48 protein-coding genes, 1 tRNA gene and 1 pseudogene are annotated in these 52,413 nt (G+C 72.3%); 22 read left to right on the top strand and 28 right to left on the bottom strand.

Features of this window, described 5'->3' with window-relative positions; all coding sequences use genetic code 11:
• Positions 1 to 261 precede the first annotated feature (261 nt).
• Together JWR81_RS26450 and JWR81_RS26445 are read left to right on the top strand one after the other, a co-directional pair.
• Positions 262 to 1,173, top strand: coding sequence for a hypothetical protein (locus tag JWR81_RS26450; RefSeq protein WP_297658732.1), 912 nt, complete (start codon positions 262 to 264; stop codon positions 1,171 to 1,173).
• Between the two features lie 171 nt (positions 1,174 to 1,344).
• A complete protein-coding gene (locus JWR81_RS26445) occupies positions 1,345 to 2,742 on the top strand; it encodes a glycine--tRNA ligase (RefSeq protein WP_297658730.1) in 1,398 nt (465 codons plus the stop codon).
• A 42-nt stretch (positions 2,743 to 2,784) separates the two neighbouring features.
• Here the strand turns inward: JWR81_RS26445 and JWR81_RS26440 are convergent, their stop codons facing one another.
• The 4 genes from JWR81_RS26440 to JWR81_RS26425 all read right to left on the bottom strand — a co-directional run bounded on the left by JWR81_RS26440 (position 2,785) and on the right by JWR81_RS26425 (position 6,195).
• Positions 2,785 to 2,985, bottom strand: a complete 201-nt coding sequence (locus tag JWR81_RS26440) for a hypothetical protein (protein WP_297658728.1) — start codon at positions 2,983 to 2,985, stop codon at positions 2,785 to 2,787.
• A 63-nt stretch (positions 2,986 to 3,048) separates the two neighbouring features.
• The gene (locus JWR81_RS26435; RefSeq protein ID WP_297658726.1) at positions 3,049 to 3,756 is read right to left on the bottom strand and encodes an alpha/beta hydrolase; all 708 of its coding nucleotides are present in this window, start codon (positions 3,754 to 3,756) and stop codon (positions 3,049 to 3,051) included.
• Between the two features lie 82 nt (positions 3,757 to 3,838).
• The gene (locus JWR81_RS26430; RefSeq protein WP_297658724.1) at positions 3,839 to 4,834 is read right to left on the bottom strand and encodes a hemolysin family protein; all 996 of its coding nucleotides are present in this window, start codon (positions 4,832 to 4,834) and stop codon (positions 3,839 to 3,841) included.
• Positions 4,831 to 6,195 (bottom strand): hemolysin family protein, encoded by a 1,365-nt coding sequence (locus JWR81_RS26425; RefSeq protein WP_297658722.1) that lies wholly within the window; start codon positions 6,193 to 6,195, stop codon positions 4,831 to 4,833. Before JWR81_RS26425 ends, JWR81_RS26430 begins: the two co-directional genes overlap by 4 nt.
• 237 nt (positions 6,196 to 6,432) lie before the next feature.
• On the opposite strand from JWR81_RS26425, the gene JWR81_RS26420 reads away from it, so the two are divergent.
• The 7 genes from JWR81_RS26420 to JWR81_RS26390 are packed head-to-tail and all read left to right on the top strand — an operon-like array spanning position 6,433 to position 12,055.
• Positions 6,433 to 7,557: a sensor histidine kinase gene (locus tag JWR81_RS26420; RefSeq protein ID WP_297658720.1), complete on the top strand. Its 1,125-nt coding sequence runs from the start codon at positions 6,433 to 6,435 to the stop codon at positions 7,555 to 7,557.
• Between the two features lie 13 nt (positions 7,558 to 7,570).
• Positions 7,571 to 8,176 carry a response regulator gene (locus tag JWR81_RS26415; RefSeq protein WP_297658718.1) on the top strand — a complete coding sequence of 202 codons (606 nt, stop codon included), beginning with the start codon at positions 7,571 to 7,573 and terminating at the stop codon, positions 8,174 to 8,176.
• 22 nt (positions 8,177 to 8,198) lie between these two features.
• The gene (locus JWR81_RS26410; protein ID WP_297658716.1) at positions 8,199 to 9,227 is read left to right on the top strand and encodes an XdhC family protein; all 1,029 of its coding nucleotides are present in this window, start codon (positions 8,199 to 8,201) and stop codon (positions 9,225 to 9,227) included.
• The gene (locus JWR81_RS26405) at positions 9,224 to 9,976 is read left to right on the top strand and encodes a YdcF family protein (RefSeq protein ID WP_297658714.1); all 753 of its coding nucleotides are present in this window, start codon (positions 9,224 to 9,226) and stop codon (positions 9,974 to 9,976) included. The genes JWR81_RS26410 and JWR81_RS26405 overlap by 4 nt, the downstream gene beginning before the upstream one ends.
• A complete protein-coding gene (locus tag JWR81_RS26400; RefSeq protein WP_297658712.1) occupies positions 9,973 to 11,220 on the top strand; it encodes a deoxyguanosinetriphosphate triphosphohydrolase in 1,248 nt (415 codons plus the stop codon). The genes JWR81_RS26405 and JWR81_RS26400 overlap by 4 nt, the downstream gene beginning before the upstream one ends.
• A 5-nt stretch (positions 11,221 to 11,225) precedes the next feature.
• Positions 11,226 to 11,393, top strand: coding sequence for a sigma factor (locus tag JWR81_RS26395; protein WP_297658710.1), 168 nt, complete (start codon positions 11,226 to 11,228; stop codon positions 11,391 to 11,393).
• 53 nt (positions 11,394 to 11,446) lie between these two features.
• The gene (locus JWR81_RS26390; protein WP_297658708.1) at positions 11,447 to 12,055 is read left to right on the top strand and encodes a DUF4232 domain-containing protein; all 609 of its coding nucleotides are present in this window, start codon (positions 11,447 to 11,449) and stop codon (positions 12,053 to 12,055) included.
• Between the two features lie 7 nt (positions 12,056 to 12,062).
• Here JWR81_RS26390 and JWR81_RS26385 read toward each other — a convergent pair whose 3' ends face one another.
• Both JWR81_RS26385 and JWR81_RS26380 read right to left on the bottom strand, forming a co-directional pair.
• Positions 12,063 to 12,503, bottom strand: coding sequence for a MerR family transcriptional regulator (locus JWR81_RS26385; RefSeq protein ID WP_297658706.1), 441 nt, complete (start codon positions 12,501 to 12,503; stop codon positions 12,063 to 12,065).
• A gap of 40 nt (positions 12,504 to 12,543) precedes the next feature.
• Entirely contained in the window at positions 12,544 to 13,245 is a 702-nt protein-coding gene (locus JWR81_RS26380) for an HNH endonuclease family protein (RefSeq protein ID WP_297658704.1), read from the bottom strand.
• Positions 13,246 to 13,416: 171 nt separating this feature from the next.
• Between JWR81_RS26380 and JWR81_RS26375 the strand changes: the two genes are divergently transcribed.
• Positions 13,417 to 14,355 carry a DMT family transporter gene (locus JWR81_RS26375; protein ID WP_297658702.1) on the top strand — a complete coding sequence of 313 codons (939 nt, stop codon included), beginning with the start codon at positions 13,417 to 13,419 and terminating at the stop codon, positions 14,353 to 14,355.
• Here the strand turns inward: JWR81_RS26375 and acs are convergent.
• A pseudogene (gene acs / locus JWR81_RS26370) lies at positions 14,321 to 16,251 on the bottom strand (acetate--CoA ligase). The gene JWR81_RS26375 and the pseudogene acs overlap by 35 nt on opposite strands.
• A 133-nt stretch (positions 16,252 to 16,384) precedes the next feature.
• On the opposite strand from acs, the gene JWR81_RS26365 reads away from it, so the two are divergent.
• The 4 genes from JWR81_RS26365 to JWR81_RS26350 are packed head-to-tail and all read left to right on the top strand — an operon-like array spanning position 16,385 to position 19,822.
• Positions 16,385 to 16,570, top strand: coding sequence for a hypothetical protein (locus JWR81_RS26365; RefSeq protein WP_297658700.1), 186 nt, complete (start codon positions 16,385 to 16,387; stop codon positions 16,568 to 16,570).
• Positions 16,571 to 16,596: 26 nt separating this feature from the next.
• Positions 16,597 to 18,468, top strand: a complete 1,872-nt coding sequence (dnaG, locus tag JWR81_RS26360; protein WP_297658698.1) for a DNA primase — start codon at positions 16,597 to 16,599, stop codon at positions 18,466 to 18,468.
• Positions 18,465 to 19,016 carry a hypothetical protein gene (locus tag JWR81_RS26355; protein WP_297658696.1) on the top strand — a complete coding sequence of 184 codons (552 nt, stop codon included), beginning with the start codon at positions 18,465 to 18,467 and terminating at the stop codon, positions 19,014 to 19,016. The genes dnaG and JWR81_RS26355 overlap by 4 nt, the downstream gene beginning before the upstream one ends.
• 26 nt (positions 19,017 to 19,042) lie before the next feature.
• Complete coding sequence (locus JWR81_RS26350; RefSeq protein WP_297658694.1) at positions 19,043 to 19,822, top strand: trans-aconitate 2-methyltransferase; 780 nt, start codon at positions 19,043 to 19,045, stop codon at positions 19,820 to 19,822.
• 24 nt (positions 19,823 to 19,846) lie between these two features.
• Here JWR81_RS26350 and JWR81_RS26345 read toward each other — a convergent pair whose 3' ends face one another.
• The 4 genes from JWR81_RS26345 to JWR81_RS26330 are packed head-to-tail and all read right to left on the bottom strand — an operon-like array spanning position 19,847 to position 23,458.
• On the bottom strand, positions 19,847 to 20,827 hold the full coding sequence (locus JWR81_RS26345; protein ID WP_297658692.1) for a glycine betaine ABC transporter substrate-binding protein: 981 nt from the start codon (positions 20,825 to 20,827) through the stop codon (positions 19,847 to 19,849).
• 54 nt (positions 20,828 to 20,881) lie between these two features.
• Entirely contained in the window at positions 20,882 to 21,667 is a 786-nt protein-coding gene (locus JWR81_RS26340) for an ABC transporter permease (protein ID WP_297658690.1), read from the bottom strand.
• Entirely contained in the window at positions 21,664 to 22,722 is a 1,059-nt protein-coding gene (locus tag JWR81_RS26335; RefSeq protein ID WP_297658738.1) for an ABC transporter ATP-binding protein, read from the bottom strand. The genes JWR81_RS26340 and JWR81_RS26335 overlap by 4 nt, the downstream gene beginning before the upstream one ends.
• 49 nt (positions 22,723 to 22,771) lie before the next feature.
• Positions 22,772 to 23,458 (bottom strand): ABC transporter permease, encoded by a 687-nt coding sequence (locus JWR81_RS26330; protein WP_297658688.1) that lies wholly within the window; start codon positions 23,456 to 23,458, stop codon positions 22,772 to 22,774.
• Positions 23,459 to 23,899: 441 nt separating this feature from the next.
• Between JWR81_RS26330 and JWR81_RS26325 the strand changes: the two genes are divergently transcribed.
• From JWR81_RS26325 to JWR81_RS26315, 3 genes are all read left to right on the top strand, one after another.
• Positions 23,900 to 25,558, top strand: a complete 1,659-nt coding sequence (locus JWR81_RS26325) for an FAD-dependent oxidoreductase (protein ID WP_297658685.1) — start codon at positions 23,900 to 23,902, stop codon at positions 25,556 to 25,558.
• 8 nt (positions 25,559 to 25,566) lie between these two features.
• Entirely contained in the window at positions 25,567 to 27,048 is a 1,482-nt protein-coding gene (locus JWR81_RS26320) for an ATP-binding protein (protein WP_297658683.1), read from the top strand.
• Positions 27,049 to 27,207: 159 nt separating this feature from the next.
• A complete protein-coding gene (locus tag JWR81_RS26315) occupies positions 27,208 to 28,053 on the top strand; it encodes an oxidoreductase (protein ID WP_297658682.1) in 846 nt (281 codons plus the stop codon).
• Between the two features lie 6 nt (positions 28,054 to 28,059).
• Here JWR81_RS26315 and JWR81_RS26310 read toward each other — a convergent pair whose 3' ends face one another.
• Positions 28,060 to 28,542, bottom strand: a complete 483-nt coding sequence (locus tag JWR81_RS26310) for a hypothetical protein (RefSeq protein ID WP_297658675.1) — start codon at positions 28,540 to 28,542, stop codon at positions 28,060 to 28,062.
• Positions 28,543 to 28,600: 58 nt separating this feature from the next.
• Positions 28,601 to 29,320: an SDR family oxidoreductase gene (locus tag JWR81_RS26305; protein ID WP_297658673.1), complete on the bottom strand. Its 720-nt coding sequence runs from the start codon at positions 29,318 to 29,320 to the stop codon at positions 28,601 to 28,603.
• A gap of 70 nt (positions 29,321 to 29,390) precedes the next feature.
• Here JWR81_RS26305 and JWR81_RS26300 point away from each other — a divergent pair, with 70 nt between their 5' ends.
• Entirely contained in the window at positions 29,391 to 30,278 is an 888-nt protein-coding gene (locus JWR81_RS26300; protein ID WP_297658671.1) for a LysR substrate-binding domain-containing protein, read from the top strand.
• Here JWR81_RS26300 and JWR81_RS26295 read toward each other — a convergent pair.
• The 9 genes from JWR81_RS26295 to JWR81_RS26255 form a co-directional block, all read right to left on the bottom strand.
• A complete protein-coding gene (locus JWR81_RS26295; protein WP_297658669.1) occupies positions 30,259 to 30,882 on the bottom strand; it encodes an FMN-binding negative transcriptional regulator in 624 nt (207 codons plus the stop codon). The genes JWR81_RS26300 and JWR81_RS26295 overlap by 20 nt on opposite strands.
• Before the next feature lie 9 nt (positions 30,883 to 30,891).
• Entirely contained in the window at positions 30,892 to 31,269 is a 378-nt protein-coding gene (locus tag JWR81_RS26290) for a VOC family protein (RefSeq protein WP_297658736.1), read from the bottom strand.
• A 657-nt stretch (positions 31,270 to 31,926) separates the two neighbouring features.
• Positions 31,927 to 33,045, bottom strand: a complete 1,119-nt coding sequence (galK, locus tag JWR81_RS26285) for a galactokinase (RefSeq protein WP_297658667.1) — start codon at positions 33,043 to 33,045, stop codon at positions 31,927 to 31,929.
• Positions 33,042 to 34,112 (bottom strand): galactose-1-phosphate uridylyltransferase, encoded by a 1,071-nt coding sequence (gene galT, locus JWR81_RS26280; RefSeq protein WP_297658734.1) that lies wholly within the window; start codon positions 34,110 to 34,112, stop codon positions 33,042 to 33,044. The genes galK and galT overlap by 4 nt, the downstream gene beginning before the upstream one ends.
• A 47-nt stretch (positions 34,113 to 34,159) precedes the next feature.
• The gene (locus tag JWR81_RS26275) at positions 34,160 to 34,927 is read right to left on the bottom strand and encodes a DeoR/GlpR family DNA-binding transcription regulator (RefSeq protein ID WP_297658665.1); all 768 of its coding nucleotides are present in this window, start codon (positions 34,925 to 34,927) and stop codon (positions 34,160 to 34,162) included.
• Entirely contained in the window at positions 34,927 to 36,903 is a 1,977-nt protein-coding gene (locus tag JWR81_RS26270; protein WP_297658664.1) for a beta-galactosidase, read from the bottom strand. The genes JWR81_RS26275 and JWR81_RS26270 overlap by 1 nt, the downstream gene beginning before the upstream one ends.
• The gene (locus tag JWR81_RS26265) at positions 36,900 to 37,844 is read right to left on the bottom strand and encodes a carbohydrate ABC transporter permease (protein ID WP_297658662.1); all 945 of its coding nucleotides are present in this window, start codon (positions 37,842 to 37,844) and stop codon (positions 36,900 to 36,902) included. The genes JWR81_RS26270 and JWR81_RS26265 overlap by 4 nt, the downstream gene beginning before the upstream one ends.
• The gene (locus JWR81_RS26260; protein ID WP_297658660.1) at positions 37,841 to 38,716 is read right to left on the bottom strand and encodes a carbohydrate ABC transporter permease; all 876 of its coding nucleotides are present in this window, start codon (positions 38,714 to 38,716) and stop codon (positions 37,841 to 37,843) included. Before JWR81_RS26260 ends, JWR81_RS26265 begins: the two co-directional genes overlap by 4 nt.
• A gap of 106 nt (positions 38,717 to 38,822) precedes the next feature.
• Complete coding sequence (locus JWR81_RS26255) at positions 38,823 to 40,175, bottom strand: ABC transporter substrate-binding protein (protein ID WP_297658658.1); 1,353 nt, start codon at positions 40,173 to 40,175, stop codon at positions 38,823 to 38,825.
• A 131-nt stretch (positions 40,176 to 40,306) separates the two neighbouring features.
• Here JWR81_RS26255 and JWR81_RS26250 point away from each other — a divergent pair, with 131 nt between their 5' ends.
• Together JWR81_RS26250 and JWR81_RS26245 are read left to right on the top strand one after the other, a co-directional pair.
• Entirely contained in the window at positions 40,307 to 42,448 is a 2,142-nt protein-coding gene (locus JWR81_RS26250) for an alpha-galactosidase (RefSeq protein WP_297658651.1), read from the top strand.
• Positions 42,449 to 42,762: 314 nt separating this feature from the next.
• Positions 42,763 to 43,608: a hypothetical protein gene (locus JWR81_RS26245; RefSeq protein ID WP_297658649.1), complete on the top strand. Its 846-nt coding sequence runs from the start codon at positions 42,763 to 42,765 to the stop codon at positions 43,606 to 43,608.
• Positions 43,609 to 43,675: 67 nt separating this feature from the next.
• On the opposite strand, the gene JWR81_RS26240 is transcribed toward JWR81_RS26245, so the two are convergent.
• The 5 genes from JWR81_RS26240 to mgtA are packed head-to-tail and all read right to left on the bottom strand — an operon-like array spanning position 43,676 to position 51,255.
• A complete protein-coding gene (locus JWR81_RS26240; RefSeq protein WP_297658647.1) occupies positions 43,676 to 44,446 on the bottom strand; it encodes an SDR family NAD(P)-dependent oxidoreductase in 771 nt (256 codons plus the stop codon).
• A 58-nt stretch (positions 44,447 to 44,504) separates the two neighbouring features.
• Positions 44,505 to 45,557, bottom strand: a complete 1,053-nt coding sequence (locus tag JWR81_RS26235; RefSeq protein ID WP_297658645.1) for a cation diffusion facilitator family transporter — start codon at positions 45,555 to 45,557, stop codon at positions 44,505 to 44,507.
• Between the two features lie 43 nt (positions 45,558 to 45,600).
• Complete coding sequence (locus tag JWR81_RS26230) at positions 45,601 to 46,908, bottom strand: nitrate/sulfonate/bicarbonate ABC transporter ATP-binding protein (RefSeq protein ID WP_297658643.1); 1,308 nt, start codon at positions 46,906 to 46,908, stop codon at positions 45,601 to 45,603.
• 22 nt (positions 46,909 to 46,930) lie between these two features.
• Entirely contained in the window at positions 46,931 to 48,667 is a 1,737-nt protein-coding gene (locus JWR81_RS26225; protein ID WP_297658641.1) for an ABC transporter permease subunit, read from the bottom strand.
• Positions 48,664 to 51,255 carry a magnesium-translocating P-type ATPase gene (mgtA, locus tag JWR81_RS26220; protein ID WP_297658639.1) on the bottom strand — a complete coding sequence of 864 codons (2,592 nt, stop codon included), beginning with the start codon at positions 51,253 to 51,255 and terminating at the stop codon, positions 48,664 to 48,666. The genes JWR81_RS26225 and mgtA overlap by 4 nt, the downstream gene beginning before the upstream one ends.
• Positions 51,256 to 51,480: 225 nt before the next feature.
• On the opposite strand from mgtA, the gene JWR81_RS26215 reads away from it, so the two are divergent.
• On the top strand, positions 51,481 to 51,819 hold the full coding sequence (locus JWR81_RS26215) for a metalloregulator ArsR/SmtB family transcription factor (protein WP_297658637.1): 339 nt from the start codon (positions 51,481 to 51,483) through the stop codon (positions 51,817 to 51,819).
• Positions 51,820 to 51,977: 158 nt separating this feature from the next.
• Here the strand turns inward: JWR81_RS26215 and JWR81_RS26210 are convergent, their stop codons facing one another.
• The gene (locus JWR81_RS26210; RefSeq protein ID WP_297658635.1) at positions 51,978 to 52,190 is read right to left on the bottom strand and encodes a hypothetical protein; all 213 of its coding nucleotides are present in this window, start codon (positions 52,188 to 52,190) and stop codon (positions 51,978 to 51,980) included.
• A gap of 144 nt (positions 52,191 to 52,334) precedes the next feature.
• Between JWR81_RS26210 and JWR81_RS26205 the strand changes: the two genes are divergently transcribed.
• Positions 52,335 to 52,406, top strand: a tRNA-Asn gene (locus tag JWR81_RS26205).
• The last annotated feature ends 7 nt before the right edge of the window (positions 52,407 to 52,413 follow it).

The following is a 52,413-nucleotide window of genomic DNA, read 5'->3' as shown; positions in this document are numbered from 1 at the left end:
GGTGCGCGAGCACGTGGTGCCGCTGCTGTCGGAGGCGGAGCCGGACACGAGCACGTACGAGACGCTGGTGGAAGCCAGGAACGGGGAGGCGACGGAGCACCCGAGCCTCCTGGCCTGAGCCCATCCCGATCTGCGCGCGATTTTGCGTCCTCGCACCCTCCGTGGAGGGTGCGAGGACGCAAAACGGCGCGCGGATCAGGGTTGTCCACAGGTTCGCTCATTCGGCCGCGAGCGATGGGGGCGGGCGGCAGGCTCGTCGTCGTGGAGAACAGTCCTTCCGAGATCGGGCTCCGGCCGCTTCTGCTGGCCTCCGGGGTCACCGACGACGAGCTGCGTCAACTCCGGGCGTCCGAGTCGCTGACGACGCTGCGTCCCGGCGCGTACCTGCCGGCCGATGATCCGCGGCTCGAGGACGTGTTCGCGAGACACGTTCTCCTCGTCCGCGCGACGGTGCGCAAGGTCGCCCCGGATGCGGTGGCCAGCCACGCCTCGGCAGCGGTGCTGCACGGACTCCCGCTGTGGCGCACGGCGCTGGACCGTGTCCACGTCACCAAGGATCGTCGCTCGGGCGGACGACGTACCTCACTGCTGCATGTGCACGTCGCGGCCCTCGACGGCGACGAGATCGTGGAGGTCGACGGAGTCGCCGTCACCTCGGTGGCCCGGACCGTCGCAGATCTCGCCCGCTCGGAGTCGTTCGAACAGGCGCTGGTCCCGGCGGACGCAGCACTGCATCGCCATCTCGTCGTGCCCGACGATCTCACCGACGCCGTCGGGCGCGGTGCGCATCGGAGCGGCACGCCGCGGGCTCGGCGGGTGATCGCCTTCGCGGACGCGGGATCGATGAGTCCCGGCGAGACCTTGAGCAGGCTGGCCATCCACCGCGCCGGTCTGCCGCCGCCCGTGCTGCAGTACGAGATACCGGGCACCGGGGCGGAGGTCGACTTCTGGTGGCCGATGTTCCGCACCGCCGGTGAGTTCGACGGGTTGGCGAAGTACGGGCGGCTGCTTGCGCCAGAACAGACGGCAGCGGATGCCGTCGTCGCGGAGAAGATCCGTGAGGACCGGGTCCGTGACGAGCAGGTCGGTGTGGTCCGCTGGACGTGGGACGAGCTGCCGCCGAGGTTCGCACCGGTCGTCGCCCGGATCCGCGCGTCCTTCGACCGAGCCTGAGGCCGATCCGCGCGCGATTTCGCGTCCTCGCACCCTCCGTGGACGGTGCGAGGACGCAAAACGGCGCGCAGATGGGGTGGGCGCCCCGACCCCCGGCCGCCACCGTTCAGGGGCGCTGCGCACCTCGCTACTCTGGAGTCATCCGCATGTCCCTTCCGTTCTGGAGTGTCCGTGGCCAGCAAGCCGTCATCCGCCAAGATCGAGACCATCGTCGCGCTCGCGAAGCGCCGTGGATTCGTCTTCGCCTCGGGGGAGATCTACGGCGGTACGCGCTCCGCGTGGGACTACGGCCCTCTGGGCGTCGAGCTCAAGGAGAACATCAAGCGGCAGTGGTGGAAGTCGATGGTCACCGGCCGCGAGGACGTCGTGGGCCTCGACTCCTCGGTGATCCTGCCCCGCCAGGTGTGGGTCGCCTCAGGCCACGTCGGCGTGTTCAACGACCCTCTGGTCGAGTGCCTCTCGTGCCACAAGCGCTTCCGCGCCGACCAGCTCGCCGAGGAGTACGTCGAGCGCACCGGCAAGCTCGCCACCGAGGACGACCTCTCCGACGTCCCGTGCCCCAACTGCGGCACCCGTGGCCAGTACACCGCGCCGCAGGACTTCAACATGATGCTGGAGACGCACCTCGGCCCGGTGAAGTCCGACGAGGGCCTGGCCTACCTGCGGCCCGAGACGGCGCAGGGCATCTTCGTCAACTTCCTCAACGTGCAGACCACGTCGCGCAAGAAGCCGCCGTTCGGCATCGGCCAGATGGGCAAGAGCTTCCGCAACGAGATCACGCCCGGCAACTTCATCTTCCGCACGCGCGAGTTCGAGCAGATGGAGATGGAGTACTTCGTCGAGCCCGGCACCGACGAGGAGCTGCACCAGTACTGGATCGACGAGCGCACCCGCTGGTACACCGACCTGGGGATCGCGCCCGAGAACCTGCGGCAGTACGAGCACCCCAAGGAGAAGCTGTCGCACTATTCCAAGCGCACGGTGGACATCGAGTACAAGTTCAACTTCACCGGCCAGGAGTGGGGCGAGCTCGAGGGCATCGCCAACCGCACCGACTTCGACCTGACGACGCACAGCAACCACTCGGGCGTCGACCTGTCGTTCTACGACCAGGCCAGCGGCACCCGGTACCGCCCGTACGTGATCGAGCCGGCGGCGGGCGTGGGCCGGTCGATGATGGCGTTCCTCATCGAGGCCTACACCGAGGACGAGGCGCCCAACGCCAAGGGCGGCGTCGACACCCGCGTGGTGCTGCGGCTGGACCGCCGCCTCGCCCCCGTCAAGGCCGCGGTGCTCCCGCTGAGCCGCAACGCCGATCTCTCGCCGAAGGCGCGCGACCTCGCCGCGCAGCTGCGGAAGAACTGGAACATCGAGTTCGACGACGCCGGCGCCATCGGCCGCCGCTACCGCCGCCAGGACGAGATCGGCACCCCGTTCTGCATCACGGTCGACTTCGACACGCTGAACGACGAGGCCGTCACCATCCGCGAGCGTGACTCCATGGCGCAGGAGCGGGTGGCGCTGGACCAGGTCGAGGGCTACCTCGCCGCGCGGCTCATCGGCTCCTGACGGCGCGGGGCGGTTCGGTCGGACCGCCCCCGGCCCCGTTCGTCAGGACCGGTAGGCCAGCAGCTGAACGCCCAGCTCGGCCTCGGCCCGCTGCAGGTCGGCCACCTGGTCCTCGGTCAGCGGGGCGTACGGCGTCTCGGGCGCGTACGCCACCAGCGGCACGCCCAGCTGCTCCTCGAGCGCACGCACCTTCGCGAGCGCGCTGTCGTCCAGATCGGCGGGACGCAGGGTCGGGGGACTCATGGCATCTCCCTGGGTGCGGCATCTCCCTGGGTGTTACGGAGGTGCAGCGGAGCGTAGCGCTGATCATCCGGCCGCGCGCGCCAGCTCCGCCCGCAGGATCCCGGCCAGTGCCGCCGGGTGCGACAGGAACGGCGAGTGCGAACTCGCCATCCGCAGGACGTTCTTCGCGCGCCGGGACATGGCCTCCTGCGCGGCCACGGGGATCGCCCGGTCCTGCTCGCAGATCACGTAGGTGCTCGGCACGGTGTGCCACGCGGCGGTCGTGAGCGGCTGGCCGAGCGCGGTGAGGGACTGGTGGCCCAGCCTCCCGATCGACGTTGCGGTGGTGATGACGTCGACGTCGGCGTAGAAGATCTCGGCGGGGCGCAGTGCGTCGACGTAGCCCTCGTCCGGGTGCAGGTCCCACCAGTCCGGCGGCTCGCCGCCGACGGTGCTGGCCAGCGAGTCCCCGACGTCGAGCTGGAACGCGCACAGGTAGACGAGCCCGACGACGTTGCCGAGGTCGGCGACGCCCTCGGTGGCCGGCGCCCCGCCGTAGGAGTGGGCGCAGACCACCACCGGTCCGTCGATCCCCGCCGCCACCTCGCGGATCGCCGTCGCGTCGGCGTGGAGGTCGCCCAGGCGCGCCGGGTCGGGTCCCACCGACGGCAGGTCGACGGTGCGGGTCGGGACGTCGTCGAGCTCGGCGACGAGGCGCTCCCATACCCACGGCCCGTGCCACGCGCCGTGGACGAGGACGAGCGTCAGGCCGGACGGGCACTGTGGCGTCATCGCTGACCTCCAGGAGTCGGTGGCGCAGTGAAACGGGGCGCCACCGACCCTCACAAGCCTGCTTCCGGATGGTGGAAAAGAACTAGACGGCGGCAGGCAGCAGCCGGTCCAAGAGGTCCTGCATGGTGACGAGCCCGAGCAGTTCGTCACCGTCGGCCACGAGCGCGAGGTGGTTACGCCCGTCCCGCATGGCCCCGAGCGCGTCGTGCAGGGGGGTCTCCGCCTGCAGCGTCGGCACCGGGCGCATCAGGTCGGCGGCGGTGCCGGCCTGCGCCGTGAGGGCGTCGCGGACGTGCACGACACCCACCGGGAGGCCGTCCGGCCCCGTGACGAGCAGCCGAAGGTGGCTGCTCTCCCGGGACGCCGCGCGGATGTCGGCCGTGCTCGCGCCGGCCGGCACCGCGGCCACCTCGGCGCGGCGCCGGACGACCTCGCGCAACGGGAGCATGTCGAGGTCCAGCGCGGTGACGAGCCGGTCGTGGCGCTCGGCGTCGAGGGCGCCCGTCACGGCGGAGTGCTCGACGAGGTCACGCAGGTCGTCGGGGTTGCGGCCCTCGCCGACCTGGTCCACGGCCTCGGCGCCCACGCGGTGCAGGCACCAGTTGGCCAGGCCGTTGAGGCCGACCAGCAGCGGCCGGGTGACCACCATGAACGCGCGCATCGGGAGCGCGAGCAGCGTGGCCGAGCGCTCGGGATGCGCGATGGCCCACGACTTCGGGGCCATCTCGCCCACGACGAGGTGCAGGAACGTCACGATGAGCAGTGACAGCACGAACGACAGCACGCCCGCCGCGGTCTCGCCCAGCCCGCCGAACAGCGGCGCGAGGAGCACCTCCACCGCAGGCTTGCCGAGCGCGCCGAGCCCCAGCGTGCACAGCGTGATGCCGAGCTGGGAGCCGGCGAGCAGCATGGAGAGGTCCTTGGCGCTCTTCAGCGCCGCACGGGCCGACGCGCTGGACGCGGCGACCTCCTCCAGCCGGTAGCGGCGGGCCGCGACGAGCGCGAACTCCGCGGCCACGAAGAACGCGCTGAGCGCGATCAGGACCACCGAGATGACGATGGCGACGCCGGTGCTCACGCCTCCACCTCCGCGTCCACGCGGGCCCAGGCGAGCAGGACCGTGGACGGTACCCGGCGCCCGACATCGCAGACGGTGATCTCGAGGTGCCGCGGCGGGCCGTCCTCCTCCTCGGGCTCGAGCACGAGCGCCACGGTGTCGCCGACCTCGGGCAGCCGCTGCAGCAGGTCGATGACCAGGCCGCCGACGGTCTGGTAGTCGCCGTCCTCGTCGGGCAGGTCGGCGTCGATGAGCCGCTCCACGTCGTCGATGTGCATCGCGCCGTCGACGGTCCACTCGCCGTCACCGATCCGAGGACGGTCGACGCCCGCCGGGTCGTGCTCATCGGTGATCTCGCCGACGAGCTCCTCGGCGATGTCCTCCATCGTGATGACGCCGGCCAGGCCGCCGTACTCGTCGACGACGCAGGCGAACTCGTCGTCGGCCTCGCGCAGCGCCGCCAGCACGGCGGGCAACGGCAGCGACGCCGGCACCAGCACGGGCGGGCGCGCGGCATCGGCGACGCGGATCGCGGACAGGTCCTGGCCTTCGAGCGCCAGCACGTCGCGCAGGCAGATGACGCCCACGACGTCGTCGGCGCCGGAACCGAGCACGGGCAGCCGGGAGTGGCCCGACGCCATGATCGTGACCAGCTCGGCCACCGTGGCGTCCGCGGGGATCGAGGCCACGCGCGGGCGGGGGATCATCGCGGCACGCGCGGAGCGGTCGGTGAAGTCCAGGACGCGGTCGAGCAGTGTGGAGAGCTCCTCGTCGAGGTCACCGCTGTCGCGGGACTCGTCGATGATCGCCTCCAGGTCGCGCGGCGTGGCGGAGTGCTCCACGTCGTGCACCGGCTCGATGCGCAGGGCCTTGAGCAGCAGGTTCGACGCGGCGTCGAACAGCTTGATCAGCCAGCCGAAGAGCTTGAGGTAGACGGTGGTGGACAGCGCCAACGCGCGGGCCACCGGCTCGGGCCGGGCGATCGCGAGGTTCTTGGGGAACAGCTCGCCGAACACCATCTGGACGACGGTGGCGAGCAGCAGGGCCAGCACCGTGCCGCTCGCGATGCCGACACCGGTGGGCACGCCGACGCCGCCCAGCAGCGAGCCGAGGCCCGCGCCGATCAGGGGCTCGGCGACGTAGCCGACGAGCAGGCCGGTGACGGTGATGCCGAGCTGGGCACCGGAGAGCATGAAGGAGGTGCGGTCGGTGACGTCGAGGGCGCGGCGGGCGCCGGTGTCGCCGGCCCCGGCACGGGCACGCAGGCGCGCCCGGTCGACGGCCATGTAGCCGAACTCCTGGGCGACGAAGTAGCCCGTCAGCGCGGTGATCGCGACGACGACGAGCACGCCGGCCAGGACGGTGAGGATGTCGATGATCATGAGGCGGCCTTCGCGGGCCGCAGGGACCGCCCTGCGAGGGCGGTGCCGGTACTACCTGACGGGTCCATGGATCCTGTCTCGTGAGGGGCCCCTACGTGCGGGCCTGCCAACAGTGCAACGCCGGCATCCCGGCCGGAGGTTCCCGATCCGGGCGCTGATCACATCATGTCGGCGCGCTGATCGGCAGCTGACATTCGTCATGGTTACTCATCCGTGAACGGCTCTACCGTGAGCGTCATGACCGCGGCCGTGCGCGACCCCTCCCGGCTGACCGCCCGCAAGTGGTACCTCATGTCCGCCGGGTGGACCCTCGTCCTCATCCCGTGGGTGATCGTGGCGGTCACCTCCGACCGTCCGTGGCCCGTGCGCGTGCTGCTCGCCGCTGTGGTGCTGGCCTACGCCGCCTGCTACATCTGGGGCGTCTACGCGGCGATGATGCGCTACGGCCGCCGGTTCACCGTGGGCCTGCTCGTCGGGATGGTCGTGCTCTGGCTCGCCCTGGTGGTGGGCATCGACGGCGCGGGGTCGGGGGCGCTCTACACCGTCAGCTTCGCGGTGGTGGCGATCATCGCGCTGGTGCCGCCGCCGCACGGGGCGGTCACGGCCGCCGTCGTCTGCGCGGCGGGGATCGCGGGGGTCTGGCTCCGGACCGGGACCTTCGACCTCGGACAGGTGATCACGATGGCGGCGATCATCCTGGCGATGACCGGCATGTTCGGGCTGATCCGCGCCAACACCGCGCTGCGCGACGCCCGCGAGGAGCTGGCGACCCTGGCCGTCACCGCCGAGCGCGAGCGGATGGCCCGCGATCTGCACGACGTGCTCGGCCACAGCCTCACCACGATCACCGTCAAGGCCGGTCTGGCGCGGCGCCTGCTGGAGTCGGGTGACGCCGAGCGGGCCGCCGACGAGGTCACCGACATGGAGCGTCTCGGCCGCCAGGCGCTGGCCGAGGTGCGGTCCACCGTCTCGGCGAACCGGGTGGCGTCGCTCGCCCGGGAGATCGCCGTCGCCGGGGAGGCGCTGCGGGCCGCGGAGATCGAGGCCGACCTGCCCGTCGCGGTCGACGACGTGCCGCCCGAGCGGCAGCAGGCCTTCGCGCACGTCGTGCGGGAGGGCGTCACCAACGCGATCCGGCACAGCGGGGCGAGCCGGTGCACGGTGCGGCTCACGCCGACATCGGTCGAGGTGTGCGACGACGGCGTCGGTAGTCCGGCGGACACGCCCGCGGGCAACGGGATCAGCGGCCTCACCGAGCGCCTCGCGGCGATCGGCGGCTGGGTCGACGCCGGTCCGCTCCCGGGCGGCGGCTACCGGCTGCGCGCGGAGTGCCTGCCCTCGCGCAAGCGGGCGCGCACGTGATCGGCGCCGTTCGGTGATCAGGGTCCTGCTCGCCGACGACCAGGCGCTGGTGCGCGGTGCGCTCGCCGCGATGCTCGGGCTCGAGCACGACATCGAGGTCGTCGCGCAGGTCGGCTCCGGCGCCGACGTCGTCCCGGCAGCCACGGCGAGCATGCCGGACGTGGCGCTCCTCGACGTCCAGATGCCCGGCGGCGACGGCCTGGACGCCGCAGCCGCGCTGAAGAAGGCCCTGCCGGCCTGCCGCGTCGTCATCCTCACCACGTTCGGCAGACCCGGCTACCTCGCGCGGGCCATGCGGGCGGGGGCGTCCGGGTTCGTGGTGAAGGACGCGCCGCCCGAGCAGCTCGTGGACGCCGTGCGGCGGGTGCACGCGGGGCTGCGGGTGGTGGACCCGACGCTCGCCGCCGAGTCGCTCTCCAGCGGCACGAGCCCGCTCACCGGGCGCGAGCACGACGTGCTGCTGGCCGCCCGCGACGGCGCAACGGTCGCCGACGTCGCGAGCCGTCTGCACCTGTCGGAGGGCACGGTGCGCAACCACCTCTCGGCGGCCATCGGCAAGACCGCGGCCCGCACCCGCGCCGAGGCGGTCCGGGTGGCCGATGAGCGCGGCTGGCTGTAGAACGGCCGCTACGCTGAGCCGCGTGACACAGGTGCAGGAGCAGGACGCCAACACCCGTCTGCGCGAGCTGGGGGCGGCCCTGCGCCGGCTCTCCGGTGACGGGCTCGGTGTGGTCCGGGTGCTGGACCGGCACGGGTTCGGCACCGTCGAGAGCGGACAGCTCCTCGCGGGCACCGCGTCAGGTGCCCTCGCCGGGGTCCTCTACCGCGGCGCGCTGGACGACGCCGCGGTGCCGCTCGCGGCCGCCTCGGCCACCGAGCCGCAGACCCGCAACGCCCATGTCGGCGAGCCCGCCGCCCTCGCCGCGGGCCTGGCCTGCTCCGGCGGGGCCACGCTGCTGGGCCACCCGCTCCCCGCCGCGCCCGCGGAGGCGCTCGGCGCCGCGCTGGAGCACGGCACGCCCGCGGCGCTCGTGTCCACCGCCGACGGTGCGTCGGCGCTGGTGCTCAGCGGCACCGAGCTGGCCGACGTCGTGGGCTCGCTGGGCTCCGCCGCCCTCGACGACGCCGCCACCGCGGCCGCACGGAAGCTGCTCCGCCGCGGCGCCACCGTCACCGAGCGCGTCGCCGTGGAGGACGGGCCGGAGCTGCTGCTGGACCTCTGGATCCCGGTGCCGTCGGTGCTGATCGTCGGGTCCGGGGCGATCGGTGAGGCGCTGCGGGCACAGGCCGCGCTGCTGGGCTGGTCGACCAGCCGGGAGAGCGAGCTCGACGCCACGGTGGCGGCCGTGTCCGCGTTCTCCGACGCCGACGTGCTCGTGCTGCTCGACCACGCGCCGAAGTTCGACACCGCCCTGATCGCCGGCCTGCGCGGCCGTGGCTTCATCGGGGCGCTCGGCTCGCGCCACACCCAGTCGACGCGGCGCGAGCGGTTGCGCGCCGCGGGCCTCACCGAGGACGAGCTGGCCGGCCTGTACGGGCCCGTCGGGCTCGACCTGGGGGCCCGCACCCCGGCCGAGACGGCCGTGTCGGTCGTCGCCCAGGTCATCGCCGCCCGCGCCGGGCGTGCCGGCACCGCGCTCGCCGCCGCCGAGGGCCGGATCGGCGGATGACTCATGGGCCGCTCTCCGAGGTGCCCACGGAGCCGCTGCGCGGCCCCCGTGGGTCGCTGCGCGATCGGTCCCAGCGGCGTGCGCCCGAACCCCCGACCGTCGCCCTCGCCGCCCCCGTGCCGGGCCGTCGCCGCAGCTGGCTCACCCGCGTGGTGCTCGGCGTGGTGCTCGTCGCGTTGTTCGTGCTGGGTGGCACCGCGTTCCGCGTGTGGCAGGTGGCGCGGATCGACGACCGGCGACCCGTCGACGCCGTCGTGGTCCTGGGAGCCGCCCAGTACGACGGCGAGCCCAGCTCGATCTTCGCCGCCCGGCTGCGCCACGCCGAGCAGCTCTACGCCGACAAGATGGCGCCGCGCATCGTCACCACCGGCGGCGGGCGCGTCGGCGACGCCTACACCGAGGCCGAGGCCGGGCGCCGCTACCTGATCAGCCGCGGCGTCCCCGCCGCCGCCGTCGTCGCGGTGCCGGTCGGCTCCGACACGCTGCTCAGCCTGCAGGCCGTGGCCGCGCGCGCGAAGCAGGACGGCTGGAGCACCGCGCTGCTGGTCAGCGACCCGTGGCACTTGCTGCGCGCCCGCCAGATGGCGCGCGACAGCGGACTGGAGGCGTGGACGTCTCCGACGCGGTCGGGGCCCGTCGTCCAGACGCGCGAGACGCAGGTGCGCTACATCGTCCGCGAGACCGGCGCGATGCTCTACTACCGGCTCACCCACTCCTCCGTCGACACCGAGACCACGGGACTCGGGTGACGTACTCCGACCACGACCGCGAGCGTCAGGTCCCTGAGGCGCCGAAGGCCACCGGACGCCCGGAACGGCGCAGCCCGTTCTCCCGCGACCGCGCGCGGGTGCTGCACTCCGCCGCGCTGCGCCGCCTCGCGGGCAAGACGCAGGTGGTGGGCCCCGGGGAGGGCGCGGAGATCAGCGGCGCGCCGCGAACCCGGCTGACGCACTCGCTCGAGGTGGCCCAGATCGGCCGCGGCATCGCCGAGGACCTCGGCTGCGACCCGGACGTCGTCGACACCGCCGGGCTCGCCCACGACATCGGCCACCCGCCGTTCGGGCACAACGGCGAGCGCGCACTCGACGAGTTCGGGTCCGCGCACGGCGTCGAGGGCGGGTTCGAGGGCAATGCCCAGACGCTGCGCATCCTCACCCGGCTCGAACCCAAGATCAGCGGGAGCGGCCTCAACCTCACCCGCGCCAGCCTCGACGCGTCCTGCAAGTACCCCTGGGTGCGCCGACCGGGCGACCGCAAGTACGGCGCCTACGCCTGCGACGCGGAGCTGTTCGCCTGGGTCCGCGACGGCGCGCCCGAGAGCAGGCGCTGCCTCGAGTCGCAGGTCATGGACTGGGCCGACGACGTCGCCTACTCCGTGCACGACGTGGAGGACGGCATTCTCGCCGGCCGCATCGACCTGGCGGCGCTGGGCTCGCCGTCGGAGCAGGCGGTGCTGGTGGAGCTGGCCGCGCGGCACTTCGGCGGGGACCGCGGCGCGCTGGCCGAGGCCGGTGACGTCCTGCTCGCGCTGCCCGTGGTCGACGCGGTGCGCGGGTTCACCGCGGCCACGGCGCCGTCGTCCGGGCATGCGGCGCTCAAGCGGCTGACCAGCGAGCTCGTCGGACGGTTCGTGGTGGCGGCCACCGACGCCACCCGCGACGCCCACGGCGACGGCCCGCTCACCCGCTACGCCGCCGACCTCCTCGTGCCGCCCGGCGCGGGTGCGGAGGTGGCGCTGCTCAAGGCCGTGGCGCTGCGGTACGTGATGAGCGACCCCGACCGGCTCGCGATGCAGGCCCGCCAGCGTGAGCTGCTCACCGAGCTGGCCGCCGCGCTGCTGGCGAAGGCCCCCGACGCGCTCGACCCGGTGTTCGCCGAGTCGTGGGCCGAGGCCCCGGACGACGACGGCAGGCTCCGCGTCGTGCTCGACCAGGTCTCGATGCTCACCGACCAGCAGGCCGTGGCGCGCCACCGGGCGATGACCGGTCGCTGACCGCGATGACGCCGGATGCGGTGGTGGCCTTCGCGGAGCAGTGCCCGCGGCTGCTCGGCATCGCCTGCCGGATGCCTGGCTCGACCCACGACGCCGAGGACGCCGTGCAGGACACGTGGCCGCGCTGGCGCGTCCGGCGGCGCGCCGGTGAGCGTGGCGGCGGCGATGCGTGACCACGATCCGCGCTACCGTTCCGGCACCAGTTGATCTACGGAGAGGGGCGGACATGCGCGGGCGGTACACGGGGGTGGGCGTGCTCTGCGCGGTGGCCACGACCATGACGCTGACCGCGTGCGGTGGGGCAGCCGCGCCGGCGACGGGGGCGCCGGTGTCGTCGGCCGCGACCACAACGGCTACCACCGCCGAGAGCGGCGCCGGCCCGGCCGCCCGGTGCACCGCCGCCGAGCTCGGCGTCCGCCTGGGGAAGAAGGGCCCGGAGACCAGCCCGGGCCAGGAGACGGTCGCGCTGGTCTTCACGAACACCTCGGGCCGGGCCTGCGTGGCGTCCGGGGTGCCCGGCGTCGACCTGCAGGGGCCGCCGGACCCGAACGGCCCGACGTACTCCGTGCCCCGTCCCGGCGCCGGCGCCGCGCAGCGGAGCTACACCCTGGACCCCGGCGCGAGCGCCACCGCCACGCTCACCTACCTCACCGACACTCCCGGCTCGATCGGGTCGCAGGGGTCCACGGGCTGGAAGCCCACGCAGGTCGTCACCACCCCGCCCGGCGACACGGCGCAGCTCACCGCCGCATGGACACTCGGCGACACCGTCCTGCGGCAGGACGAGGCCACCCACCCGGGCACGTTCGTGGGCCCACTCACCGCGGTCCGGTAGCCGGGCGTCACGGGGCGCAGCTGCCGCCGTACATGTCGATCTTGTGCTCGATGGTCTTCAGGGCGAACTGCAGCTCGGCCAGCTGCGTGCGGACGGCCTCGCGGTGTGCCTGCAGCATCGCCAGCCGCTCGTCCACGGTCGCCTCGCCCGCGCCCGTCAGCTCCACGTAGCGGATCAGCTCGCGGATCGGCATGCCCGTCATCCGCAGCCGGGTGAGGAACACGACGCGGGAGAAGTCGGCGGCGGAGTAGATCCGGTAGCCGGACGCATCGCGGGCGACGGCGCCGAGGAGCCCGATCCGCTCGTAGTAGCGCAGGGTGTGGGCGCTGACACCGGTGCGCTCGGCCATCTCCGCGATGTTCAGCGCGCCGTCGATCTCCGGCGCCGCGGCGTCCTGCCTGCGCAGCCGGTCGAGGGCGAGGTCCACCGGGTCCACCATGACGGTCATGGACCGACGGTAGGCCTTCGAGCGCGCTCGAAGGCAAGCCTCAGGTGTGCGCGGCCACGGTCGAATCGGCCGGGAGCTTCTGAGCGGGGCAGGTCGCGAGGATCCCGGCGATCGCGTCGTGCTCGGCCTTCGTCACCCACAGGCCGTACTTGGTCTTCACCGCCACCTGCCGGGCCACGTAGGAGCACCGGTAGGACTTCACCGGCGGCAGCCAGGTCGCGGCGTCACCGTCGCCCTTGGACTGGTTGGTCGGGCCGTCGACGGCGAGCAGGTTGAGCGGGTCGTTGCCCAGCTGCTTACGGGTGTCGGCACTGAGTTTCTGGGCGCCCTTCTGCCAGGCGTCCGACAGCGCGACGACATGGTCGATCTGCACCGCCTCGCTCGTGCCCTGGCCGCGGGTGAAGGAGATGGTCTTGCCCGTGTACGGATCCTTGAGCGTGCCGGTGAGGACCACGCAGTTGTGCGTGCCGGCCTTGAAGGTCTCCTTGGTCATGTCCCGGGCGAGCACGTCGTCACGCTGGTCACAGCCGTTGTGGTCGATGTCGGACCAGGCGGCCCCGAACTGGTCGCGCGTGTACCCGGTCTTGGGGGCGCGGCCCTTCACCGGGAGCTTCGCGAGCGCGGCCGCGGCGTCCCCGGCGGTGACGGCCACGGGTGCCGCGGCCGGGGCCGCGGGCATCGGGAACGCGGGGACCACCAGCGTCGGCAGGGTCGAGCATCCCGTGAGGGCGACGGTCCCCACCATCGAGATGATCAATCCCGCCGTCGCGAGGAGCCGTCCCGTTCGCCTGCCGTCGTGCCGCACCGGGAGATCATGCCGGGCCGCGACGCGGGGGCGGGGGAGGCGCGCGGCGGATGTGGCGACCCGCACCTCGCTTTGACACGTCCGTTAGCAATGCGAACAGTAGGGGTCATGCGCAGCCGTCTCGACCGCGCCGTCGTCCCCCTGCTCAGTGTGGTGTTCGTGCCCCTGTGGGCGTCGGGGTTCATCGCCGGCAAACTCGCCACCCAGCGGATGGACGTACTGACCACCCTGATGTGGCGGTTCATCATCGCCGCGGTGGTCATGGGGGCGGTCGCCGTGGTCACGCGCCCGCCGCTGCCGCGCGGCCGGGCCTGGCTGCACCTGGTGGTCACGGCGCTGCTGCTGCAGGTGGGGCAGTTCTCGGCCGTCTACACGGGGCTCGCGGCCGGGGTGCCCGCCGGACTGTCGAGCCTGGTGCTGGGCATGGCGCCGCTGCTCGTCGGGCTGCTCACACCGCTGCTGCTGTCCGAACGGCTGGGCGCCGCGCCGGTGATCGGCCTGGTGCTCGGGGCGGCGGGCGTCTACGTCGTGCTCAGCGACGAGCTGAGTGGTGCGAAGCTCGGCGCGGCCGTCGTGTTCCCGGTGCTCGGGATGCTCGCGCTGGCGGCGGGCACGCTCTACCAGAAGCGCTTCGGCGCGGGCACGGCGATCAGCATGAGCGTGACCGTGCAGATGCTGACGTCGCTGGCGATCACGCTCGTCGTCATGCCGTTCAGCGGGGCGCAGTGGCTGCCTCCCACCCCCGGGGCGTGGGCCGCGGCCGCATGGCTGGGCGTGTTCAACTCGGCCATCGCGTTCGCGGTGATGTTCGTGCTGCTCCGCCAGGTCGGCACGGTGCACGTCAGCGCGCTGCTCAACCTCGTGCCGGCCACCGTCGCGCTGCTGGCCGTGCCGATCCTCGGCGAGGACCTCACGCTGCAGGCCGTGCTCGGCCTGGCCATCGCCCTGGTCGGCATGTACGTCGGGCTGGGCATGCTCGGGCGACGGCGGCGCCGGGGCGCCGAGCCGGTGCTCAGCGCCTCCGGAAGTCCGCAGCCAGGGCCGTGAACGCGTCCGGGTCCACCAGCGACGTGGTGTCGCCCGGCTCCCGGCCCGCGGTGACGTCCAGCAGCAGCCGGCGCATGATCTTGCCCGAACGGGTCTTGGGCAGCTCGTCCACGACGATCACCTCGCGCGGCCGCGCGACGGGCCCGAGCTCGCGGCCGACGTGGGCGCGCAGCTCCGCGTTCAGGTCCTCGCCCGGCGAGGCCAGGCCCTTCGCGATGACGAACGCGACGACGGCCTGGCCGGTGGTGGCGTCCGGCGCCCCGACGACGCCCGCCTCGGCCACGCGCGGGTGGCTGACCAGCGCGGACTCCAGCTCGATCGAGCTGAGCCGGTGGCCGGACACGTTCATCACGTCGTCGACGCGGCCCTGCAGCCAGACGTAGCCGTCCGCGTCGATCCGCGCCCCGTCGCCTGCGGTGTACCAGCCCTGCTCGCGGAACTTCGCGAAGTAGCTCCTCACGTAGCGGTCCGGGTCGCCCCAGACGGTGCGGGCCATGCCGGGCCACGGCCGGTCGATCACGAGCAGGCCGCCCTCGTCCGGGTCGCAGGTGCGGCCGTGGTCGTCGACCACGCGCACCGAGAGCCCCGGCAGCGGGAACGTGGCCGAACCGGGCTTGAGCGGTGTGACGCCGGGCAGCGGTGCCACCACGGCCGCGCCGGTCTCCGACTGCCACCACGTGTCGACGATCGGGCACCGCCCGCCGCCGATGACGCGGTGGAACCAGCGCCAGGCCTCGGGGTTGATGGCCTCGCCGACGGACCCGAGCAGGCGCAGCGACGAGAGGTCGTGCGCTCCGGGCACGTCCTCGCCCCCCTTCATGTACGTCCGCACCAGCGTGGGCGCGGTGTAGTACACGGTGACGCCGTGCTTGGCGATGATCGCGAAGTGCCGGCCGGGCCCGGGGGTGTCCGGGTGCCCTCGTAGATCACCTGCGTGACGCCGTTGGACAGCGGGCCGTAGACCTCGTAGGTGTGCGCGGTGACCCAGGCGAGGTCCGCGGTGCACCAGTACACGTCGTCGGGCTTGTGGTCGAAGCACGCCCACGCCGTCCACGACGCCTGGGTGAGGTAGCCGCCCATGGTGTGCAGCAGTCCCTTGGGGGTGCCGGTGGTGCCGGACGTGTAGATCAGCATCAGGGGGGTCTCGGCCGGGAAGGCCTCGGCCTCGTGGGTGCTCGGCTGCCCGTCGACGACGTCGTGCCACCAGACGTCGCGGCCGTCGGTCCAGTCGACGTCGCCGCCGGTGCGGCGGATCACGAGCACGTGCTCGATCGACTCGATGCCCTCGACGGCGGCGTCGGCGTTGGGCTTGACCGGCACGGCCTTGCCCCGGCGGTACTGCCCGTCGGTGGTGACGAGCAGCTTCGCCTGCCCGTCGGTCACGCGGAAGCGCAGCGAGCCGGCGGAGAAGCCGCCGAAGACCATCGAGTGCACCGCGCCGATCCGGGCGCAGGCCAGCATCACCACGACCGTCTCGACCAGCACCGGCAGGTAGACGACCACCACGTCCCCCCGGCCCACGCCGAGCTCGGTGAGCGCGTGCGCGCAGCGGGCGACCTCGGTCTGCAGTTGCGCGTAGGTGACCGTGCGCTCGTCGCCCGGCTCGCCCTCCCACAGCAGCGCCGTCTTGTCCCCGAGGCCGTTCTCGACGTGCCGGTCGACGCAGTTGCGGGCCACGTTGAGCGTGCCGTCGGCGAACCAGGTGACGTTCGGGAAGCCGCTGCCGTCGTAGGTCTGTTCGGGCTCGCGGGTCCACTCCAGGCGCCGGGCCTGCCGCGCCCAGAACGCCTCCGGGTCGGCGCGGGCCTGGGCGTAGGCGTCCTCCCGGACGTTCGCGGCGGCGGCGAGGGCGGCGGGCGGGGGGAACGTCTCGTCCTGCGGGCTCACCGCCTCCAGCCTGCCAGCAGACGGCCCGTCGATCGGCGTGAAGACGCTCACCCGGAGCGGCTCGTCCTCATGGCCGGGTGTTCTCAGGCAATCCGTACCTCCGGCCGAGGTGCTGCACGGTTTCGAGGCGGAAGGTGGAGACATGACGATCACGGACATCCTCACGGTCCTCGGTTCAGCGGCCGGCCTGGCGGTGCTGCTGGTGATGGCGCTGGCGCCCGCTCTGCTCGACCTGCCCCAGCGGCCCCGCCCGGAACGGGCGGTGGCGGTGGGGGCGATCCCGGCGCAGCGCACGGCGCCCGCGCAGCGGCCCGTGCACGCCGCCTGACCCGCGCGAGGTTCTAGACTCGGCCCGTGGCAGGGCGGATCCGGGACAGCGACATCGTCGAGGTCCGCGACCGCGCCCGCATCGACGAGGTCGTGGGCGACTACGTGGCCCTGCGGCCAGCCGGTTCCGGCTCGCTGAAGGGGCTGTGCCCGTTCCACGACGAGAAGTCGCCGTCGTTCAACGTGCGGCCCAGCCACGGCACGTTCCACTGCTTCGGGTGCGGCGAGGGCGGCGACGCCATCGCGTTCATCCAGAAGATCGAGGTCGTCGGCTTCGTCGAGGCCGTCGAGCGGCTGGCCGACAAGGTCGGGTTCCAGCTCACCTACGAGGGCGGCGGCAGCTCCGTCCAGCGCGACCGGGGCACCAAGACCCGCCTGCTGGAGGCCAACAAGCGCGCCGCGGAGTTCTACGCCGCTCAGCTGCGCACCCCCGAGGCTGCGCCCGCCGTCCAGTTCCTCACCTCGCGGGGCTTCGACACCGCCGCCGCGGTCCGTTTCGGCTGCGGTTACGCCCCGTCCGGCTGGGACGCCCTCACCAAGCACCTGCTCGCCGCCGGGTTCTCCCTCGACGAGCTGACGAAGGCCGGCCTGTCGCGCGAGGGCAACCGCGGGCCCATCGACCGCTTCCACCGCAGGCTGCTGTGGCCCATCCGCGACCGCGGCGGCGAGGTCGTCGGGTTCGGTGCCCGCCGCCTGTACGACGACGACAAGATCGATGCCAAGTACCTCAACACGGCCGACTCGCCGGTGTACCGCAAGTCCAGCGTGCTGTTCGGGCTCGACCTCGCCAAGCAGGAGATCGTCAAACGCCGCCAGGTGGTCGTGGTCGAGGGCTACACCGACGTGATGGCCATGCACCTCGCCGGCGTGCCGACGGCCGTCGCGTCGTGCGGCACGGCGTTCGGCGCCGAGCACATCTCGGTGATCCGCAGGCTCATCGGTGACGACTCGTTCGACATGGGCGAGGTCATCTACACCTTCGACGGCGACGCGGCCGGGCAGGCGGCCGCGATCAAGGCGTTCGAGGGCGAGCAGACGTTCGCCACACAGACGTTCGTCACGATCGCCCCCGACGGGCAGGACCCTTGCGAGCTTCGCCAGTCCCACGGCGACACGGCCGTCCGCGACCTGGTGGCGCGCCGCGAGCCGATCTACGAGTTCGCGATCCGCTCGATCCTGCGCGAGTACGACCTCGACCGGGCCGAGGGCCGGGTGGCGGCGCTGCAGCGCACGGTGCCGCTGGTGGCGCGCATCAAGCGCGAGGACCTGCGCGACGAGTACGCGCGCCGGCTCGCGGGCTGGACGAGCTGGGACGACATCGCGATGGTCGTGCGCCGGGTGCGCGAGTCGGCCGGAGCGTCGCCCGATGGCAGCAGCCGGTCGCGCCGCGCCCCCGTGCCGCCCCCGCCGAAGGACGATCCCCGCCTGCACGTCCAGCGCGAGGCGCTCAAGGCCGCGCTGCAGGTGCCGTCGGTGGCCGGCCCGAGCTACGACGAGCTGCCCGAGCAGGCGTTCACGCACCCGGCGCTGGCCGGGGTGCACCGGGCGGTGCAGGCGGCCGGCGGGGTGAGCGCGGGGCTGCAGGGGCCGGCCTGGCTGGAGGCCGTCACGCTCGAGTGCACGCCCGACGTCCGACCGCTGGTGTCGGAGCTCGCCGTCGAGCCGATGGAGCTGCCCCGCCGCACCGGGTCGCGCTTCGACGGCGAGGAGGCGCGCTACGTCAGCAGCGTCATCGCCGGGGTGCGGCTCGCGCTCGTGGAGGCGCAGGTGGCGGAGCTCAAGGCGCGGCTGCAGCGCACCAACCCCGTCGAGGACGCCGACGCCTACCATCAGCTCTTCGGCGACCTGGTGCCGCTGGAGCAGTACCGGATCGCGCTGCGCGGGATGGCTGCCCGATGAACCTGTTCAGGAAACTGCTGGGCCGCGACGAGCTTCCCGAGGGCTTCGCCGCGCGCCTCGACCCCGACGAGCACGTGCTCGCCTCGGCCGCGCTCGCCGGCGGCGGGCATCTCGTGGCCACGTCGCGCGGGGTGTGGATCGAGGACGACGGGCCCCGCCGCATCGGCTGGCACCTCGTCAGCAAGGCCACCTGGGGCAACGGCGCGCTCGCGTTCGTCGAGGCGCAGGAGGTCGACGACCTCGGTGGTGCGGTGCTGCTCGCCGACCTCCCCGCGCGACGGCTGCGCCTCGCCGAGCCCGGCCGCGTGCCGCAGGTGGTGCACGAGCGCGTCACGGCGTCGATCAAGAGCCGGCACCACCGCGAGCTGCCGGCCAGCGCTGATGCGCGCTCCGCGGGTGCTACGTGCGGCGGTGCGTGGTTCGTCCAGCGCAAGGTCGCCGGCCGCGACGGGGTGGTGCTGCAGGTGCGTCCCGACCCGGGCACCGACGACGCCGCGGTGCGGCAGGTCGCGAGCGAGTCCGCCCGCAAGCTGGGCTTCTCCCACTAAACAGTACGGGCGTACTGTACGGAGCCATGAGCACCGTCTGGGATCCGGCGCTGTACCTCGACTTCGACGACCACCGCTCCCGGCCGTTCCACGACCTGCTCGCGCGGGTCGGGGCCACGTCCCCGCGGCGCGTGGTGGACCTGGGCTGCGGACCCGGCAACCTGACGGCAGTGCTCGCCGCCCGCTGGCCCGACGCCACCGTGGTCGCGTCGGACTCGTCGGCGGAGATGGTGGCCGCAGCCCGCGAGCGCGGGATCGCCGCCGCGCAGGCCGACGTCGTCGACTGGACACCCGCCCCCGACGACGACGTGGTGATCACCAACGCGGTACTGCAGTGGGTGCCCACCCACCTGGACCTGCTGCCGCGGTGGCTGTCGGCGATGCCGCCAGCGGCCTGGTTCGCGCTGCAGGTGCCGGGCAACTTCGGGGCGCCGTCGCACGTGCTGGTCCGCGAGCTGCTCGAGGAGCCGGCGTGGCGGGGAAAGGTCGGTGTCCGCGGCGGCGACGCGGTGCCCGACCCGGAGGTCTACGCCGAGCTGATGGCGGCCGCGGGCGCGGACGTCGACGTCTGGGAGACGACGTACCTGCAATGCCTCACCGGCACCGACCCCGTGCTGAAGTGGATCAGTGCCACGGCCCTGCGCCCCGTCCGCGACGCGCTGCCCGCCGACGACTACGCGGCCTTCCGATCGGAGCTGGCCCCGCGGCTGCGGGAGGCTTACCCGGCGCGGCCCGACGGCACGACCTGGTTCCCGTTCCGGAGGATCTTCGCGGTGGCCCGCACGCCGAGGCGGGGACGGGCATGACGCCGACGAGCGGCGCCGTGGGTGTCAGCCGGCGATGAAGCCCTTCGAGACGAGCCAGTCGTGGGCGACCTGCGCCTCCGGGATGTTGTCCGACGACTTCTTGCCGTTGAGCGTGAGCATCTCCGAGTTGGTCAGTGCCGCGGCGACCGGTGCGAAGAGCTGCGCGATGGCCGGGTTCTTGTCGTATACGGACTTCCGCACGTTGAGCGATGCGTTGTAGAGCGGTTCGTAGACCTTGTCGTCGGTCAGCACCCGCAGCTTCAGCGCCGGGATCCGGCCGTCGGTGGTGAACACCTCGCCGAACAGGCACTTGTTCGGGTCCGCCGTCGCCTGGTAGACCGCGCCGGTGTCGAGCACCTGCGGCTGCCCGCCAGGGAGCTTGAAGCCGTAGGTCGTGAGGAATCCGGGGAGCCCGTCGTCGCGGTTGAGGAACTCGCTCTCGACGCAGGTGGTGCCGGTGCCGCCCTTGTTGTAGTAGGCGGCCATGTCCGAGTCGGTCTTGAGGCCCAGCTCCTGGGCCTTGGCCTCGGACACCGCGAACGCGTAGGTGTTGTTGAACGCGGACGGCGCCAGCCACTCGATCTGGTTCTTGCTCAGGTCGGCCGCCTTGACCGTGTCGTACTGCTGCTGCGCGTCCTGGATCGGCTTGCCGTTGAGGAACGTGACCTGGGCGGTGCCCGTGTACTCCCAGTACATGTCGATCTGGCCGCCGAGCAGCGCGTCACGGGTGGCCTGGGTGCCGCCGACGTTGCACTTCGGGTTCACCGAGGCGCCTGCCGACTGCAGCACGTCGATGGTGATCTGGCAGAGCACCAGCTGCTCGTCGAAGTCCTTGCTGCCCACGGTGTAGGTCTGGCCCTTGAGGCTGATGCCCTGCGCCAGGCTGCCCGCCCCGGCCGCTGCGCCGCTGCTCTGCTGCAGCCCTCCGCCCGCGCATCCGGCCACCAGCGCCGCCACTGCCGTGCCTGCAGCCGCCAGCGCAGCCCCGCGTGTCCTCAACCGCATGTGTGTTCCCCTCCGTTGTGCCTGACAGTCCGATACGCCGACTTTCGTGGTGGCTCAGCCGCCCGCGCCGCGCACCGCGCGCTCCGCCAGCGCGGCGAGCCAGTCGACGAACAGTGCGAGCGCGGTGACCAGTGCCGCCACGGCGAACGCCGCGTCGGTCCGGCCGAGCTTCAACATGCTCTGGATCGGCGTCCCGAGCCCGCCTGCGCCGATGAACGTGGCCAGCGTGGCCGTGCCGACGTTGAGGACGAGCGCGACCCGGATGCCGGCCACCATCACCGGCACGGCCAGCGGGAGCTCCACCCGCCGCAGGGTCATGCCCGCGGACATGCCCATGCCCCGCGCGGCCTCGATGAACGAGGGCTCGACCTGGCGCAGCCCCACGACGGTGTTGGTGAGCACCGGGAGGAACGAGGCGATGACCAGGGCGACGATCGCGCTGGGCGCCCCGAACCCCAGCGGGCTGAACGCCATCAGGATGATCACCCCGAACGGGGGCAGCGCCTGCAGGAACCCGCCGACGGCGAGCACGGCGTCGCCGAGTCGGCCTGCCGAACGCCGGCTGAGCAGGATGCCGATCGGGATCGAGATGACCACCACCACGACGGTGGACACCACGACCAGGTAGGCCTGCTGGAGGAACTGCGTCCAGAGGCTGCCGAAGTCCAGTGCGCGACCCTCGGGAGCGCGGCCGGGCCGGGTGAAGTCCTGGGCGTCGATCCACGTCACGACGCCGGCCACGATGAGCACGACGAGGACCGGTGTCACGTACAGGGACCTGTCCCGCCGCCTGCCGCGGGCACGGCCCGCCGTGGGGGCCGGTGCCGTCGCGGTGGTCACGCCCTGCGCCCCTTCGCGCGCAGGTCTCCCACCAGCGCGTCCCAGCGCAGCGCACCGCGCGAGCGGCCGTCGTCGTCGACGACGAGCACGAGCGGGACCCGGGTGTTGAGCATCGCGTCGACGGCGTCGTAGACGGTGCCGCTCAGCGGAGACGTGACCAGTGGCGGCGGCTCGTCGTAGCCGGGCACGTGCAGCCAACGGTCGGGGCGGTCGTCGTCGCCGACGGCGAGCACCGGGTGGTCGCCCGCGGGCGTGCCACCGCTGGACACCACGATCTCGTCGAGCTGCAGGCGTGCCAGGTCCAGCAGCGACAGCCTGCGGACGGCGGCGCCGCCGCCGACGAACTCGGCGACGAAGTCGTCGGCCGGGTTGGTGAGGATCTCGTCGGGGGTGTCGTACTGGGCGAGCCGCCCTCCGGGCCGGAAGATCGCGATCCGGTCGCCGAGCTTGACGGCCTCGGTCAGGTCGTGGGTGACGAAGCAGATCGTCTTCGCCACCTGCCGCTGCACCTCGAGGAACTCGTCCTGCAGCCGTTCGCGGGTGATCGGGTCGATCGCGCCGAACGGCTCGTCCATGAGCATCACCGGCGGGTCCGCGGCGAGCCCGCGGGCCACGCCGACGCGCTGCTGCTGGCCGCCGGAGAGCTGACGCGGGTAGCGGTCGCGGTACTGGCCGGGCTCCATGCCGACCAGGTTCAGCAGCTCGTCCACCCGGGACGCGATGCGGGCACGGTCCCAGCCGAGCATCTTCGGGACCATGCCGATGTTGTCGCCGATCGACATGTGCGGGAACAGCCCGACCTGCTGGATGACGTAGCCGATGCGCCTGCGCAGCTGGTCGGCGTTGACCGAGGTGACGTCGTCGCCGTCGAGGATGATGCGGCCGGTGGTCGGCTCGATCAGCCGGTTCATCATCTTCAGGGTCGTGGTCTTGCCGCAACCCGACGGCCCGATGAGCATCACGATGTTGCCCTCGGGGACCTCGAACTCCAGTTCCTCGACGGCGGGGTGGTCCTGCCCCGGGTAGGTCTTGCTGACGCCCTCCAGAGCGATCATCGGCCGGGTGGGGGACTCGGCCTGGTCGGTGGCGGTGACCTGGGCGGTCTCAGACACGGATCCCCCTCGGCGTGGTGAGACGCTTGACGATGACGAACACGATCTCGAACACGGCGGCGATGAACAGCGGCCCGACCGTGCCGACCACCACCTGGGCGAAGCTGCCCGCCCCGCCGAGGCGGGAGAGCCCGTCCAGGAGCGGTTTGCCGAAGCCGAGGTCGCTGATGATCGCGGCGACGGCCGCGATGGAGATCATGATGAGCACGGAGACGCGGATCCCGGACAGGACGACCGGCCACGCCAACGGCATCTGGATGCGCACCATCCGGCGGACCGGCCCCATGCCGATGCCGCGGGCGGCCTCCATCACCGCGGGGTCCACCGAGGACAGCCCGGCGACCGTGTTGCGCAGCACCGGGTAGATCCCGTAGAGCGTCAGGCCGACGATGGCCGGGGTGATGCCCAGCCCGAGCGGCGGCTGCAGCAGGCTGAACAGTGCCAGCGACGGCACGGTCAGCAGCGCGGAGGAGACCAGCAGCGCGGTCTCCTGGGTGCCTGCCCGGATCCGCTTGGACCAGGACGGTGGCGTCAGCTGGTTGGTGTGCAGCACCAGTGCCAGCCCCACGGCGATCACGGCGGCGATCCCCTCCGAGTACAGGACGAGCAGGAAATGACTCTGCGCGAAGAACTGCACATCTGCCGAGTTGGTCGACAGGTACTGGAGGATGTCGCCCATCCGCCACGCCCCTTCCCCGGTTGCGTCACCCGGATGTGTCTCCAGCGCCGCGATGTCCGAGGGACGTTAGCCCCGTCCGGCTGGTTCGTCGGGCTGGAGCACGAGTGGGTGGCACCGGCGGTCCGGCGGTCCGGCCGCCCTGCGCTCCGGTCCGGATCCCGGAATGGGCCGGTCACAGCCCGGACCCGGTCGCTCGACCGTCCTCCGCGGTGCTGGAAGGGCGGCCGACGACGAGACCGGATCGTGACCTCACGCTCGTTGTGGTTCTCTTTCGGCCGCACCTTTTCGTGGAAGATCCCCGGTACATCGTGTACCTCGCCCTGTGGCGGACACGGTCGCCGTCGGGGTGTGCGCCGGACTAGGTTCGGTGACAGCACGCCGCCTCACCCCGCGCGGGTCCGCGCGCCGTCGTGTTCGTCTTCTCGCCGTCCGGGAGCCCGCATGGCCAAGCCCGTCCTCATGACCGTCGACGACGATCCCGGCGTCAGCCGGTCCGTCGCGCGGGACCTGCGCCGCCGCTACGGCGAGGAGTTCCGGGTCGTCCGTGCCGAGTCCGGCCACGACGCGCTCGACGCGCTGCGGGAGCTGGCACTGCGCGGCGAGCCGGTGGCGGCGATCCTCGCCGACTACCGGATGCCGGAGATGAACGGCATCGACTTCCTCGAGGCGGCGATGGACATCGCCCCGCACGCCCGTCGCGCCCTGCTCACCGCCTACGCCGACACCGACGCCGCGATCCGCGCCATCAACGTCGTGGACGTCGACCACTACCTGCTCAAGCCGTGGGACCCACCGGAGGAGAAGCTCTACCCGGTGATCGACGCGCTCGTCGAGACGTGGCGCGCGGTGGGCGTGCGGCCCGTCGAGGAGACGCGGCTGGTGGGGCACCGCTGGTCGGCGGAGTCGTTCGGTGCCCGCGACTTCCTGGCCCGCAACTCCGTGCCCTACCGCTGGTACTCCATCGACGAGCCGGAGGGCGCGCGGCTGCTGGAGGCCGCGGGCGCGGGGCCCGACGACGTGCCGCTGCTGATCACCACCGACGGCACGGTGCTGCGCAACCCGTCCGAGTCGGAGATCGCCGGCGCGGTCGGTCTCAGCACCGACCCGGCCATCGACTTCTACGACCTGATCGTCATCGGCGGCGGCCCGGCCGGGCTGGGCTCGGCGGTCTACGGCGCGTCGGAGGGGCTGCGCACCGTCCTCGTCGAGCGGCAGGCCACCGGCGGGCAGGCCGGGCAGAGCTCACGCATCGAGAACTACCTCGGCTTCCCCGACGGCGTGTCCGGCGCCCAGCTCACCGATCGCGCGCGGCGGCAGGCCGCCAAGTTCGGCGCCGAGGTGCTCACCGCGCGCGACGTCCTCGGGCTGGAGGCGCGGGGCTCGGCGCGCGTCGTCAGGTTCGGCGACGGCAGCGAGATCGCGGCGCACGCGGTGGTGCTGGCCACCGGCGTCTCCTACCGCAGCCTGGATGCGCCGGGCGTCACCGAGCTGACCGGCCGCGGCGTCTACTACGGCTCCGCGGCCACCGAGGCCCCCGCGTGTGCTGGTCAGCACGTCTACATCGTCGGCGGAGCCAACTCCGCCGGGCAGGCCGCGGTGTTCTTCTCCCGTCACGCCGACACCGTCACGGTGCTGGTGCGCGGCTCGGGCCTGGAGGCCTCGATGTCCACCTACCTGATCAAGCAGCTCGACGCCATCGACAACGTGAACGTGCGCACCGGCACCGAGGTGGCCCAGGCCTGCGGCGACGGGCACCTGCAGTGGCTCGTGCTCTCCGACCGTGCCAGCGGCGAGAAGCAGGAGGTGGAGGCCGGGTCGATGTTCGTGTTCATCGGCGCCGCTCCGCGCACCGACTGGCTCGACGGCGTGCTGGTTCGCGACGACCGCGGGTTCGTGCCCACCGGGCCCGACCTCGTGGTCGGCGGCGAGCGGCCATCGGGATGGCCGCTCGACCGCGACCCCTACCACCTGGAGTCGAGCGTTCCGGGGGTGTTCGTGGCGGGGGACGTGCGGGCCGAGTCGGTGAAGCGCGTGGCGTCGGCGGTCGGCGAGGGTGCGATGGCGGTGACGCTGGTGCACCGGTACCTGGCGGACCAGTGAGCGAGCGTGTGAGCGAACCGTCGGCGTTGAGCGGGCAGGCTCTCCCCGAGCACCTCCCGCCGGAACAGCTGCGCGAGCTGTTCCTCTTCGCCGACCTGTCCGACGAGCAGCTGGCCTGGGTGGGTGAGCACGCCGACGTCGTCGAGGTGCCCGCGGGGGAGGACATCGTCACCGAGGGGACGCCGGCGAAGTGCTTCCACGTGCTGCTCACCGGCACCGTCGCGATGAGCCGGGTCATCGGCGGCGACGCGGTGGAGACCACCCGCACCGACCAGCCCGGCGTCTACTTCGGGGCCGTGCAGTTCTACCTGGAGGACGAGTCGGCGCGCGACTACCCGGCCTCGGTCCGGGCGATCACCGACAGCGTCGTGCTGGCGCTGCCCGCGCGCGAGTTCGCCGACGAGTTCGCCCGCTGGTACCCGATGGCCGTCCATCTGCTGGAGGGGATGCTGCTGGGGATGCGCAAGACCAACTCGCAGGTCGCCGAGCGGGAGCGGCTGCTGGCCCTTGGCAAGCTCTCGGCCGGGCTCACCCACGAGCTCAACAACCCGGCGGCCGCCGCAGGCCGCGCCGCCGACGCGCTGCGCGACCGCGTGACGGGCATGCGCAACAAGCTCGCGATGATCGCCTCGGGCAAGCTCGCCGGCGCGCAGCTGCAGAAGCTGGTGATGGCGCAGGACGACTTCGTCAAGAAGGTGCGCCACGCGCCGGATCTCTCCCCGATGCAGGCCTCCGACCTGGAGGACGAGGTCGGCGACTGGCTCGACGAGCACGGGGTCTCCGGCGGCTGGGACCTGGCGCCGGTGTTCGTCGCGGGCGGGCTGCGCGTCGACGACATGGAGGCCGTGCTCGCCACCGCGGGCCCCGACACGTTCGAGGGCGCCGTCCGCTGGCTGGCCTACACCGTGGAGACCGAGAGCCTGCTGCGCGAGATCCTCGACGCCACCGCCCGCATCTCCGACCTCGTCGGCGCGGCCAAGCAGTACTCCCAGATGGATCGGGCGCCCTACCGCTGGATCGACGTCCACGAGGGGCTCGAGGCCACGCTGGTGATGTTCGGGCGGAAGCTGGGGGAGGAGAGCGGCATCGGCATCGTCCGCGACTACGACCGCACCCTGCCCCAGGTGCCCGCGTACGCCGCCGAGCTCAACCAGGTGTGGACCAACCTGATCGACAACGCCATCGACGCCATGACGGCGGCGGACGGGGCCGCCTCGGGCACCCTGACCGTCCGCACCGCCCGCGTGGACGACCGGCTGCTCGTCGAGATCGGCGACACGGGCCCCGGTATCGCGCCCGAGGTCCGGCGCCGGATCTTCGAGCCGTTCTTCACCACCAAGGCCGTCGGCCACGGCACGGGGCTGGGCCTCGACGTCACCTATCGCGTGGTGGTCAACCGGCACCACGGCGACGTGGTGGTGGAGTCCGAGCCGGGTGACACCCGGTTCCGGGTGTTCCTGCCGCTCACGGAGGAGCCCGGCCCCGCGTGATCACGCCGTCGGCGCGAGACAGGACGCGCACAGGGCAAGGCCCCGCTCCCGGATCGTGATCACGCCCGCCACGTTGAGCCCTGCTCGCCCCCAGCAGCAGCCCGCCCGGCTCCGTACGGTTCAGCGGAACGCCAGTTTCATGATGTCGAAGGAGCTTCCGTGCAGACCCTCCGTCTCGCCGACGACCTCGTCCTCACCCGCATGGGCTACGGCGCCATGCAGCTCGCCGGTCCCGGTGTATGGGGGCCGCCGCGCGACCATGACGCCGCGGTGGCCGTGCTACGCGAGGTGGTCGAGCTCGGCCTCACCCACATCGACACCAGCGACTACTACGGCCCGCACACCGTCAACGCGCTGATCCGGGAGGCCCTGCACCCCTATCCGGAGGACCTGCGGCTCGTCACCAAGGTCGGGGCGAGGCGCGCTCCGGACAAGTCGTGGCCCTCTGCGCTGTCCCGCGAGGATCTGATCAGTGCGGTCGACGACAACCTCCGCAACCTCGGCGTCGAGGCCATGGACGTCGTCAACCTGCGCGTCGGCGGCCAGCACGGGCCCGAGGAGACCTCGATCGCCGAGCCGTTCGGCGTGCTGGCCGAGCTGAAGGTGGCGGGCAAGATCCGCCACCTCGGCGTCAGCAACGTGACGTCCGCACAGCTCGCCGAGGCGCACACGATCGCGCCGGTGGTGTGCGTGCAGAACATGTACAACATCGCCCAGCGGGGGGACGACGCGCTGGTGAACCACTGCGTCGCCGAGGGGATCGGGTTCACGCCGTTCTTCCCGCTCGGCGGCTTCTCCCCATTGCAGTCCGGCGTGCTGGACGACTGCGCGAAGCGCCTGGGCGCCACCCCGTTCCAGGTGGCGCTGGCCTGGCTGTTGCACCGCTCGCCGACGATGCTGCTGATCCCCGGCACGTCGTCGCCTGTGCACCTGCGCGACAACGTCGCCGCCGCGTCGCTGGAGCTGCCCGCCGACGTGCTCGCCGACCTCGACGCGATCGGCTGAGGAGGGTCAGGCGACCGCGGCGGCGATCCGGTCCAGCGTCCCGGCGAGCTGCTCCTGCGAGACCAACGGGAACATCTCTAGGAACTTCGGGTCCTTGACGCTCATCCACTCGTAGGTCTGGGTGACCTCGGTGCCGCCCTCGACCTCGTGCAGGTCGTAGGTGTAGGTGTGGCCGCTGGCGTCCATGTCGCCGAGCTTCTCGGCGAGGTCGCAGGAGGGATCCAGCGCCGGCGCCCAGCCGATGCGCGCGTCGGGCACGTACGCGGTCACGGTGTTGATCATCCGGTAGTCGCCCATGGCGGCCTGGTTCATGTTCATGGCGAAGATCTGGCCGATCCCCTTGATCGGCGGGGCGTCGCCCGCGACGCCACGGATCATCCCGGCGCCGTCGAGCTCCTGGTGCCGGTTCGGGTCGGCGAGCAGCGCGAAGATGACGTCCGCGGGCGCGTCGATGACCTTGCTGGCCTGCAGCTTCCTGCTGGTGTCCATGTTGTCTCCAGTGTGATCGCTTTCACGTCCGAACGGCGTACCCGCTCGGCCGGACGGATCAAACCAACACGTAGCCGCCGTCGACGGTGACGATCGATCCCGTCGCGTACCGGGACGTCATGAGGTAGAGGTACGACTCGGCCACCTCGCGGGCGTCGGCGACCCGTCCGAGCGGCAGCGCCTTCGCCGTCTCCGCGTACATGGCCTCGCGGTCCGCCTCGGGGATCGGCGACCACAGCGGCGAGCGCACCATCCCGGGCGACACGGCGTTGACGCGCAGCGGCGCCAGCTCCACGGCCAGGGCCCGGGCCAGCGAGTTCACGGCGCCGCAGACGCTCGCTGCCACCGACCAGCCCGGACCGGGGCGGTCGGCCGCCACTCCGGTGGTGAGCACGATCGAGCCGCCCGGCCGGATCCGCCCCGCGCCCGCGCTGACGGCGTTCAGCGCGCCGAAGTACCGCAGCCCGAAGGCGGCGCGCGCGGCGTCGAGGTCCATCGCGTCGACGGTGAGCAGGGTCAGCGCCTCGCCCGCGGTGAAGACGAGGTGGTCGATTGCGCCGACGCGGTCGAACAGGGCGGTGACGGCGGCCGGGTCGGCGAGGTCGGCGACCTCGCCCGTCACGCCGGCGGGCAGCTCGGCGAGCGCGCGCTCGACGCTCGCCGTTCGGCTCGACGCCACGGTCACCGTGGCACCGTGCTCGGCGGCCAGTGCCGCCACCGCCAGTCCGATGCCCGAGGTGCCGCCGAGGACGAGGACATGCTCTCCTGTGAGGGTCATGCGTCCACGGTGCACACCAGCATCGTCGCAGGTCCAAGACCTGATCCGGCGTCTGTCATACCCTGGGGGCATGGATCTGGACCTGCGGAAGCTGCGCTACTTCGTCGCGGTCGCCGAGGAGCTGCACTTCGGTCGCGCGGCTGTGCGTCTGCACATCGCGCAGCCGGCGCTGTCGCGGCAGATCAAGGCGTTCGAGGCCGAGCTGCACGTGGAGCTGTTCGAGCGTTCGCGGCGCTCCACCACGCTCACCGACGCCGGCCGCCGGCTGCTCGACGGCGCCGGGCCGCTGCTCGCGTCGGCCGTCGCGCTGCAGCGTCGGGTGCGGCGGGACACGGCGACGCTGACCGTCGGGTTCATGCCCGGCCTCACCGTCACCGCCGCGGTGCGGGCGCTGACGGACCGGCACCCGGACCTGTCGGTCGACCTCGTCCGCACCACCTGGGACGACCAGGTCGAGGTCCTGTACGACGGCCGCGTCGACGTCGGGTTGGTGCGGCTGCCGATCCCGCAGCGGGGGCTGGTGGTGCGGCCCCTGTTCACCGAGCCCCGCGTGGTGGCGCTGTCCGCCGAGCACCCGCTGGCCGGCAAGGAGTCCGTCCGCATCCACGACCTGGCCGACGACCACCTCCTGCAGGACCCGGACGCGGTGCCCGAGTGGCGCGACGTCGCCGTCGAGCTGCGGGAGGGCACCGCCGCCGCGGTGCCGGCGTTCGCGAGCATCGAGGAGAAGCTCGAGCACGTGGCCGCCGGGCGGGGGATCGCCGTCGTCCCGCTGTCCGCGGCCGGGTACTACCGGCGCCCGGACGTCGTCGCGGTGCCCGTGGAGGACCTGGGCCCGAACCAGGTATGCGTCGCGTGGGCGAAGGACAACCGCTCGCCGTGGATCGCGGAGTTCGCCGAGCTGGCCGCGACCGACGGCCCCGGCCTCGACGGGCCCATCAGGTGTCCCTCGCGCTGATCATGGCGGCTGCCGTTGCCGCGTCACCGCGTGCCGCGAGTCCTGCGATCACCCCGTCGACGTCGGCCTCCGGGCGGTTCTGGCTCATCTTCACCTTCGCCTCGATCCGGCTGATCACCAGTTCGACGCCGACGATTGCGCGCAGCTGACCGGCGACGAACGCGGGCGGCGCGTCGTCCACCGACCACGGCGAGGGCTCCGCCGCCTCGTGGAGGTCGGTCAGGCGGCGGACCAGCGCGTCGAGCCACTCGACGTCGTCGTGGATCCGCAGCTCGCCGTACACGTGCGCGGTGAGGTAGTTCCAGGTGGGGACGACGCGCCCGTGCTCCGCCGCCGACGCGTAGAAGCCGGGGGAGACGTACGCGTCGGGACCGTGGACGATCACCAGCGCCTCGCCGGTGACGGGCCTGCTCCACTGGTCGTTGCCGCGGGCGACGTGCCCGAGCAGCGTGCCGTGCTCCCCGGTGTCGGCGTCGTGGACGAACGGCAGGAACGTTGCCACGAGCCCCTCCGGCGTCATCGTGACCATGTCGGCGGCCTGCGGGCGGGCGAGCAGCTCACGGACCGCGTCGTCGTCGGCCGCGAAGTGCGTGGGGACGTACACGGAATCTCCCTAGGAGGGCTGGATGAGGTCCCACCGGTTGCCGTACGGGTCGGCGAACACCACCACCGTGCCGTACGGCTCGTGGCGTGGTTCCTCGGTGAACGCGACGCCCGCGTCCAGCATGCGCGCGTGGTCGGCGTCGAAGTCGGCGGTGGTGAGGAACAGCGCCACGTGGCCGCCGGTCTGGTCGCCGATCCGGGTCTGCTGGGCGTCGCCGTCGGCGCGGGCGAGCAGCAGCCGGGTGCCGCGTCCGCTCGGCGGCCCGGCCACCACCCACCGTTTCCGGTCGCCCAGGTCCGTGTCCTCCACCAGCGCGAACCCCAGCACGTCGACGTAGAAGGCGATCGCGTCGTCGTAGTCGGGCACCAGGAGGGTGACGAGCCCGATCTCCTGCGCCGGCCGTGCGGAACGGGTGGTGTTGTCCCAGCCCCAGGTCGAGCGGCGGGCACGGTCGGGCAGGGCGATCCGGCCGCACGCCCACAGCAGCGTGGTCCACGGGTCGCCGACGGGCTCCACCTCGGGCAGGAGCCGGGCCAGTACCCGGGCGCAGAGGCCGGGGTCGGGCGTCCACGGCACGCCGAGGCCCTGGGCGACGTCGCGCGTGTGCACGAGCGTCTCCAGCACGCCCATCGCGGCGGACGCCTCGGGGTCGGCGCCACCGAACGTGTGCCGCGCGCGCACCGCCGGCGGCGTCACACGCACCATGGCCGCCAGCAGCGCGCCCGACGCGACGAGGACCGCGAACAGCCCCTCCGGGCCGGCAGCGGGGTCCGAGCGGATCGTGTTCGCCTCCTCGCCCGGCTTGCGCGGTTCCGCCTCGATCGGGAGGTACTCCGGGTGGCCGGGAGAGCCCAGCTCGACGGCGTAGTAGAAGAGGTCGTCGGCGATGTGCTCGGCGGTGACCCAGCAGCTCCACTCGAGGTCGCCCGCGGGCACGCTCCAGTCACCACCCGCCCCCGGACGCAGCGCGACGACGGCGTCGCGGACGACGGAGACCACGTCGTCGGCGGTGACGGGGCCGGGATGGTCGAGCATGCCCGGACCCTAGAGGACGGGGAGGGGGTGGGCGCCCTCCGACGGCTCCGCTGCTCTGACCTCCGGGTCCTCGTGCCCGCCCGCCGCGAACGCCTCGCGCACCGCGGTGGTCACCTCGTCCACCCGGTCGGTCGGGGCCAGCGCGATGGCCGACCCGCCGAAGCCGCCGCCGGTCATGCGCGCCCCGAGGGCACCGGCCCCCCGGGCCGCCTGGCAGGCCAGGTCCAGCTCGAGGCAGGACACCTCGAAATCCAGCGCGAGCGACTGGTGCGACGCGTCGAGGAGCGGGCCGACGTCGCGCAGCCGCCCGTCGTCGAGCAACGCCACCACCTCCCGCACGCGCTGGATCTCGGTGACGATGTGCCGCGCACGACGCAGCAGGTCGCCGTCGAGCGCCTCCAGCTCACGCAGCGTGGCCTCGCGCAGGCTGGCCAGGCCCAGCGTGGCCGCGGATTTCTCCACCGCCGCCCGGCGCTCCCCGTACCGGCCGTCGGCCAGGCGGTGGCGCACGCGGGTGTCGATCACCAGCAGGCACAGCCCGTCGTCGGCGGGGGCGAAGGGCACCTGCCGGGTGGAGCCGTCGCGGGTGTCGAGCAGCAGCGCGTGGCCGGCCGTGGCCAGCAGCGACGCGGCCTGGTCCATGCCGCCCGTCCGCGCGCCCACCACGTCGTTCTCGGCCCTCACGCAGGCGGCTGCGAGGTCGCGGCGGTCCAGGCCGAGGCCGTACAGCGTGTCGACGGCCAGCGCCGTGGCGCACTCCAGCGCCGCGGACGACGAGAGCCCCGCGCCCAGCGGCACGGTATCGGCGACCAGCAGGTCCACCCCGCCGACGCGGTGCCCGGCCTCGCGCAGCGCCCACAGCACGCCGGCGGCATACCCGGCCCAGCCGCCGGGGGAGCCGGGGCCGATGTCGCCCAGTGAGCCGTCGAAGCCGTCGGCCTCGGCGCGGCTGCGCACCCGCACGCGGTCGTCGGGCCGCGCGGCGACCTCCACCACCGTCCGCTCCGCGATCGCGAACGGCAGGCAGAGTCCCTGCGCGTAGTCGACGTGCTCACCGATCAGGTTGACCCGGCCCGGCGCGGCCCAGCGTCCGTCCGGCTCCCGGCCGAAGTGGTCGAAGAAGGTCATACGGCTCCGCGCAGCCTCTCCGCGATCGTCTCCGGCGCGGCGTCGTTCACCCACGCGGCCATGCCCGACTCCGAGCCCGCGAGGTACTTGAGCTTGCCGGGCGCCCGGCGCAGCGAGAACAGCTGCAGGTGCAGGCGGGTGAGGTCGCGACCGGTGTGGACGGGCGCCTGGTGCCAGCCGGAGATGTAGGGCAGGTCGCCCGGCTCCCCGAAGTAGCGGTTGAGGCGGCCCAGCAGGTCCCGGTAGAGGACGGCGAGCTCGGCCCGTTCCTCCTCGTGGAGCGCCGCGATGTCGGGCACCGCGCGGTGCGGTACGAGGTGCGCCTCCACCGGCCAGCGCGCGGCGGCGGGCACGAACGCCGTCCAGTGCTCCCCGTCGAGGACGACGCGGGTGCCGGCCTTGCGCTCGGCGTCGAGCACGTCACCCATGAGGTCGCGGCCGGTGCGCTGGCGGTGCGCGCCGGCGCGGGTGATCAGCGACGCGGTGCGCGGCGTCACGAACGGGTAGGCGTAGATCTGGCCGTGGGGGTGATCGAGCGTCACCCCGATCTCCTTGCCGCGGTTCTCGAACGGGAAGACCTGCTCGACCCCGGGCATGGCCGACAGCGCCGCGGTGCGGTCCGCCCACGCCTCGATGACGGTGCGCACGCGGCTCTCGGTGAGCGCGGCGAACGACGACGAGTGGTCGCTCGTGAAGCAGACCACCTCGCAGCGTCCGGTGGCCGGCCGCTGCGGCCACAGCGCCATGCCGTCGACGTTCGGCTCGACCTGGGTCGTGGTCTGCGCGAACGAGGGGAAGCGGTTCTCGAACACCACCACGTCGTAGTCCGGCGCCGGGATCTCCGACGGCTCCCGCCCCGGCTGCGTGGGGCACAGCGGGCAGTGGTCGGCGGGCGGGAGGAACGTGCGGTCCATGCGGTGCGCGGCGATCGTCACCCACTCGCCGGTGAGCACGTCGAAGCGCATGGTGGAGCCGTGCTCGACGACGGGCAGGTCCCGAGTGTCCGGCAGCACCTCGCGCCCCACCGTGGCGTCGTCGAAGTAGAAGAGCTCCCGGCCGTCGGCCATCCGGGCCTGGATGCGGCGGACATCCGGACGCGGCGCTGATAGCTCGCTCACGCCGCCAGCACCACCCGTCCGCAGCTGCTCTCCAGGATCCTCCGCGCGTCCGGCTCCAGGCCGTCGTCGCTCACCACCACGTCCACCTCTGCGAGGGTTGCGATCGTGCTCAACCCCACCACCCCCCACTTCGACTTGTCGGCCACCACGGCGACCCGCCGCGCGCTGGACACCAACGCCCTGTTCGTCTCGGCCTCCACCAGGTTCGGCGTGGTGAAACCCGCCTCGGCGTCCATGCCGTGCACCCCCATCAGCAGCCAGTCCACGTGCAGCCGGCGCAGCGCGCTGACCGCGATCGGCCCCACCAGCGCGTCGGACGGCGTGCGCTCCCCGCCGGTGAGCACCACCGTCAGGTCGTCGCGGCCGGCGTCGTGGAGCACCTCGGCCACCCGCAGCGAGTTGGTGACGACGGTCAGCCGCGGCACCCCGAGCAGCGCCGTGGCCACCGCGTGCGTGGTGGTGCCCGCCGAGAGCGCCACCGAGGCGCCGGGCTCGATGAGGTTCGCCGCGGCCGCCGCGATGGCCTGCTTGGCCGCCGTGTGCAGGCCCGACTTCGCCGCGAACCCCGGCTCGTCCACGCTGCTGCCGGCCGCCGTCGCGCCGCCGTGCACGCGCGTGACGAGGCCGCGGCCGGCGAGGACGTCGATGTCGCGGCGGATGGTCATGTCGGACACGCCGAGCCGCTCGACCAGTTCGGAAACCCGCGCACCGCCGGTGGTGCGCACCTCGTCGAGGATCAGCTCCTGGCGCTGGCGGGCGAGCATCAGGTCCCTTCCTGTATCACGGCGGCCCGGATGACGGCGGCACAGCCGGCCGCTACCGAAACGCTACCGGCGACGGCGGTGCCACTGATGAGTTCGGTACCCGTGACGGGCACCACTGCCTCGGTGCTCGACCGGTTCAGCACGAACACGTACTTCCCGCGCCGCACGACCTCCACACCGTCGGAGCCCGTCCGGGTGACGCCGGCCTCGTCCAGGACGCGCTCGGCCAGTGCCGCCGTCGCGGCCTCGTCGAGGCGCGTGGCGATGTACCAGGCCGTCCCGTTCCTCGTGACGGCCGGCGTGCCGGGCAGCGGCCCGTCGGTGTAGCTCGCGACGACCTCGGCGCCGGCCGTGGTGAGCAGCTCGGTCCACAGGTCGGCCGTGCCGCCGTCGTCGAGCGTGACAGTGGCCCCGGGTGCCAGCGGCGCGAACTCCTCCGACCGCACGCCCAACAGCTCCCGGAACGCGCCCGGGTAGCCGCCGAGGCGGATGTGGTCGCATGTGTCGACGATCCCCGAGAAGTACGTGACGAGTACGTGCCCGCCGCGGGCCACCACCTCGGCGAGAGCGGGCGCCAGGGTGTCATCGACGAGGTAGAGCGTCGGGACCACGACGACCTTGTACCCCGAGAGATCCGCCGACGGCGACACGACGTCGGCCGTGGCACCCGCGTCCGTGACGGCCTTGTGCCAGCGGTGCACGGCGTCGACGTAGCGCACCTCCGCGCTCGGGTGCGAGCCGAGGTCGCAGGCCCACCAGGCGTTCCAGTCCCACAGCAGGGCGACGTCGGCCACCACGTGGGAGCCCGCCACCTCGCCGATGGCCGTGAGCGCCGCGCCCAGCTCGACGACCTCGCGGAACTTCATCGAGTCACGGCCCGCGTGGGGCACGAGCGCGGAGTGGAACTTCTCGCCGCCCGCGCGGGAGGCCCGCCACTGGAAGAACGCGACGGCGTCGGCCCCTCGGGCCACGTGGCGCAGCGAGTCGAGGAGCAGCTCGCCGGGCCGCTTGGCGATGTTCACGGGCTGCCAGTTCACCGCCGAGGTGGCCGACTCCATGAGCAGCCACGGCGCCCCGCCGGCGACACCCCGCGTCAGGTCGTCGGTGAAGGCCTGCTCGGCGTGGACGTGCGGGAGGCGGTGGTCGAGGTAGTGGTCCTGCGCGATGACGTCCATGTCGGGCGCCCACGAGAAGTAGTCCTGCTCGGACTGGTGCGAGCTGATGATGAAGTTCGTGGTGACGGGCACGCTCGGGCAGATGTCGCGCAGCACGTCGCGCTCGGCGCGGTGGTAGTCGAGCAGCTCGTCGGAGCAGAAGCGGGCGAAGTCGAGCTGGTGGGTAGGGTTCGGCACCGCCGGCGTGATCCGCGGGGGCAGCACCTCGTCGAAGCTCGCGTAGTGCTGGCTCCAGAAGGCCGTGCCCCACGTGTCGTTGAGCTTCTCGACGTCTCCGTAGCGGTCGGCCAGCCAGGCCCGGAACGCCGCCGCGCTGACGTCACACCAGCACCTGCCGTTGTGACAGCCCAGCTCGTTGGACACGTGCCACAGCCGGACGGCCGGGTGCTCGCCGTAGCGGCGCGCCATCTCGGCGACGAGCCGCAGCGCGTGCTCGCGGAACACCGGCGAGCTCGGGCACCACGACTGGCGGCTGCCCGGCCACAGCGTGTGCCCGAACTCGTCGACGGTGAGCATCTCCGGGTGCGCGGCGGTGAGCCACGGCGGCGGGGCGGCCGTCGCCGTGGCCATGTCGACGGCGATCCCGCCCTCGTGGAGCAGGCCGAGGATCTCGTCGAACCAGCCGAAGTCGAACCGGCCGGGCTCGGGCTCCAGCAGCGCCCAGCTGAACACCCCGAGCGTCACGAACCCGACGCCGGCCTCCTGCATCAGCGCGATGTCCTCGGGCCAGACCGAGCGCGGCCACTGCTCGGGGTTGTAGTCGCAGCCGAGTGCGATGCCGTCGAAGGGGAAGGAGGTCATCCCTTTGTCGCTCCCAACGTGAGACCCGAGACGAACTGGCGCTGCAGTGCGAAGAAGATGATCAGGACCGGCAGCATGACCAGCACCGACCCGGCCGAGAGCAGGTTGTAGTCGGTGAAGAACTGACCCTGCAGGTTGTTCAGCGAGCTCGTGACCGGGAACTTGTCACCGCGCTGCAGCAGCACGGTGGCCCAGAAGAACTCGTTGTAGACCCACGTGACCTGCAGCGTCGCCAGCGCGGCCAGCGGCGGCCGGCACAGCGGCAGTGTGAGCTGGAAGAACTGGCGCAGGACGCTCGCACCGTCCACCCGTGCCGACTCGTAGATCTCGTTCGGGATCGTCTTCATGTAGTTGCTCAGCACGAACGTGCAGAAGCCGAGCTGGAAGGCGATGTTCATGAGGATCACGCCGATCGGCGTGTTGAGCAGGGTGCCCGAGTCGCTGAGCCAGAACGGCACCTCGATGCTGCGGAACATCCGGTACACGGGGATCAGCAGCGCCTGCGGCGGCAGCAGGTTCGCGGCGAGGAACACGCCCAGCAGCGTCAGGTTGAGCTTGAAGCTGAAGCGCGAGAGCACGAACCCCATGCAGCACGACAGGAACAGCGTGATGATCACGGCCGGGGCGGTGATCACCAGCGAGTTCCAGAAGTGGATGCCGAAGTCGCCCTGTGTCCACGCGTTCGCGTAGTTCTTCAGCGTGAACCCGCCGAACGACACGTAGCCGTGCTGCGCGGTGTAGGAGTAGTCGCGGAACGAGTTGAGCAGCGCCCACATGATGGGGAAGAGCCACGCGAGCGAGACGGCCCACAGGAAGACGTGCAGCACGATCCGCGGGGGCTTCGGAAAGTTCCGCTTGCCGGCGAGCGGTTGGGCGGCCGGCCTTTCCGCCACGGTCGCGATGCCGCCTCCGCGGGAGGAACGTGCGCCGGCGGTGGTCATTTCTGCTTCTCCTCGCGCATCACGATCGTCAGGTAGATGATCACGAACACCGAGCTGATCAGGAGCATGATCGTGGCCATCGCGGAGCCGAAGCCGATCCGGCTGGCCTCGCCCACCACGTTCTGCGTCACGAGCGTGGCGATGGTCTCCAGCCCGTTGCGCCCCTTGTTGATCACCCAGACCAGGTCGAACGCGCGCAGCGCCTCGATCACCGTGATGACGAGGACGATGACGTTGATCGGCCGCATCACCGGGAAGACGACCCGGAAGAACGCCTGCCGCTCGTTCGCGCCGTCGATCATGGCGGCCTCGCGCAGCGACGGGTCCACGGCCTTCAGCCCGGCCAGGTAGAGCAGCATGATGTAGCCGACGTGCTTCCAGCTCGCGGCCACCAGCGCCGCCCACAGGTTGTACCTCGGGTCGCCGTACCAGTCCACCTGCGTGCCCAGCACCGCGTTGAGCAGGCCCTGGTCGCGCGAGTAGATGAGCTGCCACACGAACCCGACCAGCGCCAGGCTCAGCACCACCGGCAGGTAGATCGCCGTCTGGTAGAAGCGGCTGAAGCGGATCTCCTTGTCCAGCAGCACGGCCAGGAACATCCCGACCGGCGTGGCCACGAGGAACAGCGCGGCCAGCCAGATCAGGTTGTGCTGCAGCGCCGGCCAGAACGGCGGGTAGTTCGTGGTGACGTTGACGTAGTTGGTGGCGCCGACGCCCTGGATCGAGCTGATCGAGCCGATGCCGTTCCAGTTGGTGAACGACAGCGCCACCGTGGCGAGCGCCGGGAACCAGACAAGCACGAGGATGAGCAGCGTCGGGACCGCCACCATGATCGAGACGACGACGAGGTCGGCGCGCGTCAGCTTGCGCACCCGCTGGTTGCGGGGCCGTTCGTTCCGTGCCGGAGCCGGTTCTGCTCTCTCGTCCGCTCGTCGCGGCTGCGGGGCGATCTCCTGTGCAGTCATGTCCGGCGCCCCATCAGCTGGTGAAGATGGACTTCTTCTGGCTCTCGATGCTCTTCGTCAGCCCGTCGATGTCGTTCGGATTGCCGATGAACTGCTGGATGGCCGGGATCATCACCGTCGAGGCGAAGTCGGGGCGGGTGTCGCGGTCCATGAACTGCGAGATCGACTTGGCGCTCGAGATGTACTCGACGGCCTTCTTCTGCAGCTTCGTGTACTTCGCGGTGTCGGCACTCGAGTTCGTGCCGATGACGGTGGAGTCGGACTCCAGGTAGGTGTTCTCGGCCGGGCCCGTGGCGAGGTAGCCGAGGAACTTCTTGGCCGCCGCCTCGTTCTTGGGGCGCGCCGCCATCATGAAGCCGTCGATCGGGGCCTCGACGGCGTCCGTGCCGACGGTGGTGTCGATCTCCGGGAAGCCGAAGAAGTCCAGGTCGTCGAGGTCGGCGCCCGGGGTGAACTGCTGGCCGAGGAACATGCCGAGGATGTACGTGCCCGCCTTCTTCTGCTGCAGCGTCTGTGCGGCCTCCTGCCAGGTGCGGCCGAGGGAGGCGGGCTGGTGGAACGGCAGCAGCCGTTTCCAGGTGTCGAACACGTTCTTGACCTGCGGGGAGTCCCAGGCCTGCTTGCCGGCCATCAGGTCGATGTGGAACCGGTAGCCGTTGATCCGCAGGTTGAGCTGGTCGAACGTGCCCATCGCGGGCCAGCCGTCCTTGTCGCCGAAGGCGATCGGGGTGAGGCCGTCCTTCTGCATCCGGGTGTTCAGGGCGACGAACTCGTCGAGCGTCTTCGGGACCGTGTAGCCCTTGGCCGCGAACACGCTGGGCCGGTAGTAGACGGCCCACGGGTAGTAGTCGAACGGCACGAAGTACTGCTTGCCGTCGTCGGCGGTGGACGCCTGCTTCTGCGCGTCGGTCATGCCGTTGATGCCCGACCACACGTCGCTGATGTCGCCGACGAGGCCCTGCTGGGCGAAGAACCGCATGCGGTAGCCCGCGAACCACGTGAACACGTCGTCGGGCTGGCCCTGGAGGTAGTTGTTGATGTTCTCCTGGAACGTGTTGTGGTCGATCGTGTTCGTCGTGATCTGGACGGCCGGGTCGTTGAATCCCTTGACGAGGGACTCGTAGGCCTTCTTCGGCACCGCGTCGGACTGGTTGGACCCGAATGACAGCGCGCCGCTCGCGTTGGCGACGTCGGTCGCGCCGGTGCTCCCGCCCGATCCGCAGGCCGCCAGCAGTCCGGTGGCCCCGAGCAGGCCGGCGCCGGTCATGGCGCCCTTGAGCAGCGAACGTCGGCCGATACGGGTGGCCGCCACCGAGGTGGGCGTCAGGCCCGCCAGATACTGGGCCTCGGACGAGGGTCGGGACATGTCGCCTCCATTGGTGATCAGTCAGGACCGGCGGTCGAGATCGTGGTGTGACCGCGAGGTGAAGGAACGATGGCGTACGGCCCCGAAAGAGTCAATGCTTTCCAACAACGTCGAACAGGAGAGTCGCGCACATGCAAACAAGTTCCAACACCCCCGCGGTCGTGCTCCGATCCGGGGGCACCGCCGTGCTGGTCGATGTCGCCGGCCCCGGACTGCCGCGCGTCCTCCACTGGGGCGCTGACCTCGACCTCCCCGCCCGGTCACTCCCTGCCGTCGTCGACGCGCTGGAGCCCGGTGTCCCGCGCGGCGCGCTCGACGCTCCGTGGCCGCTGACGGTGCTGCCCGGCGCGGCTGACGGCTGGCCCGGCCGGGCGACCGTCCGCGGTCACCGCCGCGGGGAGACATCCGTTGGGGCGGCGGCTTTCCCGCGCTGGACGACGACGTCGGTGGCGGCGTCCACCGACGCGGTGCGGGTAGTCGCAGGCGACACCGGTCTCGGGCTGGAACTGACTTGCGCGCTGGTGCTGGAGCCCTCGGGTGTACTCGTCGTTGAAGTCACGCTGAGTAACAGCGGGGAGGGCGAGTACGTCCTCGACGGCATCACCCCGGTGTTGCCCGTGCCGCCCCGCGCGCGCGAGATGCTCGACCTCGCCGGTCGCTGGGGCCGCGAGCACTCGCCCCAGCGCTCACCCCTGAATGTCGGAATCCGTGCGCGCGAGTCCTGGCGCGGCCGACCCGGACACGACGGCACACCGCTGCTGGTGGCCGGCACGCCCGGCTTCGGCTTCGGCCACGGCGAGGTGTGGGGCGTGCACGTCGCGTGCGGGGGCAACGCCGTGCACATCGTCGAGCGCGTGCCCGAGGGGTTCGCGGTGCTCGGCGGCGGCGAGCTGGCCGAGCCCGGCGAGCTGGTGCTCGCGCCGGGGGAGACCTACGCCGCGCCGACGCTGCTCGCGGCATGGTCCGACACCGGCCTCGACGGACTGTCCGCCCGTCTGCACGGTCACGTCCGCACCCGGGTGGGCCACCCGTCGTCGCCGCGGCCGCTGACGCTCAACGTCTGGGAGGCCGTCTACTTCGACCACGACCTCGACCGGCTGAAGGGCCTCGCCGACCGGGCCGCCGCGCTGGGCGTCGAGCGCTTCGTGCTGGACGACGGATGGTTCCTCGGCCGCCGCGACGACACGCGCGGCCTGGGGGACTGGGTGGTGGACCCCGTCGTCTGGCCCGACGGCCTGCACCCGCTGGTGCAGCATGTGCGGGGCCTGGGCATGCAGTTCGGGCTCTGGTTCGAGCCGGAGATGATCTCGCTCGACTCCGACGTGGCCCGCGCCCACCCGGACTGGGTGCTCGCCGCTCCCGATCGCCTGCCCCGCGCCTACCGCCACCAGCACGTCATCGACCTGGCGAACCCCGACGCGTTCGTGCACGTCCTGGGCCAGATCGACGCGCTGTGCACCGAGTACGCCCTCGACGCGATCAAGTGGGACCACAACCGGGACCTCTCCGAGCCCGTGCACGCCGGGCGCCCCGGCGTGCACGCCCAGACCGAGGCACTGCACCGCCTGCTCGACGAGCTGCGCTCCCGGCACCCGGGCCTGGAGATCGAGTCGTGCGCGTCCGGCGGCGGCCGGGCCGACCTCGCGACGCTCGCCCGCACCGAGCGGATCTGGGGCTCCGACTGCACCGACCCGGTGGAGCGTCAGGCCATCCAGCGCTGGACCGGTCTGCTGCTGCCGCCCGAGCTCGTCGGCGCCCACGTCGGCGCGCCCGTCTCGCACACCACGGGCCGGGCGAGCGACCTGTCGTTCCGGCTGGTCACGTCGCTGTTCGGGCACGCGGGCATCGAGTGGGACATCACCACCTGCTCCGACGACGAGCTCGACCGGCTGCGGACGTGGGCCGGGCTCTACAAGCAGCTGCGAGGGGTGCTGCACTCCGGCGTGACCGTCCGCGCCGACGACGTGGGGGAGGGCGCGCTGCTGCACGGGGTGGTGGCGGGTGACGAGGCCGTCTACGCCTACGTGCGGCTGGCCACCACCGTCGACGCGATCCCCCCGCGGCTGCTGCTGCCCGGTCTCGACCCCGCGCGCACCTACCGCGTGCGGGCGAGCACGGAGGTGGGCGACGTCGGGGCGTCGGGGCGGTCCCAGACGCCCTGGCTGGAGAAGGGCGTCGAGCTGCCCGGCGCGGTGCTCGCGCACATCGGCCTCGCCGCGCCGCTGCTGAACCCCGACCAGGCGGTGCTGCTGCACGTGGTGGCGGTGGCGTAGACGGGCTCACCGTCCGGTGACCGGCACGGACGGTTGCCGCGATCGCGTCCTGCAGGGGTGTCCACCCGGGTCACGCGTGCTCACGACCCCGCAGTGGGGCAGCCCCGCGGACACGATGGCAGCCGGGCGTGAGGGCGTCCACGGCGCCCCGAGAACTGCGCTGGACCGCGGTTGCCGGACGGTAAGGAGAGCCTGCCGCAGGCGTCATGGGGTGGGGGCCGTCGGGGGGAGTCCGCTGACCTGGGGAAATTCCTAGATTTCTCCTTGGTCGCCGGAAGCCCCGGCGGGACCCGAGACCGACGGAGACGATCACCATGGACATCTACACCATCATCCGCGACCTGCTCGGCAACGCCGGCCTCCGCGCCGCCTTCCTCCAGGACCCCCAGGGCACGCTGCACGAGATCGGCCTCGACAACGCCACACCCGAGGACATCCACGACGCCATCACGCTGGCCTGCGACGACCAGAGCGCCGACTTCAGCCGCAACTACGACTTCGGCCACAACTCCTTCGCGCCGCCGCCCCCGCCGATGCACCACGACTACGCGACGCCCGCCGCCTCGCACGAGGCCGCCGCCCAGTACCTCAACAGCTACATCACCAACAACTACGCCACCGACAACTCGATCAACCAGCAGATCGACACCCACGGCGGCGACTTCGACCAGGACCTCGACATCCACAACACCACGGCCAACGGTGACGGCGCCGTCGCGGTCGGCGGCGACGTGGACCACTCCCCGATCGTGACGGGCGACGGGAACTCGGTCGGCAACGTCAACGGCGACGGCAACGTGGTCGGCGACGGCAACGACGCGGTGACCGGCGACCACAGCACCGGCGGGTTCGGCACGGGCGCGACGGTCGGCGAGGGCGGCACGAACATCGGTGGCAACGTCACCGTCGGCGAGGGCGGTGCCTTCGGATCCGGCGGCAGCACCGTGCAGGTCGACAACTCGACCGACGACCACAGCACCACCACCACGTCGACCGACGACCACAGCGTCAACACCGAGATCCACACCGACAACACGTGGAACGACGACCACTCGATCAACCACTCGTTCGACCACGACTCCGACGTCCACTTCGACACCGCAGACCTCGCCCCGGCCCACGTCCCGGCCGAGCCGATGCTGGACCACGCCGCGATCTGAGCCCGAGCCGCGATCACCGCGACGGAGCCCCTGCCTATCCGGGCGGGGGCTCCGTCGCGTCGGGGGACTACTTCGGGGGCATCCGGATGGCGCCGTCGAGGCGGATGGTCTCGCCGTTCATGTAGTCGTTCGTGAGCACCTCGAGGGCCATCGAGGCGAACTCCGACGCGGCGCCCAGCCGGTTGGGGTAGACGACGCTCTGCCCCAGCTGCGCCTTGAACGCCTCGGCCTTCTCGCCGGTGCCGTAGATCGGTGTGTCGATCAAGCCGGGGGCGATGGTGTTGACGCGGATGCCGTGGCGGGCGAGGTCGCGGGCCATCGGCAGGGTCATGCCGACGACGCCGCCCTTCGACGCCGAGTACGGCGTCTGCCCGATCTGGCCGTCGAAAGCCGCCGCCGACGCGGTGTTGAGGATCGCGCCCCGCGAGGTGCCGTCGGTCAGCGGCTCGGTGGCGGCCATCGCGGAGGCGGCGAGACGGGCGCAGTTGTACGTGCCCACGAGGTTCACCCGCAGCACGAACTCGAACTGCTCGAGCGGGATGGGGGCCAGGTCCCGGCCGATGATCCGCCCCGCGCGGCCCAGACCCGCGCTGTTGACGAGGATCCGCAGCGGGCCCAGCTCCGACGCGGCGTCGACGGCCGCCTTGACCTGGGCCTCGTCCGCGACGTCGGCCTTGGCGAACACGCCGCCGATCTCGGCGGCGAGCGCCTCACCCTTGTCCTCCTGCAGGTCGAGCACGACCACCTTCGCCCCGCGCTCTGCCAGCAGCCGCGCGGTGGCCTCACCCAGCCCCGACGCGCCTCCCGTGACGACGGCCGATGCGCCGGCGATGTCCATGGTGTCTCCCGTCGACGTGCAGATGCCGAGCGGAGTCTTGCAGGTGCGCGGAACGGGCTCAGTGGGTGTGCGGCTCCTCGCGGTGCACGGGCCCGTGGCTGTCGTCGCAGTGGTTGTCGGAGCCGCCGCCGCGCCCGCCGGCCATGGGCAGGACCGTCACGTCCACCGGGACGACCGACGCGTGCGAGCCGGCGTGGTCCACCTGCAGCGTGGTGTGGGTGATGCCGTAGTCACCGGCCACGGCCAGCTCGAGGTCGCGGCGCAGGGCGTGGCAGTCGGCGCCGGGGTCGACCAGCACGTGCGCCGAGAGGGCCACCTCTCCCGAGGTGATCTGCCAGACGTGCAGGTCGTGCACCTCGTCCACGCCGCGGATGCCGACGAGCCGGTCGCCGACCGCGTCCGGGTCGATGCCGGCGGGGGAGGCCTCCAGGAAGATCCGCCCCGACTCGCGGACGAGTCCGACCCCCGCCTTGACCATCAGCACCACGACGATCAGCGACGCGATGGCGTCCGCCTGCGCGAACCCGGTGAGCAGGACGACGGCGCCGGCGACGGCCGTGGCGACGAAGCTGAACAGGTCGTTGAGGATGTGCTGGAACGCGCCCTCGACGTTGAGGCTCGACCGGTTGGCCTGGCTGATCGCCCACGTGGCGACGAGGTTGACCACGATGCCGACCAGCGCCGTGACCAGCACCAGGCCACCTTCGACGGCGGGCGGGTCGAGCAACCTACGGACCGCCTCGTAGGTGAGCCAGGCGGCGAGCAGCAGCAGCGTCAGCCCGTTGGCCTGCGCCGAGAGGATCTCCGTGCGCTTGAGCCCGTAGGTGTACGAGCCGCGCGCCGGCCGTGCGGCCAGCCGCATCGCGATGAGTGCGAGCACGATGGACGCGGCGTCGGTGAGCATGTGCGCGGCGTCGGAGATGAGGGCGAGCGACGAGGCGACGACGCCCACCACGACCTCGCCGGCCATGAACACCGTGATGAGGGCGAGCGCGATGCCCAGCCAGCGGCGGTCGGCGTCGGCGGACATGCCGTGGCCGTGGCCGTGACCGTGTCCACCGCCGTGACCGTGTCCACCTGCTGCATGGTCGCGCCCGTCTGCGTCGCTCACCCCCGCACCATACATGCATGGTTCTGCATGTGTAAGGGTGCGCTTACCCCGAGACCGCCCGTGGGAAGATCCCGGCCGCCGGGTCGGCCGTGATCTGGTCGGAGTCGGTGTCGTAGTCGAACAGCTCCGCGTAGCGGGCCCAGTCGATCGCGGTGTCGAGCTGCTGCCGGGCGTCCGGGGCGGAGAAGCCGCGTCGCAACAGGTCGAGGAAGAACCCCGCCCGCAGGTTGCCGTTGCTGCTGCTGGCCAGCGCGGTGCAGATCGTGCGCACCAGCGGCGCCCGCTCGCGCGCCTGTGCGGCGAAGATCTGCTTGCTGCGCTGGATGTCGGCGGTGGTGAACTCCTTGCCCGTCGGCGTGAGCGTGAGGTCGCCGCCCGCCACGTCCAGGAACCCGAGCATCGCGGCGGCGTCGACGAGGGGGAGCAGGTCGTCGATCTCGAAGTTCAGCGCGGCGGCCACGTCGGGCAGGGCGACGTGGCCGCCGTCGGCGTCGACGATCTCGACGAGCCCCGCCAGCCCGCCCACGGACGCGGCCGGCATCGGCTGCGCCGTCGGGCTGGCCGGCCCGGGTGCCGCGGGCTCGGTCTCACGGCCGGTGAGCAGGTCGTAGAGCTGGTCGACGAGGCTCGCGAACACGGGGCTGCGCCGGTCGCGCGGGCGGGCGAGCGGTACGGCGACCTCGGCGCGGATGTGGCCGGGGTTCGCCCCGAGCACCACGACGCGGTCGGCGAGCAGCACGGCCTCCTCGATGTTGTGCGTGACGATGCAGATGGCCCGCGTCGGGAAGTTGTCGGTGCTCCAGAGGTCCGTGAGCTCGGTGCGCAGGTTCTCGGCGGTGAGCACGTCGAGGGCCGAGAACGGCTCGTCCATGAGCAGCAGGTCGGGTTCCAGCACGAGCGCGCGGGCGAAGCCGACGCGCTGGCGCATGCCGCCGGAGAGCTCCTTGGGGTAGGCGGACTCGAACCCGTCGAGACCGATGAGGTCGATCGCGGCCAGCGCCTGCTCCCGTCGCTTCGCGGGGGCGACGCCGCGTGCGGCCAGCCCGAGCTCGACGTTGTCCTGCACGGTGAGCCACGGCATGAGCGCGAAGGACTGGAACACCATCGCGGTGCCCGGGTTGGCGCCGTCGAGCTCCTTCCCGCGGTAACGCACGGTTCCGGTGGTGGGGGCGATCAGCCCGGCGATCGTGCGCAGCAGCGTCGACTTGCCCGAGCCGGACCGGCCGAGCAGCGCGACGATCTCGCCGTCGTGCAGTTCGAGGGAGATGGAGTCGAGCACGCGTAGCTCGTCGCCCGTGGAGCCGGTGAAGCTCTTGCTGACGGCCTCGACGGAGACGAGCACCTGGGACATGGGAGACCTCCGCGATCAGAAATCAGAAGGAGAAGCGGCGCTCGGCCAGCGCGTAGAGGCGACGCCAGAACAGCCGGTTGAGCCCGACGACGTACACGCTCATGACGGCGACGCCGATGAGGATCCGGGGCGCGTCACCGGTGCCGGTGGCCTGCGCGATGTAGGCGCCGAGCCCGGTGGCGGTGAGCGTGGTGGAGCCGTAGGTGACGACCTCGGCGACGATCGAGGCGTTCCATGCCCCGCCCGCCGCGGTGATGCCGCCGGTGACGTAGCTCGAGAAGATCGCGGGCAGGATCAGCCGACGCCACCACAGCCACCGGGGCAGGCGCAGGTTGGCCGCGGCCTCGCGCAGGTCGTTGGGGATGGCGCTGGCGCCCGCGATGACGTTGAACAGGATGTACCACTGGGCGCCGAGGCTCATGAGCAGGATGCCGCCCCAGTCCAGGCCGATCCCGGTGGCCACCAGCCCGGCAGTGATGAGCGGGAACAGGAAGTTGGCCGGGAAGCTCGCCAGCACCTGGACGACGGGCTGCGCGAGCCGCGACACCCGCGGGTTCAGCCCGATCCACACCCCGACCGGCACCCACACCAACGTCGCGACGACCACCAGCACCACCACACGTCCGAACGTCGCCAGACCGAGCAGCGACGCGTGGCCCACCTCGCCGAACCCGGTGGTGCTCGCGATGTACCCGAACGCCTCGGCGAGCCCCCACGCCACCAGCGCCAGGATCGCGACGCCGAACACGACGTCGCCGGCCCGGCGGCGTCCCGGCGAGGGATGCAGCGGGTACTCGGCCAGTCCGAACGCGGCCATGCCCCGGTCGACGGGGTGCACCAGCGGACCGAACACCCGGGCGAGGCCGGCAGGCACGCGCGAGCGGCGCAGCACACTCAGCACGACGCTGCGCGGCGCGTCGGCCGCCTCGGAGTCCTCGACGCGGAAGCGCTCCGCCCACGCCGCGAGCGGGCGCCAGAACAACACGTTCACCCCGACCACCATCACGATCATGACGCCGATCGCGAGCAGAACCTTGCCGAGCTGGCCCTGCGCCGTGGCGCTGGCGACGTAGCTGCCGATGCCGGGCAGCGCGTAGTCGTGGTCGTTCACGCTGATCGCCTCGGAAGCGACGAGGAAGAACCAGCCGCCGCCGAAGCTCATCATCCCGTTCCAGACGAGCGGGATCATGCCGCCGGGCAGGTCGAGCCGCCAGAACCGCTGCCAGCGCGACAGGCGCAGCACCCGTGCCGCCTCGTCCAGCTCGCGTGGCTGGGTGACGAGGGAGTGGTAGAAGGCGAACGTCATGTTCCAGGCCTGCGAGGTGAAGATCGCGAAGACCGATGCGCACTCCAGGCCGAGCGTGGAGCCGGGGAACAGCGCGATGAAGCCCGTGATCGTCACCGACAGGAAGCCCAGCACGGGCACCGACTGCAGGACGTCGAGCACCGGCAGGAGGACCTTCTCCGCACGCCGCAGCCGCGCCGCGGCCGTGGCGTAGACGAACGTGAAGACCACCGACACCGCGAGCGCCACGAACATCCGCAGCAGCGACCGTGCCGCGTAGTAGGGCAGATCGGCGGGGTCGGTGGACACCGTGGACGGGGCGGTGACCGCGTCGAACGGGGCCGCTGCGCCCTCGGAGACGCGGACGAGCCCCCACAGCAGCACGGCCGCGCCCGCGATCACGGCCACGTCGATGGCGTTCCGGCGCGGGCGGACCAGGGCCCCGCGGGTGGGGAACGAACGCAGCGTGCTCACAGCCACCCCCCGGTGCGCCGGACGACCGCGACCTTAGCGAGCTGGACGACTATCAGGTAGGCACCGAGGATCCCCACGAGCCAGGGCGCGAACGACGCCGGTGGGGGCGCCAGCATCAGCGGTCCGGCCAGTGGCGAGAGCGGCAGCGCCACCGCCACCGCACCGGCCGTCGCGGTGGCGGCCAGCACCGGCCACGCCGGCTGCCGCAGCCGCTGCCCGCGCAGCACCAGCACCACCAGCAGCTGCGACAGCAGCCCCTCGGTGAACCACGCGGCGTGGAACACCGCCTGCTCGCCCGCGGTGTCGACGCCCAGCGCCCACCACAGCGCGGCGAACGTCGCGAGGTCGAACAGCGAGCTCAGCGGGCCGAACACGAGCATGAACCGGGTGAGCCTGCCCGCGTCCCAGCGCCGGGGGCGGCGCACGTAGGCGCGCTCGACGCGGTCCCACGGCAGCGCGAGCTGGGCGGCGTCGTAGAGCAGGTTCTGCACCATGAGCTGCACCGGCAGCATCGGGAGGAACGGCAGCACCGCGCTCGCCACGAGCACCGAGAGCACGTTGCCGAGGTTCGACGCCGCCGTGATCTTGACGTACTTCATGGTGTTGCCCAGGGTCCGGCGGCCCTCGACCACCGCCGCGGCCAGCACGGCCAGGTCCGCGCCGCGCAGCACCAGGTCGGCGGCGTCGCGTGCGGCGGGCGTGGCGCCGTCGACGCAGATGCCGACGTCGGCGGTGCGCAGGGCGAGCGTGTCGTTGACGCCGTCGCCGAGGAACCCGACGCAGTGCCCGCCCGCGCGCAGCGCGCCGACGATCCGGGCCTTCTGCCGTGGCGTCACTTTCGCGAACACCGTGGCGCGCCTGACGATCCGGGCCAGCGCCGCGTCGGAGGCCGCGTCGACGTCGTGGCCGAGCACGATCTCCTGCACCGGGATCCCCGCCTGCTCGCACACCTGCTCCGCCACGCGCGGCGCGTCGCCGGTGAGCACCCGCACGGTCACACCGTGGACTGCCAGCTCTCGCACGGCCGCGGCGGTGCTCTCCCGCACCGGGTCGACGAACCCGACGAGCCCGATGAGCGTCAGCCCCGTCTCGTCGTCCGGGCCGTAGGGGTGTCGGCGTGCGGGACCCGTCCACGCCGCCACCGCCCGGATCCGCATCCCGTACGCCTGGTGACCGGCCACGCACTCGCGCACCAGGCCGCGCACGTCGTCCGTCACGGCGCAGAGGGGGAGGACCTCGTCGGGATCGCCCCACGTCACCACGACGTCCTCGGCGCCGCGGCGCACCACCGTGGTCGAGCGGCGCCGGTCGTGGTCGAAACAGATCTCGTCGACCCGCTCGTAGAGGGCCTCGACGAGCAGCGCATGGCCCTCGCCGACGTAGTCGACCACCGCGTCGTCGACGTGGCCGCGCGGCCCCGACCCCAGGTGCACGGCCAGGAACGCGTACTCGGCCGCGGCGTCGTCCAGCTCGCCCTCGACGTCGATGCTGTGGGTGAGCACCACCCGGTCCTCCGTGAGCGTGCCCGTCTTGTCCAGGCACAGCACGTCCATGCCGCCGAGATCCTGGATCGCGTCGAGGCGCTTGACCACCACGTCGTGCCGCGCGAGGTTCACCGCGCCCCGCGCCAGCGTCGTCGTCACGATCACCGGGAGCATCTCCGGCGTCAGCCCGACCGCCACGGCCACCGCGAACAGTGCGGCCTGCGTCCAGCTGCCACCGACCGTGCCGTTCACGGCGAACACGATCGGCACCATCACCAGCATGAAGCGCGTCAGCGTCCAGCCGACCGCGCGCACGCCCTGCTCGACGGTGCTGCGCGGCCTCTCGCCCACGGCACCCGCGGCGAGCGACCCGAAGCAGGTGCCGGGCCCGGTCCCGATCACCACGGCGGTGCCGGTCCCGCTGACCACGGACGTGCCGGCGAAGCAGAGCGACGGGACGTCGAGGATCCCGGCGGCGGCCGTGCGTCCCGTGGGCGCGTCCTTGCGGACCGGGAGCTGCTCGCCCGACAGCACGGCCTGGTCGATGCTCAGCTGCCGCGCCGTCAGCACGCGCATGTCCGCGGGCACCACGTCACCGGCGGCGAGACTGATGACGTCGCCGCGCACCACGTCGTCGACGGGGATCTCGCGCTCCACGGGACGGCCGCGGTCGGTGGCCCGGCGGCGGACCGTCACCGTGGTGATCGTGCGGGACCGCAAGCCGTGCATCGCGCGGTCCGAGCGCACCTGCTGCCACCACCGCAGCCCGACGCTCGCGGCCACCATCGCGCTCACGGTCGCCCACCCCCGCGCGTCCCCGACCAGCACGAACACCGCGCCGAGACCGGCCAGCAGGAGCACGAACGGGCTCGCGACGGCCGTGCGCAGCGGGGGGAGCGCCGACGGCCGGCGCGTCGCCGGGTCGGCGGAGGCGAGCCGCTCGGCGGCCTCGTGCTCGGTGAGCCCGCTCGGTGACGACCCCAGCCGGCGGAACACTCCCAGCGGCGCTGCGGTGGCCAGCGCGCGCAGGGAGAGCTCGTGCAGGCCGTCGGGAACGAACGCCGGCGGCGCAGCGGCGATCGGGGAGAGGGGCGTGCGGGGCATGGGGGACGGTCCTGACGTCGTCGGAGAACGCGGGTTCACCACGCGGACCGTCGGGGGATCACCCCAGGCTGGGCAGCCGGACGTCCGCGCGGCTGCGACTACTTCCCTCGCCGGTCATCCGGCCCACCTCCTCGCACCACTCGTTCGACGGCGGCAAGTCGAGCAGCGGCCACGGTAACGGTCAATCAGTTGCGCAAGTTTGGCGGGTAGGTCACCCTACGGTCCGTGTCCGATCCGCCGCCCCTCGACGACGACCTGCTCCAGGACACGGCCGCCACCTTCGGCATGCTCGCCGCCACCGCCCGCCTGCAGATCGTATGGCTGCTCGCGGCGGGGGAGCGCGACGTCGGCACGCTCGCGTCGGAGGTCGGCCAGACCGTCGCGGCGGTGAGCCAGCACCTGGCCAAGCTGAAGCTCGCCGGGCTCGTGCGCTCCCGGCGTGAGGGCAGGCGGCAGGTGTACCTGGTGGACGACCCGCACGTCGTGGAGATGGTGCAGAGGGCGGTGGAGCACCACAGCGAGCTGCGTGCGCCGTCGCGGGGGCGGTCCGGGCTGCGGATGTGAGCCCGGTCGTGCGGGACGCCGGGCCGAGCGTGAGCCAGTTGCGGCGCAGCCCGTCGACGACCGGCAGGTCGAAGGGACAGCCGGCGCCCGCGGCCTTCTCGTCGAGGGCGACGTGGCGCAGGAACCGTCCCGGCCCCCTCGGCGGCGGGCGCCCCTGCTCAGCGGGGGTGGCCGTTGGAGCCGGCGCCGGACGGGTGCCGCCCGCCCGTGACCTTCTCCTCGACCCGCGCCCGCACGACCCCGGCCGCACCCTGGACGGCAGGGTGATCGGACACGCGCTGGTAGGTGCGCTTGAGCTGCTCGTAGCGCTCGTGCCCGGCCTTCGCGCCCAGCACGTAGCCGACGGCTGCTCCCAGCAGGAACTTCAGCATGACGGCCTCCCAGCCTCTCGTCCGTCGCGCCATCCTGCCTCAGCAGCCGTCCGGGCGCGTCGGGGCGGGGAGGACCCCGGCCGAACCCGGGTGCGGTGGTGCGCTAAAGTTTCCCCGTCGGCGGGCCAGTCCCGCAGCACACGGTCCTCCGTAGCTCAACGGCAGAGCACCCGACTGTTAATCGGGCGGTTACTGGTTCGAATCCAGTCGGAGGAGCAAAACC

Origin of the sequence: Pseudonocardia sp., assembly GCF_025965585.1 — a bacterium.
Classification (GTDB): domain Bacteria; phylum Actinomycetota; class Actinomycetes; order Mycobacteriales; family Pseudonocardiaceae; genus Pseudonocardia.
The sequence above is the reverse complement of the archived record's forward strand: the minus strand, read 5'-3'. Positions and strand labels throughout refer to the sequence as shown.

Bases quoted from the DNA above. Each gene is read 5' to 3' on its own strand.
- JWR81_RS26440 (WP_297658728.1), bottom strand. From the start codon at position 2,985: ATGAGTCCCCCGACCCTGCGTCCCGCCGATCTGGACGACAGCGCGCTC.
- JWR81_RS26435 (WP_297658726.1), bottom strand. From the start codon at position 3,756: ATGACGCCACAGTGCCCGTCCGGCCTGACGCTCGTCCTCGTCCACGGC.
- JWR81_RS26425 (WP_297658722.1), bottom strand. From the start codon at position 6,195: ATGATCATCGACATCCTCACCGTCCTGGCCGGCGTGCTCGTCGTCGTC.
- JWR81_RS26420 (WP_297658720.1), top strand. From the start codon at position 6,433: ATGACCGCGGCCGTGCGCGACCCCTCCCGGCTGACCGCCCGCAAGTGG.
- JWR81_RS26405 (WP_297658714.1), top strand. From the start codon at position 9,224: ATGACTCATGGGCCGCTCTCCGAGGTGCCCACGGAGCCGCTGCGCGGC.
- JWR81_RS26395 (WP_297658710.1), top strand. From the start codon at position 11,226: ATGACGCCGGATGCGGTGGTGGCCTTCGCGGAGCAGTGCCCGCGGCTG.
- JWR81_RS26390 (WP_297658708.1), top strand. From the start codon at position 11,447: ATGCGCGGGCGGTACACGGGGGTGGGCGTGCTCTGCGCGGTGGCCACG.
- JWR81_RS26385 (WP_297658706.1), bottom strand. From the start codon at position 12,503: ATGACCGTCATGGTGGACCCGGTGGACCTCGCCCTCGACCGGCTGCGC.
- JWR81_RS26375 (WP_297658702.1), top strand. From the start codon at position 13,417: ATGCGCAGCCGTCTCGACCGCGCCGTCGTCCCCCTGCTCAGTGTGGTG.
- JWR81_RS26365 (WP_297658700.1), top strand. From the start codon at position 16,385: ATGACGATCACGGACATCCTCACGGTCCTCGGTTCAGCGGCCGGCCTG.
- JWR81_RS26355 (WP_297658696.1), top strand. From the start codon at position 18,465: ATGAACCTGTTCAGGAAACTGCTGGGCCGCGACGAGCTTCCCGAGGGC.
- JWR81_RS26350 (WP_297658694.1), top strand. From the start codon at position 19,043: ATGAGCACCGTCTGGGATCCGGCGCTGTACCTCGACTTCGACGACCAC.
- JWR81_RS26345 (WP_297658692.1), bottom strand. From the start codon at position 20,827: ATGCGGTTGAGGACACGCGGGGCTGCGCTGGCGGCTGCAGGCACGGCA.
- JWR81_RS26335 (WP_297658738.1), bottom strand. From the start codon at position 22,722: ATGATCGCTCTGGAGGGCGTCAGCAAGACCTACCCGGGGCAGGACCAC.
- JWR81_RS26330 (WP_297658688.1), bottom strand. From the start codon at position 23,458: ATGGGCGACATCCTCCAGTACCTGTCGACCAACTCGGCAGATGTGCAG.
- JWR81_RS26325 (WP_297658685.1), top strand. From the start codon at position 23,900: ATGGCCAAGCCCGTCCTCATGACCGTCGACGACGATCCCGGCGTCAGC.
- JWR81_RS26310 (WP_297658675.1), bottom strand. From the start codon at position 28,542: ATGGACACCAGCAGGAAGCTGCAGGCCAGCAAGGTCATCGACGCGCCC.
- JWR81_RS26305 (WP_297658673.1), bottom strand. From the start codon at position 29,320: ATGACCCTCACAGGAGAGCATGTCCTCGTCCTCGGCGGCACCTCGGGC.
- JWR81_RS26300 (WP_297658671.1), top strand. From the start codon at position 29,391: ATGGATCTGGACCTGCGGAAGCTGCGCTACTTCGTCGCGGTCGCCGAG.
- galK (WP_297658667.1), bottom strand. From the start codon at position 33,045: ATGACCTTCTTCGACCACTTCGGCCGGGAGCCGGACGGACGCTGGGCC.
- galT (WP_297658734.1), bottom strand. From the start codon at position 34,112: ATGGCCGACGGCCGGGAGCTCTTCTACTTCGACGACGCCACGGTGGGG.
- JWR81_RS26275 (WP_297658665.1), bottom strand. From the start codon at position 34,927: ATGCTCGCCCGCCAGCGCCAGGAGCTGATCCTCGACGAGGTGCGCACC.
- JWR81_RS26270 (WP_297658664.1), bottom strand. From the start codon at position 36,903: ATGACCTCCTTCCCCTTCGACGGCATCGCACTCGGCTGCGACTACAAC.
- JWR81_RS26265 (WP_297658662.1), bottom strand. From the start codon at position 37,844: ATGACCACCGCCGGCGCACGTTCCTCCCGCGGAGGCGGCATCGCGACC.
- JWR81_RS26255 (WP_297658658.1), bottom strand. From the start codon at position 40,175: ATGTCCCGACCCTCGTCCGAGGCCCAGTATCTGGCGGGCCTGACGCCC.
- JWR81_RS26250 (WP_297658651.1), top strand. From the start codon at position 40,307: ATGCAAACAAGTTCCAACACCCCCGCGGTCGTGCTCCGATCCGGGGGC.
- JWR81_RS26245 (WP_297658649.1), top strand. From the start codon at position 42,763: ATGGACATCTACACCATCATCCGCGACCTGCTCGGCAACGCCGGCCTC.
- JWR81_RS26240 (WP_297658647.1), bottom strand. From the start codon at position 44,446: ATGGACATCGCCGGCGCATCGGCCGTCGTCACGGGAGGCGCGTCGGGG.
- JWR81_RS26230 (WP_297658643.1), bottom strand. From the start codon at position 46,908: ATGTCCCAGGTGCTCGTCTCCGTCGAGGCCGTCAGCAAGAGCTTCACC.
- mgtA (WP_297658639.1), bottom strand. From the start codon at position 51,255: ATGCCCCGCACGCCCCTCTCCCCGATCGCCGCTGCGCCGCCGGCGTTC.
- JWR81_RS26210 (WP_297658635.1), bottom strand. From the start codon at position 52,190: ATGCTGAAGTTCCTGCTGGGAGCAGCCGTCGGCTACGTGCTGGGCGCG.